The sequence below is a fragment of the Allobranchiibius huperziae genome (assembly GCF_013410455.1).
Classification (GTDB): domain Bacteria; phylum Actinomycetota; class Actinomycetes; order Actinomycetales; family Dermatophilaceae; genus Allobranchiibius; species Allobranchiibius huperziae.
Map to the genome: position 1 here is coordinate 2,051,982 of NZ_JACCFW010000001.1, position 57,671 is coordinate 2,109,652.

Genomic DNA, 57,671 nt, shown 5'->3' on the forward strand with positions numbered 1-57,671 from the left:
TGCGCAAGTCGGGCACCGAGCGCGCGTTCACCGGCGAGTACACCGACACCGAGACGACCGGCATCTACAACTGTCGGGCGTGCGGCATCGAGCTCTTCCGCAGCACGGGCAAGTTCCACAGTCACTGCGGGTGGCCGTCCTTCTACGAGCCGTCCGAGGGCGACAACGTCGAGCTCATCACCGACCGCTCGATGGGCATGAAGCGCACCGAGGTGCGCTGCGCCAACTGCGGTTCGCACCTGGGCCACGTCTTCGAGGGCGAGGGGTACGACACCCCGACCGACCAGCGCTACTGCATCAACTCGGTCAGCATCACCCTGCAGCCGACGTCCTGACGTCTTCCGCACGACGACGAGGGTCGCGGCGCGCTCCATGGAGCGCGCCGCGACCCTTTTCGCCGTGTTGGAGGCCCGGCTCAGCGTAGGGCGGTCGCGAAGTCGGCGACGCTCGTCTGCGGGCCGGTGAAGAACGGCAGCTCCTCGCGCACGTGCCGGCGCGCCTCGGTCTCGCGAAGGGCACGCATGAGGTCCACGATCCGGTGCAGCTCGTCCGCCTCGAACGCCAGCAACCACTCGTAGTCGCCGAGCGCGAACGACGCGACGGTGTTCGCGCGCACGTCGGCGAAGTCGCGGGCGGCCAGACCGTGATCGCGCAGCATCGTGCGGCGCTCGTCCTCCGGCAGCAGGTACCAGTCGTAGGAACGCACGAACGGGTAGACGCACAGGTACCGCTTGGGCGGCTCGCCCGCCAGGAACGCCGGCACGTGCCCCCGGTTGAACTCCGCGGGCCGGTGCAGCCCGACATTGGACCAGAACCCGTCCAGGTGCCGCCCGAGCGGCGTCGCGAGGAAGCCCTTGTACGCCGCCTGCAGCGCCTCGATGGTCTCGGCGTGCCACCACACCAGCAGGTCGGCGTCGGCGCGCAGCCCGGACACGTCGTACATGCCGCGGACGACCACTCCCTCGGCGTCCAGCCCCTTGATGAACTGCTCGGTCTCGCCGACCAGCTCGTCCCGGTCCGCGGGCAGCTCGCGGGCGACCGTGAAGACCGAGTACATCGTGTAGCGGATCGAGGCGTTGATCTGCTCGGCGTGCTCGGTCGTCGGCTGCGGGTTGTCGTGGTGCGTCATGGCTCCATCGTCCCAACGTCGCCTGACCGCCTCACAGCCGGGTGACCAGCTCCTCGGCCGCCCTGCGCCCGGACGCGATGCAGGCCGGGATCCCGACCCCGTCGTACGCCGCACCCGCCAGTGCGAGCGTCGGGTGCGCCGCCGTGGCCGCGCGGATCGAGGCGACCGTGTCGAGGTGACCGACCGCGTACTGGGGCAGGCCGCCGCCCCAGCGGCGCACCTGCGCATCGACGGGCTCCGGCATCGCGCCGACCGCCTTCCGAAGGTCCGCCAGGCCGATCCGGATGAGGTCGGCGTCGTCTTTCTGCAGCACGCGTTCCTCGCCGTGCCGCCCCAGGGACACCCGCACGAACCGCAGATCCGGCACCGCGTCCGTGAGCCACGGCCACTTGCTGCTGCTGAAGGTGGACGCCTTGATCTGCGCTCCGTCGACCGGGGGCACCAGGAAGCCCGTCGTTCCCTCGAACGCTGCGCTATCGGACGCGCGGAAGGCGAACGTCACCAACGCCATCGACGCGTACTCGATGGTCCGCAGCGCCGCCGCCGCGTCGGGTGCCGGGTCGCTCAACAAGCGCGCGGTCGGCGCCGCCGGGGTGGCGAGCAGCACCGCGTCGGCATGCATCGTGGTGGCGGGCGCGGCGTCCCCGGTGCCGGCGCCGGACTCCGAGCCGGTCAACCGCAGCCGCCATGCCGGACCTTCCGCGGTCAGGCCGGAGACGACCGCACCGGTCCGGATCGTCACCCCCGCACCGCGTGCCGCCTCGGCCAGACGGGCCGGCAGGGTGCCCAGACCCCCGTCGACGGCGGCGAACACCGGCTCGTCCCGGCGGGCGGCGCCGACCTCGGCCGCGCGCGCCGCGGTCTGCAGCAGGGAGCGACCGGCGGCAGCTGCCTCCCACAGGGCCGGCATGCAGGCACGCGCGGACAGCGCGCGGGCGTGCCCGGCGTACACCCCGCCGAGCAACGGTTCGACCAGGCGGTCGACGACCGCACTGCCGCAGGCGCGTTCGACCAGGTCACCGATGCCGATGTCGGCACCGTCGAGGTCCACGGAATGCTCATCGCGCACCCGCGCCACCTCGTCGTCGGTCAGCAGGCCGCGCAGCGACGACGGGTCGGAAGGCACACCCATCAACGTGCCCGCGGGCATCGGAGTCATGGCGCCTCGGCTCCACAGGCTTGCGGGGAATCGCTCCGGATGCACCAGTGGAGCGTCGATCTCGGCCATCAGCTCCAGGGCCTCGGGTCGTCGTGCCAGCACCGACTCGGCACCTCCGTCGACCACGTGGCCGGCCACCCGGATGGAGTCGAGCTTGCCGCCGAGCCGCGACGTGCTTTCCACCAGCACGACCTCGTGACCCGGACGCCGGGTCGCCAGGTGCCAGGCGGCGGCCAGCCCGGTGATGCCCCCGCCGACGATCGCGATCGTGCTCATGGGAGCAAGCCTCGCAGCCCGCCGCCGGCGTTCGAGCGGCAGCCGCCGAAGGCAGCGCGTCCGCGGCTGCCAGTGAGGATCAGTACACGTCGACGGCGTCGAGCTCCGCGTAGAACGTCGACTTCGTGAACGTGATGGTGTTACTGCCGCGGTGCAGTCGCACCGGGTAGTAGACGGTCGACCAGTTGTCCCACGTGGTGTTGGGGAAGATCACGTCCGGCGCTCGGCGCCCGTCGACGGTGATCAGGTCACTGGAGGACACCGGGTATCCGCTGCGGTCCAGCGACCCGTTGCCGAACCGGATGCCCAGGATGGCGCGGCCCGCACGGGCTCGCTGGACGGTGAGGGTCACCGAGCTGTCGGCGTTGTCCAGGCCGCCGACCTTCTCCCCGCCGGATGCACTGGGATCAGCGATGACTCGTGCATCGACGATCACCCCGCCCTCGGCCTCGTACCGCGTCGGCGTGCGACCCCGCGGCGGTGCGGTGGGCGTACGGTCCGGCGCGACAGGGCTGCGGTAGAGGTCGATCGCGTCGAGCTCGGCGTAGTACGTCGCCTTGGTCAGGGTCACGGTGTTCCAACCCCGGTGCAGGCGCACGTCGTACGCGGTCGTCGACCAGTTGCCCCACGCCGTGTTGCGCAGTGTGACCGTGCCGGCCGCGCGCCCGTTGACCGCGACCTTGTCCGTGGCTGCGACACCGTTGCCCGACGCATCACGCGAGCCGTTGTCGTAGCGGATGCCGAGCGTCGCCGGACCGCTGTGGTCCGCGGCGATCCGCACGGTGACAGAGCTGTCCGGGTTGTCCAGGTAGCCCACCTTGGCCTCTCCGGAGGCGGTCACGTCCTGCACGACGCGGGCGTCCGTGACGACCCCGTCCTCCGCCTGGTACCGGACGTCGGCGCTGTCGACGCTCGGCACCCCGCTGCGCGACCAGCTGAGCCCGCTGACGTACATCGCGCGGTAGCTGTACGTCGGGTCCCATCCGTGGAAGACGATCTTCGTGCTGCCGTCGGCCGCGGTGATCACGTCCTGTCCACCCGGCCCGATCACGGTGCCGTGGAAGAGGTCGGTGGTCATCAACTCGGTGTGCGACTGCGTGAACGGTCCGGTGAGCGATGTCGCGGTCGCGTACCCGGTGCGGTAGTTGCCGCCGCCGAAGTCGTTGGCGGAGAAGAAGAGGTAGTAGGTGCCGGCGTGCTTGACCAGGGTCGGCGCCTCTACGACGTGCCCCTCGAACGGCAGGTCGTTCGAGATGAGTTTCGTCGGCGGCCCGGTGAGGGTGCGGCCGTCCGCGGACAACGGCTGCAGATAGATGGTCGCCGGCAGCGCGCAGCAGTTGCCGTCCGCCTTCCAGAGCAGGTAGCGGTGGCCGTTCTCCACGTACGTCGACGGGTCGATGGCGCCGCCGAGATCGGTGGTGCCGCGCTGTCCGTCGGGACAGACCAGTGGCTCGGTGCCGACAGGGGTGAACGGGCCGTCCGGCGAGGTGGAGAACGCCATACCGATGCACTGACGGGGCGCCAGTGCGTCACGGGCCGTGTAGTACATCGCGTAACCGCCGGGCACGGCCGATACGTCGGGCGCCCAGACGCAGTGGTCGGTGGCGCCGCCAGGGGTGAAGCTGCACGGTCCGGTCCAGGCGCCCAGGGTCGGGAGCGCATCCGGGCGAGCGGTCCAGTGGACGAGATCGGTCGAGGTCTCGTGCTGGATGTTCTTGCCACCGGAATTGGTCGCGTAGGCGTGGTAGACGCGCCCGACCCGCAGGATGTCCGGGTCGGCGAAGTTGGCGTCGATCACCGGCCTGGGTGCGGACCGCGCATGACCGGAGCCGGACGGACCGTGCTGCGGACTCGGCGGCGACGCGGTCGCCGGGCTCGCCGCGACCACGGGCGTCCCGAGGGCCAGGGCGACCACGGCCATGATCGCGGCCGGGATCCATCCGAGGTGATGACGCTGACTCGATGACCTCATGCTGTGCCTCTTCACGGTGACGACGCTGTCCCGTGGATCGCCGACGTGGGCGATCCAGCTGGTGTTGCCGAGCTGCACCCAAGCTACTCACGGTGTCGGGCCGATGCGCGGATCAGCGCGACCTTCCTCCTCCGCGTGACCCCGCGTCCTCCTGGGCGATCTGCTCCCACGACCGCACCAGCGCCGGGACGGCCGCGCGTGCGGCGTCCGCGAGCGCGAACGGCGTACGCACGTAATGCTCCAGCCCGCTTCCCTGCACCGCCTGCGTCGATCCCGGATCGAGGAGTACGCCGTGCTGCCGTGCGATCGCCGCCAGACGGGTCGCTCGCGGCTTCGGCATCCGCCACCACAAGGACAAGCCGCCGGACGGCACACGTACCTCCCACTGCGGCAACGCATTTCGCAGTTGGAGCAGTGCGGCTCGGCTCTCGATGAGCCCGGCTCGAGCGTCCGGGTGCAACGTCGCACTCGTGCGCATCAATTCGGCGGTGATGAGCTGCTCGAGCACCGGCGCCCCCAGGTCGAGGGTCGCGCGTGCGGCGGCGATCGCGCCCACGAGCTCGCGAGGCGCGCGGATCCAGCCGATCCGCAGACCGCCCCAGAACGTCTTGCTCGCGCTCCCGACACTCACGCAGCCGCGACTGTGCGCCGCCATCGGCAGGACGTCGGGCGCCTCGTCGAGCCACACCTCGGTCAGCGTCTCGTCGACGATCCCCACCACGCCGTGGCGCTGCCACACGCACGCCAGCCGGGCGCGGTCGTCGTCGTCCAGCGACAGCCCGGTCGGGTTGTGGAAGTCCGGGAGGGCGAGCATGGCGCCGGCTCCTGCGGCGAGGGCCTGGTCGCGCGCCTCGCGATCGATCTCCACGGGACCGATCGGCACCGGCACCAGACGCGCGCCCGTATGGCGCAGGGCGCCGACGGAGTGCGCGTAGGTCGGCGACTCGATGACCACCCGGTCGCCACGACCGATCACCGCACGGAACACCGTCACCAGCGCGGACAGGGCCCCCGAGGTCACGAAGATCTGCGAGGCATCGGTGGGCACGCCCCGTTCGGCGTACCGGGCGGCGATCGACTCACGCAGCTCCGGCACCCCGAGCGGGAAGTAGCCGGCACCACCGACGTACGCCGGCAACCGCGCCGTCGCGGCCTCCAGCGCCTCCCGCAGTCCCGGGGGCGCCGCCTGCGCGGCGCGCCGCAGATCGATCACGTCGCCCCCGCCCTCGTCCTGCTCCCACCCGGGCAAGGGTTCGCCGCCGCCGGCGACCGGCCCGCCCGGCAACTGCACGACGGTGCCGGACCCGCGCCGCGCGACCGCGTACCCCCGCTCCCCCAGCACGGCGTACGCGCGGGTCACCGTCGTGCGGCTGGCGCCGACCGCGTCGACCAGTTCACGCTCACTCGGCAGCCTGGTGCCGTGCAGCAGACGACCGTCGGCCACCAGCCCGTGGATCCCGTCCGCCAGCCAGAGGTAGGCCGGCCGGCCCGGATCGGGCGCGCCCAGCAGCGTCGTGAGCCGTCGGCCGGTGATGTGCTGCATAGGGATCCACCTCGTGCAGATTGGCCCTTCTTCCTAAGGCCACTTGCTGCGAAACTAGCACCATGACCGCACCACCACGATCCCCACGAGCAGCCCTCGCCGCCCTGACCCCAATGGGCCAGCTGCGCGCCGGACGACTGCCGCGCCGCGTGGTGCAGCTCTTCGTCGGCCTCACGATGTACGGCGTCGCGATGGCGATGTTCGTGCGCGCCGGCCTCGGCCTGGACCCGTGGGACGTCTTCCACTACGGCGTCGCGCGGCTGACCGGGATGGACCTCGGCACCGCGGTCATCGCGGTCAGCATCCCGGTGCTGCTGCTGTGGATCCCGCTGCGTCAGTGGCCCGGTCTCGGCACCATCGCGAACGCGATCTGGATCGGCGTCGCCACCAACATCGCGCTCGCGGTGATCCCCACGATGCACGGACTGCCCACTCAGATCGCAGTCTTCGCGCTCGGCCTCGTGATCAACGGCGCAGGCGGCGCGCTCTACATCGGCGCCCAACTCGGGCCGGGTCCGCGCGACGGACTCATGACGGGGCTGCACCGGCGTACCGGCCTCAGCCTGCGGCTGGTGCGCACCGCGCTCGAGCTGACCGTCCTCGGCACCGGGTGGCTGATGGGCGGCGTGGTCGGTTTCGGGACGTTGGCCTACGCCGTCGCGATCGGTCCTCTGGTGCAGGCGTTCCTGCCGTGGTGCATCGTGCGGCTGGACGTCCCGCTCAACGCGCCGAGCGAGAGTGCACCCGCTGCACAACCCGTGTGATCACGTCAGGGTCGGTGTCGGGGAGCACACCGTGCCCCAGGTTGAAGATGTGCCCGGGCGCGGCCCGGCCGGCGTCAAGGATCGCGTCGATGGACCGTTCGAGCGGCTCCCACGGAGCGAAGAGCAGCGCCGGATCGAGATTGCCCTGTAGCGGATAGCGGCCACTCAGGCGGGCGTTCGCCTCGTCCAACGGGACCCGGAAGTCCACGCCGACCACGTCGGCCCCCGCCTCCCCCATCACCGTCAGCAGCTCCCCCGTGCCGACGCCGAAGTGGATGCGGGGCACGCCGAGGTCCGCGACTCCGGCGAGCACGGCCGCGGAGTGCGGCTGCACGTAGCGCACGTAGTCCTCGCGCGACAGTGCGCCGACCCAGGAGTCGAAGAGCTGCACAGCACGTGCGCCCGCCTCGATCTGCACCCGCAGGTAGGTCGTGGCGATGGCGGCGAGCTTGCTGCACAACAGATCCCACGTCTGCGGGTCGCCGTGCATCAGCGCCTTGGTGTGCTCGTGGTTGCGCGACGGGCCGCCCTCGACCAGGTAGCTGGCCAGCGTGAACGGCGCTCCGGCGAAACCGATCAGCGGCACACCGTCCAGCTCCGCGACCGTCTGCCGCACCGCCTGCGCGATGTCGGGCACCTGGTCGGCGGTCAGTGACGGCAGCGCTTCGACGGCCGCGCGGTCGCGGATCGGCGACGCGACGACCGGCCCGACGCCGGGCACGATGTCGAGGTCGACCCCGGCCGCGGCGAGCGGCACCACGATGTCGCTGAAAAAGATCGCTGCGTCCACACCGTGGCGGCGTACCGGCTGCACGGTGATCTCGGTGACCAGGTCAGGGGTGCGGCAGGCCTGCAACATCGGGATGCCCTCGCGCAGCGCGCGGTACTCCGGCAGGGACCTCCCGGCCTGGCGCATGAACCAGACGGGGGTGCGCTCGACCTCCAGCCCGCGCGCGGCGCGAATGAGGAGTGGCAGCTCGGTGTCGGGGCCCTGGGAGGTCACGACGCGATCCTTCCACGCGCGGCGACCTGCCCAGAACCACCGGTCCGCGTCCGCCATCCGCGGGTCGCGTGGGTTGTCGGCGCGGCGGTCTCTTTCCTACCCACGCACCGCTCGACACCGACCGCGCCGCGGTCGCTTCCTGTGTCGGCTGCCGGTCTTCAGGCGGCCTGGATCAGGAACGCTGCCGTCGCCTTGCGCTGCCCCGTGGCTTGTCAGCGCTGACACGTCGTTTCAGCCCGCTCGGTCCCGAACGCACGCGCGCCGCCCGTCCGCGTCCTCGTCTCGGCCCGCTCGGCCCCAAACGCACGCGCGCCGCCCGTCCGTGCCGTCGTCTGGGCCCGCTCGGCTCGCAACGTGCGCCGCGTCGTTCAGGACACGGTGAGTGCCACCCCGACGACGGCGCACATCACGCCTACAAGCTGCACCCGGCGCAGCCGTTCATGCAGGAACCCCCGCGCGAGCAGCAAGGTCATCACCGGATAAAGCGACCCCAACACGCTCACCACGCCGACCGCTCCACTGGTCGAGGCGATCCCGAAGAGCGCGTTGGCGCTCAGATCGGCGCTACCGGCGAGCATCGCCAAGGGGATCAGGCGTCTGCTCAGGTGCGGGCCGGGGATGCCGCTCGGCCGGGTGCGCCACACCGTGAGCAGCAGCCCGAGCGCCACGATGCTCGTCACCCGCATCGCCCACAGACCACCGAGCACGCTGGTGGCGCTCGCCTGGTGCAGCAGGTAGAGCGCCAGTCCGAACCCCACGGCCGCGACCACGGCGAGCCCCAGCGGTCGACGGGAGACCTCGCCCGACAGCTCGGGCCCCGAGGCCAGGGCCGCGCCGGCGAGCGCCAGCGCCATCCCGGCACCGGTCAGCAGACCGATGTGCTCGCCGCCGAGCACCCCCAGGACCACCGGCACGATCGCGCCGAGCGCCGCGATCGGCGAGACGACTCCCATCGTCCCGGAGGACAGCGCGGCGTAGAACGCGCACAGGCCGACGCAGCCGCACAGCCCGGCGAAGGCGCCGTACACCGGCCAGAGACCGCTCTGCGGAGCGTGGCCCGAGCTCACCGCGACCGCCATCGCGACGCACGTGATGATCAGCCCGCCCACCTGCGACGCGAAGACCACCTGCACCGCGTGCGCACGGCGGGTGAACAGACCGCCGGCGAAGTCGGAGCTGCCCCACACCAGGCTGGACAGCAGAGCCAGCAGGTAGGTCACCGGCGACCGAACGCGTCCCGGTGTTCGCGCGAGACGGCGCGGTCGGCGTACGACATCGTCCCCTGCTCTGCGAATTCTCCTGCGGCCCGGACCATCTCGCCGTACGCCGCCCACGCGAGGGCGCCGCCCAGCGACACCCGGCGCACGCCCCACTCCCGCAACGACGACACGTGCGGTCCACCAGGCAGCTGCAGGACGTTGACCGGTGCCCCGATGCCGACCACGGCGCGCACCTGCTCCTCCGAGGTGATCCCGGGCGCATAGAGGACGTCGCCACCGGCATCCCGGTACGCCGTCAGCCGGGTGACGGTGTCGTGCACATCGCCCGCGTCGTAGAGGAAGTTCTCGCACCTGACCGTCAGCAGCATCCCGTGCTCGTGCGCGACGGCCGCCGCAGCGCGCACCCTGGTCGTCGCGTCGTCCAAGGGCAGCACGCGGCCGGCGGACTGGTCGTAGTCCTCCAGGGACACACCGGCGGCACCCGCCTGCGCGAGCAGCTCGACGCTGCGCTCCACTCCGCCCGGATCCCGGGGGAAGAGATCCTCGGCATCGACCTGCACCGGCACGTCGACGGCAGCACAGACCGCGGCGACGTGCTCGACGAGCACCTCACGCGTCACCTGCTGGTCGTCCAGACCGAGGGTTGCCGCGAGCCCCGAGCTGGTCGTCGCCAGCGCCGGGAAGCCGAGCGGGCCGGCGAGCAGCACGGCCGACCCGACGTCGTACGGATTGGGGATGAGGAACGTCCCGCTCCGGTGCAGATCGGCGTAGCGACGGCGCAGGTCCTCGGTGATGACGGTGCTCATCGCAGCATCGTGCCAGCCCAGAGCCGCGCGGTGCCTGCAGGTTTGCGTCGGCGCTGACGGTTTGCGTTGGCGGCCAGCGCTGCGGTCCTGGCCGCGGACGCAAACCGTGCACATCCCCGATGCCGACCCACGCACACGTGGCCGACTGCCACTGGGCGGCATGACGCGGCGGAACGGCGCGTCGCACGGGATTCGAGCGAATGTACGACCTACGCTGCACGAGTGGGTACCCGAAACCTTGGCGGTGACGCCGCGGCGGATTTCCAGCGCGCGACACGCGAGGTGGAGGCCGTCGGCCTGCGCCCCGAGGTGCGTCTGACCGAGGTCCCCGCGCCGACCCGCATCGCGCCGTACGCCGTGGCGCTGACGGCAGAGGTCGTGTCCAGCACGGAGGACGACGACGAACTGGCCAGTGGCCGGTTCGTGCTGCTGCACGACCCGTCCGAACCCGAGGCGTGGGGCGGCGCGTGGCGCGTGGTGAGCTTCGCGCGCGCCGAGCTGGAACCGGAGATGGCGACCGACCCAATGCTGGGTGACGTGGGATGGAGCTGGCTGACCGACAGCCTGCAGTCCTGCGACGCGCACGCCGTGGCGGAGGCCGGGACGGTCACCCGCGTTGTGTCGCAGGGCTACGGCGGGCTGGTCGACAACGGCACGAGCGTGGAGATGGAGGTCCGCGCATCGTGGACCCCGGTCGCGCCCGGCGGTGTCGGCCTGGGCGCGCACTTCGAGGCCTGGGGCACGCTGCTGTGCACGATCGCCGGCCTGCCGCCGCTGCCGGAGGGCGTGGTCGCGCTGCCGGGCCAGCGTCGATGACCCCCACCGGAGACGAGGCGCCCGTCGAAACCGAGAGCGCAGCGGAGCAGGACGCTCCGTCGTACCCGATGCTGGACAGTCCTGCCGACGGCGTTCCCGACGTCATCGTCGACGAGCGGACCCTGACCGCCGCGGCGGACGCCATCGCCGCAGGTCACGGACCCGTCGCCCTGGACGCCGAACGCGCCTCGGGATTCCGCTACGGCAACCGTGCCTACCTGGTGCAGTTGCGCCGGGAGGGCGCCGGGCTCTTCCTCATCGACCCGATCGCGTGCCCCGACCTGTCGCCCATCAACGACGCCATCGGGGACGCCGAGTGGGTGCTGCACGCGGCCACCCAGGACCTGGCCTGCCTGGCCGAGGTCGGCCTGCGCCCCCAGGCCCTCTTCGACACCGAGCTGGGCGGTCGCATCGCCGGCCTCAAACGCGTCGGGCTCGCAGCCGTCATCGAGCACTACCTGGGAGTGACTCTCGCCAAGGAGCATTCGGCAGCCGACTGGTCCACCCGCCCGCTGCCCGAGCCCTGGCTGCGCTACGCCGCGCTCGACGTCGAGGTGCTGACCCAGGTGCGTGACCTGATGTACGCCGACCTCGAAGCCAGCGGCAAGCTCGACTGGGCTCTGCAGGACTTCCAGGCGCTGCTGTCCTTCACCGGGCCGCCGGTGCGCACCGACCCGTGGCGCCGCACCTCCGGCATGCACAAGATCCGCGAACGCCGCGCCCTCGCTCGCGTGCGCGAGTTGTGGCAGACGCGCGATGCCCTCGCTCGCGACAAGGACATCGCACCGGGCCGGCTGCTGCCGGACGCCCTCATCGTCGCGATGGCCACCACCCCGCCGACCTCGGCCGAGGATCTGAGCGCCCTGGGCGCCGCGCCGCCCGCCCCCGGCGCTCCTCCACGCAGGTCCCGCAAGCCGCATCACGGATTGCTGCGCTACCAGCGCGAGTGGCTGGCGGCGCTGGAGCGCGTGCGCGTCATGCCCGAGCGCGCGCTGCCTCCCGCCTCGGTGCGCGGCGACGGTCCGCCGCCCGTGCGGGCGTGGGCCGACCGCAACCCCGTGGCCGCCGCCCGCCTGTCCCAGGTGCGCGACCGGCTCGGCACCTTCGGCGAGGAACACAGCGTCCCTCTGGAGAACCTCGTCACACCCGAGAGCCTGCGCCGCCTGATCTGGAACGCCCCGAAAGTGTGGGACGAGAGCATGATTCGCGAGCAGCTCGCGTCGTACGGCGCCCGCCCCTGGCAGGTCGACGCCGTGACGCCGCTGGTCGTGCAGGCCGTCGAGGATCACCCGGCTACTGACGAGTAACAATCCGGTCTAGAGTGGCGGAGTTCGACCAACCCACCACTGCAATCCTCTGGAGGCGCCGTGCCCCGCACGCTGTCAGAGGTCGTTTTCGTCGACGGCGTGCGTACGCCGTTCGGCAAGGCCGGCGAGAAGGGCATCTACGCCCAGACCCGCGCCGACGACCTGGTCATCAAATGCATCCGTGAGCTGCTGCGCCGTCAGCCGCAGCTGCCGCCGGAGAAGGTCGAGGAGGTCGCCATCGCGGCGACCACCCAGATCGGCGACCAGGGTCTGACCCTGGGCCGCATCGCCTCGCTGCTCGCCGGTCTGCCGAAGACCACGCCCGGCTACTCCGTGGACCGGATGTGCGCCGGCGCGATGACCGCCGTCACCAACGTCGCCTCGAGCATCGCGTTCGGCGCGTACGACATCGCCGTCGCCGGTGGCGTGGAGCACATGGGACGCCACCCGATGGGTGAGGGCGTCGACCCCAACCCTCGCATCGTCGCCGAGAAGCTCGTCGACCCCAGCGCGCTGGTGATGGGCTCGACCGCGGAGAACCTGCACGACCGCTACCCCGAGGTCACCAAGGAGCGCTGCGACGCGTTCGCCGTCGGAAGCCAGACCAAGCTCGCCGCGGCGTACGACGACGGCAAGATCCAGCCCGACCTGGTCGACGTCGCCACCCGGCACGCAGAGCTGGGCTGGGGTCTCGCGACCGCCGACGAGCCGCCGCGCCCCGGCACCACGTTGGAGAGCCTCGCGAGCCTGAAGACGCCGTTCCGCCCGCACGGTCACGTCACCGCCGGCAACGCTGCGGGCCTGAACGACGGCGCCACCGCGTGTCTGCTCGCCTCCGAGCAGGCGGCCGCGGACCTCGGTCTGCCGGCTGCGATGCGGATGGTCAACTACTCCTTCGTCGGCGTGGAGCCGGAGGTGATGGGCATCGGTCCCGTCCCGGCTACCGAGAAGGCCCTGAAGAACGCCGGTCTCTCCATCGAGGACATCGGCCTCTTCGAGCTGAACGAGGCCTTCGCCGTGCAGGTGCTGACCTTCCTGGACCACTTCGGCATCGCGGACGACGACCCGCGGGTCAACCCGTGGGGCGGCGCCATCGCCGTCGGCCACCCGCTGGCCTCCTCCGGCGTGCGCCTGATGACCCAGCTCGCGCGTCAGTTCGCCGAGCACCCCGAGGTGCGCTACGGCCTCACCGCCATGTGCATCGGCATCGGCATGGGTGGCGCGGTGATCTGGGAGAACCCGCACCACGCCGACTACGTCCCGAGCATCCAGACCACCACGGACGGAGCCGCCTGATGACGACGACCACTCAGGACCAGACGCAGCAGCAGCTCATCCAGCCCGACGAGGTCGTCACCCACGCGCACGTGCGGGACCTCCAACTGCCGGGCGGTGCAGGCACGTTCGCGCTGATCACCCTCGACAACGGCTTCGATCACACCAAGCCCAGCAGCTTCGGCACGCAGGGCCTGCGCGAGCTGAGCGAGGCCCTCGACACGCTGCACGCGCGCGCCGAGGCCGGCGAGATCGTCGGCGCCGGCGTCACCGGCAAGCCGTTCATCTTCGCCGTCGGCGCCGACCTGACCGCGGTCCCGTCGATCACCACCCGGGAGCAGGCGTACGAGATCGCCCGCCTCGGGCATGCAACGTTCCAGAAGCTGTCGGACCTGCCCGTGCCGACCTTCGGCTTCATCAACGGCGCCTCGATGGGTGGCGGTGTCGAGTTGCCGCTCTACGCCGACTACCGCACGATCTCCGCGGACGTTCCGGCGTACGCCACGCCGGAGTGCTTCCTCGGGCTCGTGCCCGGTTGGGGCGGCACGTACCTGCTGCCGCGGCTCATCGGGGTCCAGGACGCGCTCACGCTGATCGTGGCCAACCCCCTGGCCAACAACAAGATGATCGGCGGCAAGCAGGCGTTCAAGCTCGGTGTGGCCGACAGGCTGCTCGAGTCGGTGACCTTCCTGGAGGACTCGCTGGCCTTCGCCGCCGGTGTCATCGCCGGCACAGAACAGGTCGATCGCCGCGAGGTCGACCTGGACGAGACCGCATGGGACGCCGCGATCGAGGCCGCCCGCGGCCAGGTCGAGGGTCGCACCGGCGGGGCCGCCCCGGCCCCGCTGCGGGCGCTGGAACTGATCAAGGCCGCGCGTACGGCGGATCGGGCCACGGCGTTCGAGGCCGAGAACGACGCCCTCGCCGACCTGATCATGAGCGACGAACTGCGCGCCGGGCTCTACGCGTTCGACCTGGTGCAGAAGCGGGCCAAGCGGCCGGCCGGCGCCCCGGACAAGTCGCTGGCCCGCAAGATCACCAAGGTCGGCGTCGTCGGCGCCGGTCTGATGGCCAGCCAGATGGCGCTGCTCTTCGCCCGTCGCCTGCAGGTGCCGGTCGTGCTGACCGACCTGGACCAGGCGCGCGTGGACAAGGGCGTCGCCTACTGCACCGATGAGATCGACAAGCTGCTCGCCAAGAGCCGGGTCTCCTCCGACAAGGCCAACCACCTGAAGTCGCTGATCTCCGGGTCGGTCACCAAGGAGGCCTTCGCCGACGCCGACTTCGTCATCGAAGCCGTCTTCGAGGAGATGTCGGTCAAGAAGCAGGTGTTCGCCGAGGTCGAGGCCGTGGTCGGCGAGGAGTGCGTGCTCGCCACGAACACCTCGTCGCTGTCGATCACCGAGATGGCCGCGGAACTGAAGCACCCCGAGCGCGTCGTGGGCTTCCACTTCTTCAACCCCGTCGCGATCATGCCGCTGCTGGAGATCATCCGCGGCGACGCGACCGACGACGCTACTCTCGCAACGGCGTTCGCCACGAGCAAGGGTCTGAAGAAGACCTCGATCCTGGTCAAGAACTCACCGTCGTTCGTGGTCAACCGGCTGCTCGGCCGCTTCATGGGCGAGTCGGGCGCGATCGTCGACGAGGGCACCCCGATCGAGGTGGTCGAGCGCGCGTTCGGCGGCCTCACGCCGATGCCGCCGTTCATGCTCATCAGCCTGGTCGGACCGGCCATCGCCCTGCACAACAGCGAGACCCTGGCCGGTGCGTTCCCCGACCGGTTCAAGGCATCGCCCAACCTGGCCAAGGTCGTCGAGGCGAAGATCGCCAGCTTCTACGGCGCGGACGGCACGATCGACCCGGCGGTGCTCGACCTGTTCGAGGCCCCCGCCGATCCGACCGTTCTGACCGAGCAGGAGGTCCGCGACCGTGCGCTGTCAGCGCTGGGCGACGAGGTGCGCCGGATGCTCGACGAGGGCGTCGTCGCAGCCGCGCAGGACATCGACCTCGCGATGATCACCGGCGCCGGCTTCCCGTTCTGGAACGGCGGGGTCACGCCCCTGCTCGACCGGACCGGGATCTCGCAGGAGGTCACCGGCGAGCGGTTCCTCGCCCCCGGCGTGGCCAGCGTCCCGGCGTAGCCCGCTGCCGTTACCGTCGGGAGTACGGGTGTGCGCTTCACGTGGCGCACCCGTACTCTCGATGAGGCACTTGCTCCACCCCCGATCTTGCCGAACGCCGCCGACCCGCGACACGCCGGTCGGCGGCGTTCGTCGTTATCTCATATATGAGATACGCTCGCCGTATGACGGATGACTATCTGGACCGCGTCGGCACCCTCATTCGCGACGCCCGCCGCCAGCGCAAGCTGACCCAGTCCGAGCTCGCCGAATCCCTGCAGACCTCCCAGAGCGCGGTCGCCCGCATCGAACAGGGCAAGCAGAACCTCAGCCTGGAGATGGTCGCCCGGATCGGCGAGGCCCTCGACACCGAGGTCGTGCAGGTCGCCACCAACACCCCCCTCAACCTGCGCATCAAGGGCGGTCACAAGCTCTCCGGTGAGATCGACGTGCGCACCAGCAAGAACGCCGCCGTCGCCTGCCTGTGCGCCTCGCTGCTGAACAAGGGCAAGACCACGCTGCGCAACCTCGCGCGCATCGAGGAGGTCAACCGGATCACCGAGGTGCTGAACTCGATCGGGGTCAAGACCCGGTGGCTGCCCGACTCCAGCGACCTGGAGATCACCCCGCCGGCCCGCCTCGACCTCGACGCGATGGACGAGGCCGCGGCGCAGCGCACCCGCACGATCCTGATGTTCCTCGGCCCGCTGCTGCACGAGTTCGACGACTTCAAGCTGCCGAACGCCGGTGGCTGCGACCTCGGCGCCCGCACCGTGGAGCCGCACATGCACGCGCTGTCGGCGTTCGGTCTGCAGGTGGAGGCCAGCCACGGCTACTACGTCGCGACCGTCAACCGCGAGGTCGCCGCCGGAGCGACGATCATCCTCACCGAGCGCGGCGACACCGTCACCGAGAACGCGCTCTTCGCCGCGGCGCGCTTCGACGGCACCACCACCATCCGCAACGCCAGCCCCAACTACATGGTGCAGGACCTGTGCTTCTTCCTGGAGAAGCTCGGGGTGCGCATCGACGGCATCGGCACCACGACGTTGATCGTGCACGGCCGCCCGCACATCGACCAGGACGTCGAATACCACCCGTCCGAGGACCCGATCGAGGCCATGTCGCTGCTCGCGGCCGCCGTCGTCACCACCTCGGAGATCACCATCAAGCGGGTGCCGATCGAGTTCATGGAGATCGAGCTGACCCTGCTGGCCAGCATGGGGATGAAGTACGACCTGTCGCCGGAGTACACCTCCGCCAACGGCCGCACCCGCCTCGCCGACCTGCGCACCATTCCCGGCCCGCTGGTCGCGCCGAAGGACAAGATCCACCCGATGCCCTTCCCAGGCCTCAACATCGACAATCTGCCGTTCTTCGCCGCGATCGCCGCGGTCGCCGAGGGGCAGACGATGATCCACGACTGGGTCTACGAGAACCGCGCCATCTACCTCACCGAGCTCACGCCGCTCGGCGCGAAGGTGCACCTGATGGACCCGCACCGGGTGCTCATCGAGGGACCGACCCGCTGGCGCGCCGCCGAGGTCATGTGCCCGCCCGCGCTGCGGCCGAGCATGGTCGTGCTGCTGGCGATGCTGGCCGCGCCGGGTGAGTCGGTGCTGCGCAACGTCTACGTCATCAACCGTGGCTACGAGGACATCTACACCCGGCTGAACGCGCTCGGCGCTGACATCCAGTCCTTCCGCGACATCTGATCCGTGCCGCGCGGTTGTCAGCGGGTTCACGGCGCCGATGCCACGAATCCGCTGACAACCGAGTGCATCACCGGGCGGATGAGACCAACGTGAGGGGACGCGCCGACGTGACGCCGCGTACGCCGTACCTGGCCTGGCCGGGCCCGATCGCCATGGCCCACCGGGGGTTCTCCCGCGACGGCTTGGAGAACTCGATGGCGGCGTTCCGCGCCGCCGTCGACCTCGGGTACGGGTATGTCGAGACCGACGTGCACGCGACCGCCGACGGGGTGCTCGTGGCCTTCCATGACAGCTCGCTCGACCGGGTCGCCGGTCGAAGCGGCGCGATCGTGGACCTGCCGTGGCGCGAGGTCGAGACGGCTCGGATCGGTGGGGTGGAGCCCATTCCCCGGTTCGACGAGCTGCTCGAGACGTGGCCGCAGTTACGTCTGAACATCGACTGCAAGTCCGACGCCGCAGTCGCACCGCTCGCGGACGCGATCGAGCGGCACCGCGCGTGGGACCGGGTAGGCGTCGCGTCGTTCTCCGACCGGCGACGGCGATCGGTCCTCGCGCGGCTGACCCGTCCGGTGGCCACCACCGCCAGCCCCGTGCTCGTCGGGGTTGCCCTGGCATTCGGACGAACACCCCTGGCGCGTATGCCGATCGGAGCCGTCGACTGCCTGCAGATCCCCGAGCACACCCGCAAGCTGCCGGTGCTGACCCGCACGCTCATCCGCCAGGCGCACAAGGCCGGCGCGCAGGTGCACGTGTGGACCGTCGACGAGCCGGCGGCGATGCACCGCCTGCTCGACCTCGGCGTCGACGGGCTGATGACCGACCGCGCCGACCTGCTGCGCGAGGTGCTCATCACACGCGGGCAGTGGCACGAGGTCTGAGCGCCGTCCCTCGAGTGTCCGCGGTGTCGTGTGGACGTATGCGCGATGGTGCGGACACTCGCCTACGCCGTTAGCGGATCTGCTGTCAGCAGCGTGACCTGACAGCGAATGCGCAACGGTGGCAGCGTCGTTCGCATGAGTGACGACGAGACACCCACGGTCAATCCTCTGGACGCCGACCTCGAGCGCCGACTGCTGCAACGGCGCACGCTGCTGCTCGGTGCAGCGCTGGAGGAGGCGAACGGCAATCGGCTCTGCAACGCGCTGCTGCTGCTGGCCGCCGAGGACGCGCACGCCGACATCCGGCTGCTCATCAACTCCCCCGGCGGGTCGGTCTCGGCCATGCTCGCGATCCGCGACTGCATGCGGGTCATCCCGAACGACGTGAGCACGGTGGCGCTCGGCGCCGCGTACAGCGCGGGACAGTTCCTGCTGAGCTCGGGCACCAAGGGCAAGCGGTACGCGCTGCCGCACGCGCAGGTGCTGCTGCACCAGGGTTCGGCCGGCTTCGGTGGCACCGCGATGGACATCGCGATCCAGGCCGGGCAGCTGCGGCACACCCGGGACACGGTGCTGTCGCTGGTCGCGCAGGACACCGGGCAGGACATCGCGACCGTCGAGCGCGACTCGCAGCGCGACCGCTTCTTCACGGCGCAGGAGGCCCTCGACTACGGATTCATCGACGCGATCGTGGATTCGATGGACCAGGTCGGACCCATCGCGTCCCGCACCGCCGGACTGGGGGCGACGCGATGAGCTCCTACACGGTGCCCTACGTCACGACCCGCAGCGAACGCGGCGGTGACCGCACGGTCGACGTGTTCAGCCGGCTGCTCGCCGACCGGGTGGTCTATCTGGGCACGGCGATCGACGACGGCGTCTCCAACGTGCTGATCGCGCAGTTGCTGCACCTGGAATCGGACAACCCGGACCAGCCGATCAACTTCTACATCAACTCCCCCGGCGGATCGATCTCGGCGATGCTCGCGATCTACGACGCCATGCAGTACGTCCGCGCGCGGGTCGAGACGACCTGCGTGGGTCAGGCCGTCTCCACGGCGGCCGTGCTGCTCGCCGGTGGCGCACCCGGATACCGGCAGATGCTGCCGCACGGCCGGGTGGTGCTGCATGCGCCGGCAGCCGAGGGACGTGGGGCGATCCCGGACCTGATCCTGGAGGCCGAGGAGGTCGACCGGGTGCGGACGCTCCTGGAGGAGTTGCTGGCGCAGCACACCGAGCACACGCCCGAGCAGGTCCGGCGCGACACCGAGCGGGATCTGGTGCTGACCGCCGACGCCGCCCGCGCGTACGGCGTGGTCGACACCGTCATCGCATCGCGGAAGGCATGAGTGCCGCAGGCGCGCTCAGGCGGCCAGGCGAAGCTCCGCCTGCTGAGACGTCGAGGTCGGTGCACCCGAGCCGGCGGCCAGCTGGTCGCGCACGCGCGAGGTCAGGTCGAGCAGCGTCAGGTCGAGTGCTCCGCCGATGGCCGCCAACATCTCCGACGACGGCTCCTTGCGACCCCGCTCGACCTCCGAGAGGTACTGCGGGGAGACCCCTGCGCGGCGGGCCACGTCCGCCAGCCGCTCGGCGCGGGCGGTCCGCTCCCGTCGCAGCTGCTCTCCCAGCAGCTGGCGCCACAGCGGCTCACCCCGGCGCGCCGCACGTCGCACGCGCGCGTCGTCGGGTGACGGGAAGGGCACCACACTTCGCATATGGCGAGACTAGGCCGCGGCGCCGGTGCGGTGGACGGATTCTGCTGCGAGCAGACAGCCCGTCTCGGTTCCAGGCCGACGTCGCAGCCTCGGTAGGCTCGCAACCATGCTGTCCGCACTGACGATTCGAGAGTCCGGTCCGAACGACTGGCGTGCGGCGGGCGAGCTGCGATGGGTGTGGGACATCGAGGACGGCGACGCCCCGGCGTACGAGCACGACGAGTTCGTCCGCACCTTCGCCGACTGGATCGGCGCGCAGCAGGGCACCCACACCTGCTGGGTGGCGCAGGAGGGTGATGACATCGTCGGCATGGCGTTCTTAGTGCGCACACCCCGGCCGCCGCGACCATCGACCGGTGACCGCTGGGTGGCCGAGATCCAGTCGGTGTACGTCCCGGCGAGCCACCGGGGGCGCGGGATCGGCTCGCAGCTGGTCGACACCCTGATCGAGCGGGCGCGCACCGCTGGCGCGGACCGGGTCATCGTGCACTCCCGGCCGAAGTCGGTGCAGGTCTACCACCGCGCCGGTTTCGCGACCACCCCGCTGCTGATGGAGCGCACGCCGTGAGGAAGCGGCCGCACCCTGACGGCGTTCGCGTTGGTTGACGGCGTTCGAACGCCGTCAACCCTGCGAAACACCGTCAGGGTGGCCGTGTGCCGGTCGGTCAGGCGACCATCCCGTGCGGGTCGATCACGTACTTCTTCGCCGCGCCCTTGTCGAAGTCGGCGTAGCCAGTCGGCGCCTCGTCCAGGCTAATCTTCGTCGCGTTGACCGCCTTCGCGATCTGCGCCTTGTCACGCAGGATCAGGTTCATCAGCTTGCGGTTGTACTGCTTCACCGGGCACTGACCGGTCATGAACGAGTGCGACTTCGCCCAGCCCAGGCCCAGCCGGACACCGAGGGTGCCTTCCTTGGCGTTGTCGTCGGCAGCACCGGGATCGCCCGTCACATAGAGCCCCGGGATGCCGATGCCGGCGCCCGCGCGGGCGATCGTCATGCAGTCGTTGAGCACAGTGGCCGGCGCCTCGTCGGCGTCCGCGCCGTGCCCGCGCGCCTCGAAGCCCACCGCGTCGACGGCGGCATCGACCTCCCGCTCGCCCACGACCTGCTCGATCAGGTCGGCCAGGTCGTCGCCACTCGACAGATCCACGCTCTCACAGCCGAAACTGCGCGCCTGCGCGAGGCGTTCGGCGTTCATGTCGCCGACGACGACCACGGCCGCACCGAGCAGCTGCGCGGCGTGTGCGGCGGCGAGCCCGACCGGACCGGCGCCCGCGACGTACACCGTCGAACCGGTGGTGACGCCCGCTGTGTACGCGCCGTGGTAACCCGTCGGGAAGATGTCGGACAGCATCGTCAGGTCCAGGATCTTCTCCATCGCCTCCTCGCGGTCCGGGAACGGCAGCAGGTTGAAGTCGGCGTACGGCACCATCACGTACTCCGCCTGCCCGCCGATCCAGCCGCCCATGTCGACATATCCGTACGCCGCGCCCGCCCGGGCCGGATTGACGTTGAGGCAGATGCCGGTCTTGCCCTCGTTGCACATCCGGCACCTGCCACAGGCGATGTTGAACGGCACCGTGCAGATGTCGCCCTTCTTGACGAAGAGCACGTCGTCTCCGAGCTCGACCACCTCACCGGTGATCTCGTGGCCGAGGGTCTGGCCCACGGGCGCCGTGGTCCGGCCGCGCACCATGTGTTGATCGCTGCCGCAGATGTTGGTCGTCACCAGCCGCAGGATGGCGGCGTGCGGCGCGTCCTTCTTCAGTTTCATCCCCGAGACCACGTCGTCCGGGAGCGTGAGCGAGGGATAGTCGATCTCCTCGACGGCGACCTCGCCCGGACCCTTGTAGACGACGACTCTGTTGCTTGCCATGACTGCGACCTTCCTGGCTCGGATGTCACGCGAGATGTGACCTAGGTCATATCAACGTAGCCACCCGGCCTGAGCGGCGCTTGTGGTTGACGTAGGTCCTCGGCGAGGGAGCACGGTCTCCCCACACCGCGCGGGACTGCGTGTGACGACCGCTTCGGACCGGGCAGGCTCAGTGCGCGATGCGCCCGATCAGGTCCGTCGCGATGACGTCGGAGGTCAGGCCGATCTGCTCCAGCACCTGTCCGCGCGAGGCATGGTCGAGGAAGCGCTTCGGGATGCCGAACGGGTGCACCGGCACCTCGCAGCCCGCCGCGCGCAGCCGCGCGGTGACCGCCATACCGACGCCGTTGGTCGCCAGGTTGTCCTCGATGACGGCCACGTGGCGGGCCGACCTCGCCAGCTCGACCAGCTCGTCGGCCACCGGAAGCACCCAGCGCGGATCGACGACCAGTGTCGAGATCCCTTGTGCCGCAAGCTTCTCGGCCACGCCCAGTGCCGTGGCACACATCGCTCCGACGCCGACGAGCAGGACATCAGGTGCCGCAGGTCCGTCGTGCAGGACGTCGAGCGACCCGACCGAGCGCACCGCCGTCAGCGGTTCTGCGACATCGCCCTTGGGGAAGCGGATGACGGTCGGCGCATCGGACACGTCGAGGGCCTCGCGCAACTGCAGCTTGACCTGCTCGCCGTCGCGCGGCGCGGCGAGCCGCAGCCCGGGCACGATCGAGGAGATCGCCATGTCCCACATGCCGTTGTGCGACGGTCCGTCCGAGCCGGTGACGCCCGCCCGGTCGAGCACGAAGGTGACGCCCTGGCGGTGCAGCGCGCAGTCCATCAGCAACTGGTCGAAGGCACGGTTGAGGAAGGTGGCGTAGACCGCGACGACCGGGTGCAGCCCGGCGTACGCGAGGCCGGAGGCCATCGTCACGGCGTGCTGCTCGGCGATGCCCACATCGAAGACCCGGTCGGGGTACGCCGCGGCGAACTTGTCCAGCCCGACGGGGATGAGCATCGCCGCGGTAATCGCGACGACGTCGGCACGCTCGGCACCGATGCGCACCATCTCGTCGCTGAACTCGTCGGTCCAGATCCGGCCGGACACCTCGAAGGGCAGCCCGGTCTCGGGGTTGAACTTGCCGATGCCGTGCCACTGGTCGGCCTCGTCGTCCATCGCCGGCTGGTAGCCGCGGCCCTTCTGGGTGATCACGTGCACGATGCACGGTCCGCCGAAGTCCTTGGCGCGGCGCAGACCCATCTCGACGGCCTGCTCGTCGTGGCCGTCGATCGGACCGACGTACTTGATGCCCAGGTCCTCGAACATGCCCTGCTGCGGGGCGACGATGTCCTTGATGCCCTTCTTGACCCCGTGCAGGGTCTCGTACATCGCATGGCCGACGACCGGGGTCTGCTGCAGCGTCGACTTGCCCCAGTCCAGGACCCGCTCGTAACCGCGCGTGGTCCGCAGGGTCGCCAGGTGCGCGGCAAGCCCGCCGATGGTCGGCGCGTACGACCGCTCGTTGTCGTTGACCACGATGACCAGCGGCAGGTCCTTGCTGACGGCGATGTTGTTGAGCGCCTCCCAGGCCATCCCGCCGGTGAGCGCGCCGTCGCCGATGACCGCCACGGTGTGCCGATCGCCCTGGCCCTGCAGCACCCGGGCGTGGGCGATGCCCTCGGCCCAGGACAACGACGTGGACGCGTGCGAGTTCTCGACCACGTCGTGCTCGGACTCGGCGCGGCTCGGGTAGCCCGACAGGCCACCCTGCTTCTTCAGCGCGGAGAAGTCGTGCCGACCGGTGAGCAGCTTGTGGACGTAGGACTGGTGCCCGGTGTCGAAGACCAGCGTGTCCCGGGGTGAGTCGAAGACCCGGTGCAGTGCGATCGTCAGCTCGACGACGCCCAGGTTGGGGCCGAGGTGTCCGCCGGTCTTGGACACCGACTCCACCAGGAAGGTGCGGATCTCGGCAGCCAGTGCGTCGAGCTGCTCAGCAGGGATCGCGCGCACGTCACCCGGCTCGTTGATGCCATCGAGCAAACCCACGTAGAAAAATCCCTTCCGGCCACGGTCCAACGCCCGAGTCTATGCGCTGGGGTACGACGCCACGGACCCCGAGTCGCTGGGCGCGTCAGGGGCCCGGCCGGCTGAGACGGATCGCTCAGTGCAGAACGGTGATCAGCGGCGCGTAGAGCTCCATGGCCGCCAGCGCGTTCTCGTGCGCTTCCTGGGTCGACCCGGCGCACGCGTCCGCTCGGATCGTCACCTCGAGGCCGGCATCGGCCATCGGCAGGGCCGTCGACAGCACACAGCAGTCCGTGGACACGCCGCACAGCTGCACCGACCGCGCGTCGCCGAGCGCGACGCGCAGCGGATCGCCCCACTTGCCGAACGTCGTGGCGTCGACGGTCGGCCTGCCGGCGAACTGCGGGATCAGCTGGTACTGCGGGTGATCCGGCCCGGTGAGGGCGAACGGCCACTGCTCGAAGTACGCCGTCCACGCACCCGCTGGCTCGCGCGGAGCGACGTAGCGGGTGAAGACGACGCGGTCGGCATACTCCTGCACAGCCGCCTCGATGGCGGGCAGTGTCTGAGCGAACATGGGCGACGCCCATGGGCCGCCCGGGTCGGCGAAGACGTGTTGGGCGTCGATCACGACGAGCACGTCAGACGGCACTCGCGGCCTTCGCGGTGGAGGTGGGATCGACGCGCTCCTGGCGCCGGACGGTGCTGGAAGTGAGGGCGACGGCACCCACGAAACCGACGACGATGGCGACGAGCACGCCGAGTCCGGCGTACGCCCAGGTGCCCTCCTTGCCGCCGAGGTGCAGCGGGTCCAGCAGATAGCCCTGCCATGTCAGCCACGACACCTTGGCCGAGGTGACGACCAGCCCCCACCCCAGCACCGACCCGATCACCATCAGCACCAACGGGATCGGGGCGAACGAACCGTAGCGGCCACGGGCGTCGTAGAGCTCGGCATCGGCGTACGCGCGCCTCCGCAGCACCAGGTCGCCGAGGAAGACACCGCACCACGCGGCGATCGGCACGCCCACTGTGACCAGGAAGCCCTGGAAGTTGGCCACGAAGCTGCTGGAGGTGAAGAAGACGACGTAGATCCCGCCGAGCGTCATGATCGTGCCGTCGATCAGCGCGGCGACGAAGCGCGGCGCGCGCAGCCCGAGACTGAGCAGCGACAGTCCCGAGGAGTAGATGTCGAGCACGGCACCGGACATCAGGCCCAGGATCGCCACGATCGCGAACGGCACCAGGTACCACGTGGGCAGTGCGGACGTGAGCGCGCCGATCGGGTCGCTACCGATGGCGGTGGAGAGCTTGGGATCGGACGCGGCCAGCAGGATGCCGAAGACCACGAGCATCACCGGGCCGAGCGCGCCGCCGAACGTGGTCCAGAAGATGACGCCGCGGCTGGGCGTCGAACGCGGCAGGTAGCGGCTGTAGTCGGCCGCGCAGTTGACCCACCCCAAGCCGAGCGCGGTCAGCACCAGGATCGTCGCGCCGAGCACCTGTGGCACTCCCCCGGCTTTCATGGTGCTCACCGTGTGCCAGTGCACGCGGTGCACGGTAAGGGCGATGTAGCCGATGGTGAGGACGGCGGTCGCCAGGGTGATGACGGTCTGCAGCCGCATGATGAGCGCGAAGCCGAAGACTCCCGCGACGACCGTGATCGCCGCCACCACCAGCAGGACGACCAGCTTGGTGGCGGCGCCGTGGCTCCACCCGAGTTGCGCGAAGACCGTCGAGGTGCCGAGGGTGGCGAGCACCACCAGCACCGTCTCCCACCCGACGGTGAGGATCCAGGAGATCGCCGACGGCACGCGATTCCCGTTGAGCCCGAACGCCGCTCGCGACAGCACCAGGGTCGGCGCCGACCCGCGCTTGCCCGCGACGGAGACGAACCCGCACAGCAGGAACGAGCCGATGCTGCCGACCACCGCGGCGCCGAGCGCCTGCCAGATGTTGAGTCCGAAGCCGATCACGAACGCGCCGTACGCGATCGCGAGCACCGAGATGTTGGAGGCGAACCAGGGCCAGAAGAGCGACGCGGGCTGCCCGTGCCGTTCGGACTCCTCGATCACGTTCAGACCGTTGGCCTCCACCCCGCTCGGGGCGCGCACCTCTGGTGCCTGCGTCGTCGCCATGACGATCACGCTAGGCCAGCCGCCGCCGCGCGGCGGGACATCCGGCATTCGATCTTGAATCCACTCTTGACAACGTACAACCATTTGGTTGTACGTTGTGCTCATGACCGATCCCGAGGACGCCGCGGACGCGATGTTCCGCGCACTCGCCGACCGGACGCGTCGCGACATCCTGCGCCGCATTCTCGCCGGCGAGCACTCGGTGTCGGCGCTGGCGGAGCACTACCCGATGAGTTTCGCGGCCGTGCAGAAGCACGTCGCCGTCCTCGAACGGGCAGGGCTGCTCGTCAAGCGCCGCCACGGACGCGAACAGCTCGCGAGCGGAGACGTCGAAGCGATCCGTTCGGTCGCGTCGATGCTCGGTGAGCTCGAGCAGATCTGGCGCGGCCGGATCTCCCGGATCGACGAACTGCTCACCACCGAGAAGACCGGAACGACCGACATCACGAACAACCCGACACCAGAGGAGAAGTGACATGCCCGTCACCGATGTCAACACCCAGGCCGAGGCCCGCACGCTGACCATCACCGCCGAGTTCGCGGCACCCGTCGAGCGTGTCTGGGAGGTGTACGCCGACCCGCGCCAGCTCGAGCGCGTGTGGGGGCCGCCGACCTACCCGGCCACCGTCGTGGACCACTCGCTCACCAAGGGCGGCCGGGTGCACTACTACATGACGAGCCCCGAGGGCGAGAAGTACCCCGGATGGTGGCACGTGACCTCTGTGGACGCCCCGCACGGCTTCGAGTTCGAGGACGGTTTCGCCAAGAACGCCGACGACTTCGCCCCCGACGAGGCGATGCCGGTGTCGCAGAACGTCTACCGGTTCGAGGACATCGGCGGCAAGACGCGGGCGACCTACGTCAGCACGTACACGACCGCCGAGGGTCTGCAGAAGGTGCTCGACATGGGAGTGATCGAGGGCTCCTCCCAGGCGATCAACCAGATCGACGACCTGATCGCCTCCTGACCCGGACGCCGAACGACCCCTGCCGCGTGACGGCAGGGGTCGTTCGGCGTGAAGCCGGTGTCTACGTCAGGCGCCGGCCTTCACCAGCGAGCGCAGCACGTACTGCAGGATGCCGTCGTTACGGAAGTACTCCGCCTCCCCGGGGGTGTCGATGCGCACGACCGCGTCGAACTCCACGACCGCCCCGTCGCCCTTGGTCGCGGTCACGTGCACCGTCTTGGGCGTACGGCCCTCGTTCAGCGCCTCGACGCCGCTGATGTCGAAGATCTCGGTGCCGTCCAGGCCGAGCGACTCGATGTTCTGCCCCTGCGGGAACTGCAGCGGGAGCACGCCCATCCCGATCAGGTTGGAGCGGTGGATGCGCTCGAACGACTCGGTGATGACGGCCTTGACGCCGAGCAGCCGGGTGCCCTTGGCCGCCCAGTCACGCGACGAGCCGGAGCCGTACTCCTTGCCGCCGAGCACGACCAGCGGCACGCCGGCCTCCTGGTAGGCCGCCGACGCGTCGAAGATCGTGGTCTGCTCGCCGCCGGCGAGGAAGTTGCGGGTGAAGCCGCCCTCCACGCCGTCCAGCAGCTGGTTGCGCAGCCGGATGTTGGCGAACGTGCCGCGCACCATGACCTCGTGGTTGCCGCGGCGCGAGCCGTAGGAGTTGAAGTCCTTGCGCTCGATGCCATGCTCGGACAGGTACTTGCCCGCGGGGCTGTCGGCCTTGATCGAACCGGCCGGGCTGATGTGGTCGGTGGTCACCGAGTCGCCCAGCTTCGCCAGGACGCGTGCGCCCTTGATGTCCGAGACGGGCTCGGGCTCGGCCGGCATGCCGTCGAAGTACGGCGGTTTGCGCACGTACGTCGAGTCGGCGTCCCAGGCGAACGTGTCGCCCTCGGGGGTCTGCAGGCTCTGCCAGCGCTCATCGCCGGCGAAGACGTCGGCGTAGTCCTTGACGAACAGCGCTCGGTCCATGGACGACGCGATGGTCCTCTCCACGTCGTCGGGGGCCGGCCAGATGTCCTTGAGGAAGACGTCGTTGCCGGCGGTGTCCTGCCCCAGAGGGTCGACCTCGAAGTCGAAGTTCATCGTGCCGGCGAGCGCGTACGCGATGACCAGCGGCGGCGAGGCCAGGTAGTTCATCTTCACGTCCGGGTTGATCCGGCCCTCGAAGTTGCGGTTGCCGGACAACACGGAGACCACGGTCAGGTCGTGCTCCTGCACGGCCTGGGAGATCTCCTCGTTGAGCGGGCCGGAGTTGCCGATGCACGTGGTGCACCCGTATCCGACGAGGTAGAAGCCGAGCTTCTCCAGGTAGGGCCACAGGCCGGCGTTCTCGTAGTAACCGGTGACGACCTGCGAGCCGGGCGCCATCGAGGTCTTCACCCACGGCGGCACCGTGAGGCCCTTGTCGACGGCGTTCTTCGCGAGCAGCGCCGCGGCCATCATCACCGACGGGTTGGAGGTGTTGGTGCAGCTCGTGATCGAGGCGATGACGACCGAGCCGTCCTTCAGCCCGTACGCCGGCCCCTCGGCCGGGGTCACCTGCTCCTCGCGCAGACCGCCCTCGACGCCGTAGTTCTTGACGTCGAGCGCGAACTGGGTCTTGGCGTCGGACACGACGATGCGGTCCTGCGGACGCTTCGGACCGGCGATGGAGGGGACGACCGTGGACAGGTCGAGCTCGAGGTACTCCGAGAAGCGCGGCTCGTTGGACGGGTCGTGCCACAGGCCCTGGGTCTTGGCGTAGGACTCGACCAGCGCGACGTGGTCCTCGTCGCGGCCGGTGAGGCGCAGGTACTCCAGCGTCACGTCGTCGATCGGGAAGATCGCGCAGGTGGAGCCGAACTCCGGGCTCATGTTGCCGATGGTCGCGCGGTTGGCCAGCGGCACGGAGGCGACGCCGTCGCCGTAGAACTCCACGAACTTGCCGACCACGCCATGCTCGCGCAGCATCTGGGTGATCGTGAGGACGACGTCGGTCGCGGTCGCGCCGGCCGGGATCGCGCCGGTGAGGCGGAAGCCGACGACGCGCGGGATGAGCATCGAGACGGGCTGGCCGAGCATCGCGGCCTCTGCCTCGATGCCGCCGACGCCCCAGCCGAGCACGCCCAGGCCGTTGACCATCGTGGTGTGGCTGTCGGTGCCGACGCAGCTGTCCGGGTAGGCCACGCCGCCCCGGGTCATGATCGAGCGGGCCAGGTGCTCGATGTTGACCTGGTGCACGATGCCGGTGCCCGGGGGCACGACTTTGAAGTCGTCGAACGCGGTCTGGCCCCAGCGCAGGAACTGGTAACGCTCCTTGTTGCGGCCGTACTCGATCTCCACGTTGCGCTCGAACGCGTCGGCGCGGCCGAAGACGTCGATGATCACCGAGTGGTCGATGACCATCTCGGCCGGAGCAAGGGGGTTGATCTTCTTGGCGTCGCCACCGAGGTCGGCCACGGCCTCGCGCATGGTGGCCAGGTCGACCACGCACGGCACACCGGTGAAGTCCTGCATGATCACGCGGGCCGGGGTGAACTGGATCTCGGTGTCCGGCTCGGCGTCGGCCTTCCATCCGCCCAGCGCCCGCACGTGGTCGGCGGTGATGTTCGCGCCGTCCTCGGTGCGCAGCAGACACTCCAGCAGCACCTTGAGGCTGAACGGCAGGTCCGAGGACCCCTCGACCTTGTCCAGGCGATAGAACTCGTAGGAGTTCTCCCCCACCTTCAGGGTGTCCTTCGCATCGAAGCTGTTGGTGCTCACGCCGACTCCTTCGTCCTGTCCGTCGCGCCGTTCCGGCCGCATCTCATTTATCTTGACGTCAAGATAAGTCAAGCATATCCGCTGCGCTCCCGGCAGCAAAGGTCGACCTAACGCGCACCCCGCCTCCGTTGTCAGCGGATCAGGGGCGGCGGCGTCACAGAAACGCTGACAACCGGCGTCGTGCCGGTCAGCCCCGCTCAGCTGGAACGAGGATCGCGATGCACTCGACGTGGTGGGTCATCGGGAACGCGTCGAACGCGCGCAGCGACGTCAGCGCGTAGCCCTCGTCCGCCGCGTACGCCAGGTCACGGGCCAGCGCCGAGGGGTCGCACGCAACGTAGGCGACGGCCCGCGGGCGCAGTCGGGCGATCTGCTGCACGACCTCGCGACCGGCGCCGGTGCGCGGCGGGTCCAGCACCACCAGATCGGCGGCGCCGCCCAGGTGCCGCTCGACGAGCGGCTCGGCACGACGTACGTCGGAGCGCTCGATCCGCGCCTGCGGCACCTCGCGCAGGGCGGCCTGCGCGTCGGACACCGCACGCTCGTCACCCTCGATGCCGAGGACAGCACCGCTGTGCCCCACCCGCTCGGCGAGGAACCTGGTGAAGAGCCCGACGCCGCAGTAGAGGTCGAGCACCCGCTCGCCCGGTCGCGGCGCGAGCTGCCGCAGCACCTCGTCCACGAAGGTCGGCGCCGCCCCGGGGTGCACCTGCCAGAAACCGCGCGCGGACACCTCGAAGTCCAGTGACGTCCCACCCGCGGTCACGCTCTCGAGCACACCCGGCACCTCGCCGCGGTGCGGCAGCAGCACTGCGGTCGCCGAGCCGTCGGACGACACGGCGACGTCCACGCCGGTGATCCCGGCCTCGAAGCGCTCGGTGAAGATCCCGGTCGCCCGCACCTGCGGCACGCTGATCACGCAGTCCTCGACGGGTACGACGTCGTGTGAGCGGTGTGCGCGGAACCCCGCCCGGCCGTCCGGACCGGTCGCGAGCTCGACGCGGGTGCGCCAGCGCAGCCCGTCCTCGTCGCCGGGCACGGCCTCGACGTCGCCCGTCCAGTCGATGCCCGCCAACCGGCGCAGCTGCTCGGCGACCACCGCGGTCTTCAACTCTCGTCCGTACGCCGCGCTCGTGTGCTGCCAGTCGCACCCTCCGCAGCGGCCCGGGCCGGACCAGGGACACGCCGGCGTGCGCCGTTCGGGTGAGGCATCGAGCACCTCGACCGCGTCGGCCCGCAGGAAGCGCGAGGTGCGGGTGCCGTCGGTGACGCGCGCGCGCACCCGCTCCCCCGGCAGCGTGTGCCGCACGAAGACGACGCGGCCCTCCGTACGCGCGACGCACGATCCACCGTGCGCGACCGCCCCGATGTCCAGGACCAGCTCGGTCCCCACCATCGAGCCGGGCGCGGCGGGATCGCTGCCGGTGCGGCGTGCGGGGCGACGCGATCCGCCGCGCCGTTCGGGTCGTCCGCGGCGGGGTTCGCCGGAGCGGGGGCGCTGGGGCATCGCGGGTCAGCGACCGAGCCGGACGGACCCCGGAGCAGACCCGTCGAAGCGGTCCTCGGACCCCTCGGAGGAGTGCAGCTGCCACGGCACGCTGGTGACCATCACACCGGGCGTGAAGAGCAGCCGGGCCTTCAGGCGCAGCGCGGACTGGTTGTGCAGCAGCTGTTCCCACCACTTCCCGAGCACGTACTCGGGGATGTAGACCATCACCACGTCGCGCGGGCTGTCGCGCCGGATGGCGCGCACGTAGTTGATGACCGGCCGGGTGATCTCGCGGTAGGGCGACGCCACCGTGCTGAGCGTGACGGGGATGTCGCGCCGCTTCCACTCGTCCTTGAGCGCCTGCGTCTCCTCGTGGTTCACGTCCACGGTCAGCGCCTCGAGCACCGCGGGACGGGTCGCCCGCGCGTACGCCAGCGCCCGCATCGTCGGCTTGTGGATCTTGGAGACCAGCACGATGACGTGCAGTCGTGCGGGCAGCACCTGCTCGTCGCCGTCGATGTCGGACAGCGCCAGCTCGTCGCGCACGTGCGCGTAGTGGCGGCGGATGCCGAGCATAAGGATGTAGAGCACGACCATCGCGCCGACGGCGTACCCGGCGCCGTGGGTGAACTTCGTCAACAGGACGACGACCAGCACCAGCCCGGCCATCACCGCGCCGACGGCGTTGATGACGCGCGAGCGCCGCATCCGGTATCTGACCTTGGGGTCCTGCTCCTCCTTCAGGTGCCTGTTCCAGTGCCGGATCATGCCGGTCTGGCTGGTCGTGAAGGAGACGAAGACGCCGACGATGTAGAGCTGGATCAGTCGGGTGGTCTCGGCGTGGTAGATCACGATCAGGGCGACCGCCGCGCCCGCGAGGATCAGGATGCCGTTGGAGTAGGCCAGCCGGTCGCCGCGGGTGTGCAGCTGCCGAGGCAGGAAGCCGTCCTTCGCGAGGATCGACGCCAGCACCGGGAACCCGTTGAACGCGGTGTTCGCGGCCAGCACGAGGATGATGCCGGTCACGATCGAGACGAAGATGATGCCCGGCGCGAAGCCGTGGAAGACCGCATGGGACAACTGCCCGAGGACGGTGTTCTCGTTGTAGTTCTCGACCGGCTTGCCGTGCAGCAGGAGCCTGCCCGGGTGGTCGGGGTCCTGCATGTGGATGCCGGTCCAGCGCGACAGGGCGATGATCGAGACGAGCATGATGACCGCGATGGAGCCCATCATCAGCAGCGTCGTGGCGGCGTTCTTGCTCTTGGGCTTCTTGAACGCCGGCACACCGTTGGAGATCGCCTCGACACCGGTGAGCGCGGCACATCCGCTGGAGAAGGCGCGCAACAGCAGGAAGAGCATCGCGAACTGCGACAACGACGACATGCCCGCCTGCGGGGCGAGGGAGAACTTCGCGCTCTCAGCGAGCGGAAGGTCGCCCATCAGCTTGCGGAACACCCCGACGATCGCCAGCCCGACGATGCCGAGGATGAACAGATAGACGGGGATGGCGAAGTACGAGCCGGACTCGCGCACGCCGCGCAGATTGAGCGCCGTCAACGCGACCACGAGCAGCACGGCCACGATGACCTCGCGGCCCTGCACGAACGGCAGTGCCGCGGACGCGTTCTGGACGCCGGAGGACACCGACACCGCCACCGTGAGCGTGTAGTCCACGAGCAGGGCCGAGGCCACGGTCAGGCCCGCCTTGGGGCCCAGGTTGGTGGTCGCGACCTCGTAATCGCCACCGCCGGAGGGGTAGGCGTGCACGTTCTGGCGGTAGGACGCCACGACGATCGCCATCACGAAGACGACGGCGCCGGTGATGTACCAGGAGTTGGTGGTCACGAACGCGCCACCGGCCGCGCCGAGGGTGATCAGGATCTCGTCGGGCGCGTACGCCACCGAGGAGAGCGCGTCACTCGCGAAGATCGGCAGGGCCAACCGCTTGGGCAGCAGCGTGTCGCCCAGCTTGTCACTGCGCATCGCGCGACCGACGAGCACACGCTTGATGGTTCGTCCAGTCACTGACACAACCGCAGAGTCTAGGGGCGAGATGCCGGAGCTTCGCGCACACTCCGGTAGCGTCCTCGGCGTGCACTTCGTGATCATGGGATGCGGCCGGGTCGGCTCCACGCTGGCCATCGGCCTACAGGAGCACGGGCATGAGGTCGCGATCATCGACCAGGACGAGGGAGCCTTCCGTCGTCTCGGGTCCAATTTCGCCGGATCGCGCATCACCGGAGTCGGTTTCGACCGCGAGACGCTGGAGCGTGCGGACATCCGCAACGCGTACGCGTTCGCCGCGGTCAGCAGCGGCGACAACTCCAACATCCTGGCCGCGCGTGTCGCTCGCGAGACCTTCGACGTGGAGCACGTCGTCGCGCGCATCTACGACCCGGGCCGCGCCGAGATCTACCAGCGCCTCGGCATCCCGACCGTCGCCACCGTCCGCTGGACGGCCGACCAGGTGCTGCGCCGGCTCGTGCCGCAGGGCGCCATCCCGCTGCACACCGACCCGAGCGGCCGCATCAGCCTGCTCGATCTGAGCCCGCACATCAGCTGGGTCGGCACACCGCTGCGGGTCATCGAGCGCGAGACCGGCGCCCGCGTCGGGTACTTCACCCGCCTCGGCGAGGGCCGCCTGCCCGACCCGGACACGGTGCTGCAGGAAGGCGACCTCTTGCAGGTCCTCGCCGAGCGCGACCGTCGTCCGGAGATCGAGGAAACCCTCACCTCACCCCGACCCGCAGATCTGTAGGAGTTCCCCACCATGCGCGTCGTCGTCGTCGGAGCGGGCAGTGTCGGCCGCTCGATCGCCCGCGAACTCATCCACAACGGGCACGCGGTGCTGCTCATCGACAAGTACGCGGAGGACGACCGCACCGCGTCGGTGCCGGACGCGTCCTGGCTGCTCGCCGACGCGTGCGAGATGAGCACCCTGCAGGAGGCGCAGGTGCAGGACTGCGACGTCGTGGTCTGCGCGACCGGTGACGACAAGGTCAACCTCGTCGTCTCGCTGCTCGCGAAGACCGAGTTCGGCATCGCGCGCACGGTCGGACGCGTCAACAACCCCAAGAACGAGTGGATGTTCGACGAGGCGTGGGGTGTGGACGTCGCGGTGTCGACCCCGCGCATCATGACCGCACTCGTCGAGGAAGCCGTCAGCGTGGGCGACCTCGTGCGCCTCTTCCAGTTCCAGCAGGGCAAGGCGACGATGGTCGAGATCACCATCCCGTCGGACAGCCCGGCCGTCGGTCAGACCGTGGGCGGGCTGGACCTGCCGCCGGACTGCGTGCTGGTCGGCATCATCCGGGACGAGCGGCCGATCGTGCCCACCCGGACCGAGCCCATCGAGGGTCTTGACGAGCTGCTCTTCCTCGCCACCGCCGACGCCGAGGCGGCGCTCGGTGCCGCGATGACCGGACGCGACATCGCCGACGTGCGCACTGTCTCCCACGAGAGCACCTGAGCCTGCGGCAATTCGGCGACATAGCGAAGGGCGCGCTCCGCGGAGCGCGCCCTTCGCTATGTCGCCCGGCCGGATGCCCGGTGCGTCGGATCAGCCGGGTCAGTCCACCTCGACGGCGGGCTTGATCTCGTACTCGGGGTTGAAGATCGTGGGCATGCCGCGACGGTGCAGCACCCGACCCTTGACGGTCAGGTAGACGCCCGGCTCGATGCCGGCGATGCTCCGGCGGCCCAGCCAGACCAGCTGCATCATCCGGGTGCCGTCGTCCAGACCGACGACGAACGCCGGCACGGAATCGGTGCGCGGACGCAGGCTGGTGTAGCGAACGGTGCCGCAACAGCCCGCGATCTGACGGTCGCAGCACGCCTCGATCGGGGTGCCGCCCCGCTTGGTGGCGGCCTCACGCAGCTCGTCGCGCTCGATGGCAGCCGACGACCTGCTGAATCGGCGCGCCGCCTCGCGAATCGTCGCCGTTGCGCCCATCAGCGCACCTCCGTGATCTCAGGCCCTCGCTCGAACGGATCGAGCGTACGAGGAGCATTCTCCTCCTCGGCGGCCTCGGCCACCGCATCGGGCACCTTCAGTTCCAGCAGCTCCCGCGGCGCCCGCGCTTCGCTGCCGCGCAGGACCACCGTGTCGCGCACGAAGTCCACCAACGTGGCGGCTGCCGCCGCGTCGGTCGCTGCGGCACCGGAGAAGACCGCGCGCAGGAACCAGCGTGGGCCGTCGACGCCGGCGAAGCGCGCGGCGGAGTACGTCGTACGGCCGTCGTTGCCGCGCGCCGGGATGCGCACGGCCAGCTCGATGCCGAGCGGACCGAGCTCTTCAGTGGCCGACCCACCGCCCGTGATCAGCCCGTCGGCGATCTCGTCGCGAATGTCATCCCAGATGCCCCGGCTCTTGGGTGCTGCGAACACCTGCACCTGGCAGGCCGATTCGCCCAACACGGCAGTGATGCCGGTGATGTTTCCGGCCTCCTGGTCCACGTCGAGGCGCAACTCCATGCCGGCCAGCGGACGCAGCGCGAGTGCGCCGAAGTCGAGCCGGTCGTCGAGGTTCTTGACCTCCGAGCGGTCGAACGGGCCCTTACTGCGATCCAGGTCGTGCGGCCGCGGCAGGCGACCGGGAAGCTCGTGGTGCGAGTCGTCGGCCTCGTCGTCGCCGGCGTCACTCAGGTCCGCGTCGGCGGCGTCGCCGACATCGGAGCCGACGGAGTCGGTCTCGGACGCGAGATCCGTCGCCTCGATGTCCTCTGCTCCGGTGTCGTCCGACTCGACCTCGGCCGACGCCGCGTCGTCGTCGTGCCCGGACGCGGTCGGCCCGTCCTCACGCGCCTTGCGGCGGAAGATCCCCACGGGTCCAACTTCCCTTCCTCGAACTGATGTCAGCGCACCGTATCCCGCGTCGGCGGACTGGTGAAACCGCCGGACGCACCGTGACCGCCCTGGCCGCGCTCACTGGAGCCCAGGACGTCCACCTCGCTCCACTGCACCTCTTCGACGCGCTGGACGATCAGCTGCGCGATGCGGTCGCCCCGGTCGAACGAGAACGACTCGCGGGGATCGAGGTTGATCAGGTTGACCTGGATCTCGCCGCGGAAGCCGGAGTCGATGGTGCCCGGGGCATTGACCATCGTGATGCCGTGTCGGGCCGCGAGGCCGGAGCGCGGGTGCACGAATCCGGCGTACCCGTCGGGCAGCTCGATGGCGATCCCCGTCGGGATCAGTGCACGGTGCCCCGGCGGGATGGTCAGGCCGATCCGCGCGTGCAGATCCACCCCCGCGTCGCCCGGGCGGGCGTACGACGGGAGCGGGAGTCCCGGATCCAGCCTGCGGATCGGGACCGGGACGGCGCTCACGAAGCGCTCAGGCCGCGCACTCGCTGCAGACGAGGACTCCGTCGGCGTCGCTGACCAGCTGGCTGCGGTGGTGCACGAGGAAGCAGCGCGAGCAGGTGAACTCATCCGCCTGGCGCGGGATCACCTGGACGGACAGCTCCTCGCCGGACAGGTCCGCGCCGGGCAGCTCGAAGCCCTCGGCCTGCTCGGTCTCATCGACATCGACGCTCGCGGCGTTCTTGTCGACGCGGCGCGACTTCAGCTCTTCGATCGAGTCTTCGCTCAGGTCGTCGTCGGTCTTACGTGGGGCGTCGTAGTCAGTCGCCATGCCATGCCCTCTCTGATGCTCATGCGCTCGCCCGTGAACTTCGCCGACGGGCGGAGGAATTGTTACCTACCCGCTGAACGCATGGCCAACCGGGGTCATTCCCGGTGGCGACTACACCTTCAGAACGCTCTTCAGGGCGGCCACCAGAGGGGCTGGACCAGCGACGACGAGGTCCTTGTCCGGGGGTCCGTCACCCCTGCCCACGACCACTCCTCCGGCCTCGGTGACGACGAGCTGGCCGGCGGCCTGGTCCCAAGGATTCAGGCCCGACTCGTAATAGACGTCGAGACGGCCCGCCCCCACCGAGCACAGGTCGAGGGCGGCGCTGCCGATCCGGCGGATGTCGCGCACCTGGCCGATCAGGCTCGCGACGACCGCGCCCTGCCGCTCGCGTTTGGCGATCTCGTACCCGAAGCCGGTGCCCACCAGCGACTTCGCGAGATGCTTCTCCCCGCTCACCGAGAGCGACTGCACGTCGCCGCGTCGCCGAAGGAACGCGCCACCGCCGGCGTGGGCGTGGAAGAGCTCGTCGGTGACCGGGTTGTAAACCGCGCCGGCCACCGTGCTCCACTCCCCGCCCTGCCGTACGTCGCCGACGCACGCCGCGACGGACACCGCGTACGCCGGGATCTCGTAGAGGTAGTTGACGGTGCCGTCGATGGGGTCGACCACCCAGGTGATGCCCGAGCTGCCCTCGTGCTGGGCGCCCTCCTCGCCCAGCAGGCCGTCGTCGGGACGCAACTGGTCGAGGCGTTCACGCAGGAACGCCTCGCTGCGCTGGTCCATCACCGTGACCACGTCGGTGTCGCTGGACTTGGTGGCCGCCACGCCGAGCCCGCGGGGCCGCTCGTCGACGATCAGGCGCCCCGCGGACATCGCGAGGTCGCACGCCATCTGCTCCAGGGTGGCGAGCTCGGGGTGGCCGAGCTGCGGACGGTCGGTCGCCATCAGTCGCTCCCGCACGCGGCCGGCTTGGGCGTGCGCAGGTTGGGACAGCAGCCCGCGGCGCACACCGACGGCATCGCGGCACCCGGCCACGCGGGCAGCAGCACCTGTTCGCCGCGCGCCTGGGCGGCCCGCTCCTCGGCGAGGTCGACCAGCCCGCTCACGAACTCCGGGTCCACCCCGACGGTCGGCACCCGGGTCATCCGCAGGCCGAGCTCGTCGGCGGTCGCGCGCGCCTCGGTGTCGAGGTCGTACTTGACCTCCATGTGGTCGGAGACGAAGCCGATCGGCGCCACCACGACGTCCGTGACGCCCTTGGCGGCCAGCTCACGAAGGTGGTCGTTGACGTCCGGCTCGAGCCACGGCTGCCCGGGGGCACCCGAGCGGGAGCAGTAGACGAGCGCCCCGTGCAGGTCGCGGTCCAGGGTGATCCCCGCCTCGTCGAGGATGACGTGCGCGATCTCGTCGTGCTGGTGCTCGTAGAGGCTGCCCTCACCGTCGCCGGGACCGGAGGTGTCGTCCATCGCCTCCGGGATCGAGTGGGTCACGAAGACGACCCGCAGCTTCTCGTCGTCCGGCTGACCGCATGCGCGGACGGCGTCGGTCACGAGGCGGGTGTTGACCCGGGAGAAGCTCGGGTGGGTCGCGTAGGGGCGGATCTTGTCGACGGCCAGCTCGAGGCCCTCGTCCTGCAGTTCGATCTGGGCGGCGGCGATGTCCTCTCGGTACTGCCGGCAGGAGCTGTAGGAGGAGTACGCGCTCGTGGTGACCACCAGCACCCGGCGGGCTCCCCCGTCGTACGCCTCGCGCAGGGTGTCGACCAGGAACGGCTCGCCGTTGCGGTTGCCCCACAGCACCGGCGTCGCGATGCCGCGGCGGCGCAGCTCGCCGTGCAGGGCGTCGCGCAACGCGCGGCACTGGTCGTTGATCGGACTGACTCCGCCGAAGTCGTAGTAGTGCTTCGCCACCGACTCCAGCCGCTCGTCGGGGATGCCGCGACCTGCGGTCACGCGGCGCAGGAACGGCATGACCTCCTCCGGTGCCTCCGGGCCGCCGAACGACAGCAGCACGACCGCGTCGTACGGCACCATCGCGGCGAGTTCCTCCTGCGGCCCCGGGTCGGGCACCGGCTCGGTCGCGGCGGCGAGGACCTCTTCGCTCACGCCGCCCGGCTCGGGCTGCTGGACCGGTGCGGGGACCGCTTCCGGAAGGGGCCGCGCCGCAGGAGCGACCGGTTCCTCCGGGTGGGACGACTCGGGGCCGTCGCTGGGAACGTTCATCGGGCCAGTCTGCCGCGCACGTCGCGTGTGCGGCCCGGGAGGTCGGCGTGGCCTTGCCGACGGCCGTCGCCGATCGTGACATCCTGCGGACCAGAAGACATCGAGAGGCGGGACGAAGCGATGCGGGACCTGAAGGTGACCGGGGTCGACGGCGCCGACCTGCAGCTGGTCGACGACGAGGGCGGACGCTACCGGCTGTCGGTCGACGACCGGGTGCGTGAGTCGGTCACGGCGGCAGCGGTGGCTGCACCGACGACAGAGGCAGAGTCGTCTCGCGGCAGTGCGCCTCGCGCCGAGGGCACGCAGCCGGGCACGGGCAGAAGTGCGGCCCCGGCCCCAGCCACGGCGGCCCGTGCGGTGAGCCTCGTGCCGGAGCAACCCACTGCGCCGATCGGCGACCTGCCCCATCTGCCTCCTGGCGAACTGGTCACCCCGCGCGCCGTGCAGGAGCTGCTGCGCGCGGGCCACTCGGTGGGACATGTCGCCGCGGCCGCCGGGTGGGACCAGGCCAAGGTGGAGCGCTACGCGGCCCCCATCGAGGCCGAGCGCTCCTACATCGCCGGTCTCGCGCAGGATCTCCCCGTCGGCGCCAGCACGACCGACACGGCAGCCACCGTGGGACAGCGCGTGGCCGCACGGCTGCACGACCGAGGCGTCGCCGGCGACACCGTCGCCTGGGACGCACACCGCACGGCGGGTCGCGGCTGGGTCGTGGTGTGCCGGTTCAGCGCCGGCGGCCGTACCCGCGAGGCGACCTGGTTGTTCCGTGCCGCCACCCGCTCGCTCAACGCCGTCGACGACGAGGCCCGCTGGCTCGGGGAGGACGAGCGAGCCGCAGGTGGCCCGATCCCCGCACCCGTCGCACCGGTGAAGGTGTTCGACGTCGAGGCCGAGGGTGGGGTGTCCGAGCCCGGGGCTCCCTCCGGCTCACCCGCGTCCGCGAGCGCGTCCACATCCGCCGGATCCGCGGCCTCCGCGACCTCTGCGGGAGCAGTCGATCTGGTGTCCGCCATGCAGGCCCGCTCGCGCGGCCGGCGCACGAGAGGCTCGCGCAACCGCTCCGGTCGCACGCCGGTCGACGTGCCACCGATCGAGTCCCTGTCCGACGGATCGCAGGCCACCCGGTCGACGCACCCGGAGCCCCAGTCGGTGCCCGTGCAGCAGCCCGGGCAGACCGGTCATGAGGCCGACCGAGCGGACCGAGCCGCGCCGGACGAGACGCCCGCGGCACCGACGGTCGACGACCTGGGGCACGACCCGGTCACCGGCACGGTGGACCTCTTCGGGGCGGTCGCTCTGCACCCGGACGAGTCCGGGTCCGCCTCGGACCACGATGACGAGGACTCTGCCGTCGGGGATGCCGAGCGCCCGCAGACCGCCGCCCCGGTGCCCGGCCCCGATCACCCCGAGGCGACCGCGCCGACCACCGATCCCGAGCACTCTCAACACGCCGAGCACACCCACGAAACCGCCGAGTCCGAGCGCGGCGAGGATGCCGGGGCGCTTGAGGACGCCGAGGATGTCCGGCACCTGCCCGACGCGAGCATCGGGCACGGGGCCACGGCGGTCGGCGCGTTGCATGACAGCGACCGCGTCGCACCGGGTGCCCCCGACCCGGCGTCAGAAACGCCGGGGGCGACCCCCGACCGCGACGACCAGGAGCCGGGCGATCAGGCCGAGGAGCCGACGGTCGACGTGCCGTCGGACGAGACGCCCTCAGCCGCCCCGCCCCGTCGTCCGAGCGGCGCACGGTCCGGACGGCCCAGCGTGCCGAGCTGGGACGACATCATGTTCGGCGGCCGGCGCGGCCGAGACTGACCCGCGGCAGGTCGCGACCGCTGCGCCAGATCAGCACCGCGGTCACCCACAGCAACAGCACCGTCGCGGCGAGCACCATGCCCACCGTGGCGTTGTTCGGGATGACCACCGCGACGATGCCGCCGACGACCCACGACAGCTGCAGCAGGGTCTCGGAGCGGCCGAAGACGCTGGTGCGCATGTGTTCCGGCACGGTGTCCTGGATCAGTGAGTCCAGAGCCAGCTTGCCGAGCTGCTGACCGATGCCTGCGATCAGCCCGACCAGGATGGCGGTCCGCAGCCCGAAGAACACGGCCGCGGCGACGATCGCCACGGCATCCGCGAGCAGCGTCACGAGCACGATGACCCGCGGCGCGGCGAACTTCAGCAGCGAGCCCATCACCGTGCCCAGTGCGTTGCCGACGCCCGCGGCGCCGACGACGAGGGCGAGCAGCAGGTTGGTGCGGTGCTCCCACCCGGGGAACGGGTGGGCCCGCATGAGGAACGCTAGGAATATCGTCAGGAATCCGGACAGCCAGCGCAGGCCGACGTTCGCGCGCAGCGCGAGCACAACGTCGTGGGACACGCCCCGTCGTACGACGTTCTCTCCCGTCGCGAGGTCGACCATCGACGCCGGCTTCTCGCCCTCGCTGGAGTCGACCCGCGGCGAGAGCAGGACCGCCAGCACCGTGCCGATGATGAAGAGCACGAAAGCGACCCGCAGCGACCAGGCAGGGCCGCCGAGCTTGGTGGCGAGGCCGGCGATGCCTCCGCCGATCGCCGCGCCGACGACACCGGCCAGCGACAGACGCCCGTTGGCCTTGACCAAAGTGAGCTGCGAGGGCAGGAGCCTGGGCGCGGCCGCGGAACGGGTCACCAGATAGGCCTTCGAGGCCACCAGCACGCTCATCGCCACCGGGAAGAGCCAGAGTGAATCGGCGTCGACCGCCTGCGCGAGCACCCAGCAGAGGAACGCACGCCCGGCCAGGGTCGCCCCGATCGCCCACCGTCGACCGTGCCGGAAACGGTCGAGCAGCGGTCCCATGAGGGGCGCGATGACGGCGAACGGCAGCATCGTCAGCAGCAGGAAGAGCAGGGTGTGACCGCGCGCCTGGCTGCTGCTGCCGGCGAAGAAGACCGTGCCCGCGAGGCCAACCGTCACGGCGGCGTCGCCGGCCGAACTGAAGGCGTGCACCTCGATCAGCCGTGACAGGCCCGTCTCGCCCGCGCCCTGCGCCTGGCTGGCCCGGCGCGCCAGCCGATAGGACCCGCGGCCGAATCCGGCACTGCCGCGGCCGAGCAGTGCCGCCCCTCGTACGGCGCCCCGGCCGACCGCCTTGGCCGCCCGCCCGCGTGGCGGGTGTCCGTGTTCCGTATCTGCACCGTCGGCGTACGTCTTGTCCGCGTGGGCGTCCTCTACGCGCCCGTGCGCGCCCTCACGGTGCGGCGACCCGTCGCGCAGGGGGCCGGACCTCGACGTCGCCCGCCCGTCGGAGCGGTCGACGGGTCGGGTCCGGTCAGGTCGAGGGGCCCGGGGCAGCGGCAGGGTCCGCGCGTCGTCGGGTCCCGGCTCGTTCATGCCCACATCATCCCCCGCACCGGTGTCACTCCCCGGCGGCTCGCGGCGTCGATTCTGTGGCGCCGTGTGCGGCGAGGGTGGGCAACGGACAGAGGGCGGAGACCTCCGCCTCGAACGGCAGCGGGTGCTGGGAGGTGACGCGCGCGGCGTACGACGTCATCCGTCGCATGTAGTGCCGCCGGCAGAGCACCTCGTACTCGACGAGGCTCTCCGGTGCGCCCGGTGTCACCTCACCGACGTCGCCGACGACGACCTGGTCGCCCTCGACCACCATCTGACCGTCGACGACGCGCGCGTTGTGGGTGGCTGTGCGCCCGCACCAGCACAGCGCCTCGACCTGCAGGGTCGACACCCGGTCGGCGAGCTCGATCAGCCGCCTCGACCCGGGGAAGAGTTGCGCGCGGAAGTCGGCGGTGATTCCGAACGCGTAGACGTCGATGTCCATCTCGTCGACCACCCGGGCGAGCTGCTCGACCTGCTCGGAGGTGTAGAACTGCGCCTCGTCGCAGATGAGGAAGCGCAGGTCGCGACCGCGCGTGGCGTGCTCGACGACGACGTCCCAGAAGTCGAGTCCGTCGCTCACCTCCAGCGCCTCACGGGCCAGCCCGAGTCGACTGGAGAGCACCGCCTCGCCCGCCCGGTCGTGCCGCGTGAAGACCAGCCCGTCGTGACCGCGGGCGCGATGGTTGTGTTCCATCTGCAGCGCCAGGGTCGACTTGCCGCAGTCCATCGTCCCGGAGAAGAAGACCAGCTCAGCCACGGTCCACCACCCTAAACGGCGACAGCCCTCCGACCCACCAGCTGACCGCCTCCCCCGCGTTTCGGCCCGCTCGGCCCCAGACGACCGCCAGAGACCCCACTACGTCGCACAAGGGACCGCGCGGTGCCCTCCCATCCGGCACGCACCCGTCCCGGCCCCCACAAGGGACCGCGCGGCACCCTCCCAGCCAGCACACCCCTGGTCCAGGCCGCCCGAAATCCGGCGCCGTCACCACAAGGGACCACGCGGTGCCTGCGTGCCATAGGCGCGGACGTCCCGACGTTCACAAGGGACCGCGCGGCACCCTCCCAGCCAGCACGCCCCCGTGCGAGAGCAAATCAGGCGGGCAGATGCACGAACGGCACCAGCTGTTCGGCCGCGGTGAGCGACCCGTGCTGACCGACGAGACCCGACACCCGAGGCGTCATCACCCGGCTGTCGAACACGCCGGCCGGCGCGTGCATCGCCACGATGACCTCGCCGAAGCGCGGCAGCACCCGGTCCAGCACCGGCCCGAAGAGCCCTGCGGCCACGGCCTCCTCACGGCTGAGCACCCACGCGGACGCCGCGAGCCGTTCACGCCACGCGGCCAGCACGGTGTCGGCGGCCCCGGGCAGGCAGTAGACCTGAGGTGCGCGCAACTCGCCGCCGACCAGGTGTACACCGTCGCGCAGATCGGGATCGTGGACGACGTCGATGCGGGCGTCGGCGGGGATGTCGACCATCCCGTGGTCGGCGGTGATGGTCAGCGAGGTCCCGGACGGCAGCGCGGCGTGCAGCCTCGCGAGCTCCCGGTCGAGCAGCTCCAGCTCGTCACCCCACTGCCAGGAGTCGCACCCGTGCACGTGACCGGCCTTGTCCACCTCGCCCCAGTAGAGATAGAGCAGCGCGGGATCGTCCGCGGGTGCGGCGCGCAGTGCGGCGAGCGCGGCGTCGACCCGCCCGGACAACTCCTCCTTCCCCACGAACCGGGCACCGCGCAGCGCCGCGGTCGTCAGGCCGGAGCCGTCGAAGTGGTCCGGCCCCACCATCGTGACGTGCGCCCCCGCTGCCGTCGCCTGCTCGAAAACCGTCGGGCGTGGCTGCCATTCGAGGGGATCAGGACCGCCCTGCCAGGTCAGTTCGTTGAAGACGTAGCGGGCTCCCGGCGCCCGCACCTGGTAGGCCACGAGCCCGTGCACCCCCGGTCCGCATCCGGTCCCGAAGCCGCCCATGCTCGTCGCCGTGGTCGAGGGGAAACCGGCCGTCAGCGGTTCGGCGATCTCCGCTGCCCCGGCCAGGGCACGACGCAGGAACGGCGCGTGCCCACCCCGGGCACGCAACTGCTCCCAACCCAGCCCGTCGACGAGCACCACGACGGCGCGGCGTGCCGGCGGAAGCGGCGCTACGGGTGGCTCGCCCGGCAGCCGCACGCCCAGCGACGCCACGAGCCGGGGCAGCACTCCGACCAGGCCGCGCTCGTCGTACGACGGGAGCACGGCTCCGGGGAAGGTCACCTCGTGGGCTGTCCGAGCGCGCGGGACAGGACGGCGGCGAACTGCTTGGCCTGCTCCAGGGTGTCGTCACCGTCGACCTCTCCGGTGATGCGCAAGGTGATGTCGTCGTCGCCGATGGTGCCCTCGTACCCGTGGTCGGCCTCGCACTGCGGGTCGGCGCACTGCGCGGGCATGATGTCGATCGCCGCGACGGTGCCCCACCCCAGCTTGAGGGTGATCTCGCGGCCGAGGCTGCCGGGCCGGTAGTCCTCGGGCGCGGAGACCACGTGCGCGAGCATCACCCCGCGGACCCTCCCGAGCGGGATGGTCTCGGAGGTGGCGGTCGCGACCGCGCCGAGGTGCTCGGCAGGCGTGTCGGCGGAGGGCGCGTGGTCGTCGGCGTGCACCACTACGAGACGGTGCGGCGCGAGGACGAGCACGGTGACGTGACGGCGTACGGTCTCGCTGTCGAAGGTGGTCTCCGCGTGCACCAGGTGGGACACCACGGTGTCGTCGCCGAGCGCGGTGGCGACCACATCGCTCACCAGCGCCGGGTAGTAGCCCGAGGTGTCGATGTCGGAGAGCAGGGCTTCGGGCAGCGCGTCACTGCGGGGACCGGCATAGGACATTGGGGCATCCTCTCACCCCTGCGGGCCTGCCTCCCAAGCATCGGTACTGCACCCCGGCCGCGGGGACGCGTGCCGTAGGACGACCGGTCAGGCCAGTGCGCGCCGTCCGCGATCGGTCCGTGCCGCGCCCGGCGCGACCGTGATGCTCGCGCCCAGGACCTCGATCCCGTCTTCGTGGGTGTTGACCGGGTTGAGCTCCAGGGAGACGACCTCGGGCATCTGCTCCGCGATCATCGAGACCCGCGCGATCACATCCTCCAGCGCGACCCGGTCGACCGGCGGGCGACCTCCGTGTCCGCGCAACAGAGGCGCGGCGCGCACCGATCCGATCAGGTCTCGCACGTCCCCGGTGCGCAGGGGCGGGATGCGGTAGCCGATGTCGCCCATCACCTCCCGCGGCGGGCCAGCGAGCGCGAAACTCACCACGGGGCCGAAGAGCGGGTCCTCCACCGAGGAGATCACGCACGGGATCCCTGGCGTCGCCATCCTCTGCACCACGAGCCGGTTGGCGTGCAGGGGGCGCAGTCGGTCGTCGAGGGTCGTGTAGGCCGCGCGGACCGCGGAGCGGTTGTGCAGGTCCAGCCGCACGCTCGCGATGGGCTGGCTGCTCGCGATGGGCGACGTCGACTTGACCACGACCGGGAAGCCCAGTCGCGCGCCCGCCGCGGCGGCATGGGCCGGCGAGTCGACGGGCACCGTCTCCCAGACCTCGATCCCGTACGCCGCCAGCAGCTCGCGCACCTCGCCGGGCTGCAAGGCGCGGCCCTGCGGTGACCCGGCCAGCACGGCGTCGACGACCGCATCGGCGCGGGTGCGGTGGATGCCCTCGGGGGTGACCAGCTCACCGTGGTCGGCCGCCCGCCACTCGGCGTACCGGGTGGCGGCGGCCAGCGCGCGCACCCCGTCCTCGGGAGTGCTGTACGCCGGCACGATCACCGGGGTGACCTCGCCGTCGGGCGTCGTACGCCGGCCGGACGCCAGGGCCGCGCGCACCTCGTTGATCCCCACGAAGGTGGCGACGCAGGGTTTGCGGTGCCGCGCCGCGACCTGTGCGAGCGCGGTCGCCGAGGCGATGCTCGGCTCGGTCTTCGCGTGCAGGAAGCACGCGACCACGCTGTGCACGTCCGGGTCGGCGAAGACCTCCTCCAGAGCCTGCTCGACCTGCGCGCCCGACGCGTCCGGCGGCACACTGCGCGGACCGTGCACCACGTCCAAGCCCCAGCTGACGACCGCGTCCGCGGCGAGCGCGCCAAGCGACACGGTGTTTCCGACGACCGCGACGCCGGTGCCGCCCGGGAGCGGCTGATCGACGACCAGCTGGGCCACGTCGAGCAACTGGTGCAGGTTCTCGACCCGGATCACGCCGGCCTGCCGCAGCATCTGGGCGAACGCCTCGGGACCGACGGTCGTGTCACGCACCCGGTGACCGGGCGGGACGCCGTAGACCGAGGTGCCGGACTTGATCACGATGACCGGCTTCTCCTGCGCCAGCCGTCGGGCGATGCGGGAGAACTTGCGGGGATTGCCCATCGACTCCAGGTAGAGACCGGCGACGCGCGTGGTCGGATCATCGATCCAGAACTGCATGATGTCGTTGCCGGAGACGTCGATCCGGTTGCCTGCGGACACGAAGTCGCTGAGGCCCAGGCCGCGACGCCCGGCCGAGGCGAGCACCGAGATGGCGAGGACGCCGCTCTGCGCGAAGAGACCGAACCCGCCGGCCTCCGGCATGTCCGGCGCCACCGAGGCGTTCATCCGCACGGATTCGCGCGTGTCGATGATCCCGAAGGAGTTCGGGCCGACCACCCGCATACCGCCCCGCCGCGCCACCTGGAGCAGTTCGCGCTGCAGAGCGGCGCCTTCCTCGCCGACCTCGGCGAAACCCGCCGACACCACGATGAGCGCCTTCACCCGGTGCGCGGCGCAGTCCCGCGCCACCTCGAGCACCCCGCCGACCGGCACCGCGATCACCGCGACGTCGACCGGTCCGGGCAGGTCGCTCACCCGTGCGTAGACCTCACCCTCGACCTCACGGTGCGGGTTGCCGTTGACCGCGTACGCCGTGCCGGTGAACCCCTGCCCGACCAGCCGCTCATAGATCTCCCGGCCCACCGAGGTCGGGCGAGAGCCGACACCGACCACCGCCACGCTGGTGGGGTGCAGCAGCGCGGCCACGCTGAGGGCCTCCGCCCGGTGCTCGCGGGCCTCCAGCACCTCCCGGCTGCGGTTGGTGGTCTCGATGCGGAAGGACAGCGCCACGACCCCGTCGTCGAAGTGACGACGCACCTCGAAGCCGGCCTCGGAGAAGACGCCGAGCATCTTGCGGTTCTGCGGGAGTACGTCGGCGGTGAACTCCTCGATGTCGCCCTCCTGGCCGATGGCCACCAGGTGCTCGAGCAGCACCGATCCCACACCGCGGCCCTGGAAGTCGTCGGCCACGTTGAAGGCGACCTCGGCACGCGGCGGTGCGTCACCCACGCGGTCGTAGCGGGCGATGCCCACCAGCTGCTCGCCCGCCTCCATCACCAGGGCGACCCGGGCGTGGTGGTCCACGTTCGCGAAACGATGCGCGTCGCGGTCCGACAGGTGCGGCAGCGGTGCGAAGAAGCGAAGGTAGATCGATTCCTTGGACTGCCGCTCGTGGAACTCCTGGATCAGGGCGGCATCGGTCGGCCGGATGGGGCGCACGTGCCCGATCGAGCCGTCGCGCAGGACGACATCGGCCTCCCAGTGGGAGGGATAGCCCGGCGGCCGCGGGTCCCCGTCGCTCACTCGGTCAGCTTCCCACGTCAGCCGACCGGATCGACGAGCCTCCAGGTGGCCCCCGCGTCGTTGGACCACCAATACCCCGCGCCGTTCAGGGTGATCGCGTAGTACTGGCTCCCGCCGGGGCTGGCGATCCAGTCGATCCCGCTCGTGCCCAGGTTGAGCGGCCCGTCCTTGGCCGTGAACGTGGCGCCGCCGTCGGTGGACACGACCAGGGACCCCGCTCCCACGGTCGCGGCCCCACCCGATGTGTCGGTCGGACCGGCCGAGGCGGCCACGTGATCGGCGTCGATGGATGCCAGGTCCGGCCGAGCGCCGGTGGGCAGCTGCAACGCCCCGGTCGAGACCTTCGTCCAGGTCGACCCGTCGTCGGTGCTGTGCACCAGCGTGTAATTCGTCAGCGATCCGTTGGGCGTCGGGGCGCACAGTGCGAAGAGCTGGTGGTCGAGGGTGGAGGACGGGGTGATGGCCTGCAGCGGCGTACCGGCGCATGCGTCCGTCGCGGACATCGGCTCCAGCGTGTCGCCGGTCAACCGTAGCGGGGGCAGCGGCGACCCGGAGGCGCTGGTGAGCGAGAGGTAGGCCATGCCGTTGCGGACCACGATCTGCCCGGACACGATCGGCGCCGTGAGGTCGGCGGTGGAGGACGCGGCCTGCGGCACGGTGTCGGCGGAGGTGTCCATCCGCGTCACGCTCACCGACCCGTCGCACGTCGAGGAGGCGCAGTTGTCGGCGGTGAGGACCAGCAGGTCGCCGTGCCACGCCTCGACGTCGAGGACGGTACGGCCCGGGTGGGCCACCCGGGAGAAGCTCGCTCCCGAGTCGTGGGTCACCCACAGGTCGCCGCCGAAGACGTACCCCGTGGTCGGCGTCACGAAGCGGACGTCGCGCAACTGGTCATCGGCCTGGATGCGACTGGCTCCGGGCCCGACCGGGGTGGAGTAGCGGGATGCGTCGAAGGTGTGCACGGAGGACCAGTGCGTGCCGTTGTCGCCGGAGCGCAGCAGCACCGGACAGGTGAAGCCCCCGCAGGTGCTGGACCCGAGGTCGTAGACCACGTTGTCGCCGGCGTTGCTGAGCGACCAGGTGACGAAGGTGTCCGGCGGCGCCAGACGAGGCTGCGCCTGTGCCTGCGACTGCGACTGACCACCGGGCGACGTCGACGTCCCGCTCTGTTGCTGCTGCGGCTGCAGGGTGCCGGACCGCCCTCCCGATGAGCCGGACGAGCCGGGTGAATCGGATGCGCCGGCGGGGCCGCTCGCCTGGGGCGCGCCCGACGAGTTCGTCGTCGATCCACCGGCGAGGGCCGGGGCGTTCGACTGCGGGGTCTGCGCGGTCCAGACCCCGAACGCGGCGATGGCCGCCACCGCGGCGGCTGCGACGCCACCGGCCAGGAGACGGTGCGGGCGGCGGCGCCGGGCGGCCCGGGTGATCCGGGCCCAGTCCAGGTCACCGGCGGCCTCGGGTCGCACCGACGAGCGGTGCGCGCCGAAGAAGCGCGCGACCGGGTCGTCGTCGTACGCCGGTTCGCGGTGGTCGTCGCCGGTGTCGTACCGGTCGTGGTTGCTCATCGCACCTGCTTCAAATGCTCGGCCAGCATTTTGCGGCCGTCGTAGAGGTCTCGTTTGACTGCGCCCTCGGACTTGCCCAGCTCGCGGGCGACCTGGGCCACCGACAGATCGGCGTAGTAGTGCAGCAGCACCGTCATCCGCAGTCGCCCGGGCAGCGATTCCACGGCGTCGCGCACGGTCAACCGCGTCGCGACATCGGGTTCGGGCGCCGCCACGTCGATGTCGACGGGTCGCCCGGCAGTGAACTTGTCGTACGCCGCCGCCTCACGGCCCCGCTTGCGCCAGTGGTCGCGGACCTGGTTGGCGACCGTCGTGTAGAGCCACGGCCGCGGCTCGGCGACCTGGCCCCAGTGGTTGATCAACCGGATGAACGCCTCCGTGACGAAGTCGTGCGCCAGATCGCGGTCCCCCACCAACGACGTCGCCCATCCGACGAGTCGACCGAAGTGCGCGTCGTACACCTCGCGCACCGCCGCGTCGGTCGCTGATGCCCCCCGAACCACCGTCGCCCTCCCCTCTTCACGCGTGTGTCGCCGCGACCGGACGCCGGCGGGCGCCAGGAGGGAGATGGTGGTCATGTCCCTTGAGACGCCGAAGGCACCCGATCGGTTGGTGCACCTTCGCTGCGCCCGGCGCGTGACGTTGGTTACATTCACATATGCCGTCGACGAGCCAGCACCCTATCGCTACGCCGGCAGACGATTTCCGCGCTGCGCGGGATCACCTGCTGTCCCACCGCACCGACTACGACGCCGCGATCGCAGGCTACTCGCCGCCACGCCTCGAACGCTTCAACTGGGCCACCGACTGGTTCGACGTGTTGGCCACGGAGGCGGACTCGCGCGATCGGGCGGCGCTGACCATCGTCGATCAGGGCGACGGCGAGGACCGCCGTACGAGCCACACCTACGCGCAGCTGGCCCGACGCTCTCAGCAGGTGGCCGGCTGGCTGGCGTCGCTCGGCGTCGGCCCCGGTGACCGGGTGCTGCTGATGCTGGGCAACCAGGTCGAGCTGTGGGAGAGCCTGCTGGCGTGCATCCGGCTGGGCGCGGTCACCATCCCCGCAGCGACGCTGCTCACCCCGGCGGATCTTCGGGACCGGATCGACCGCGGCGTCGTCGCCCACGCCATCGTCAGGGCCGACGCGGCGGACGCGTTCGAGACGGTGCCCGGCGACTTCACCCGCATCGCGGTCGGCGACGGCCACCCGGAGGGCTGGCGCTCCTACTCCGAGAGCGAGTCGTACGCAGGGTCCGCGCCCGCGGCCGTCACCGGCGCGCACGATCCGATGCTCGTCTACTTCACCTCGGGCACGACGGCGGCTCCCAAGCTCGTCACCCATACGCATGCGTCCTACCCGGTCGGGCACCTGTCGACGATGTACTGGATCGGTCTGCAGCCCGGAGACGTGCACCTCAACGTCAGCTCGCCCGGCTGGGCCAAGCACGCGTGGAGCTGCATCTTCGCACCCTGGAACGCCGGCGCCACGGTGCTGATGGTCAACCAGGCGCGGTTCGACGCGCAGGGCCTGCTGCGGTCCCTCGCGCAGGAGCGCGCCACGACCTTCTGCGCGCCGCCCACCGTCTACCGGATGCTCGTGCAGAGCGACCTGGCGCCCTGGCGCGAGCGGTTGTCGCTGCGCGAGATGGTCGGCGCGGGCGAGCCGCTCAATCCCGAGGTGATCGAGCAGGTGCGCGCCGCGCTCGGGATCACCGTGCGCGACGGGTTCGGGCAGACCGAGACGACCGCGCAGATCGGCAACACCCCCGGCCAGCGGGTCGTGCCCGGGTCGATGGGCCGGGCGCTGCCGGGTTACGACGTGGTCCTGGTCGACCCGGCCTCCGGCGCCGACACCGGCGATGACGAAGGCGAGATCTGCCTGCGTCTGGACGGACCGCTCGGCCGGCCTGTCGGACTGATGGTCGGCTACGACGCGGACCGCGAGCGCACTGCCGAGGCGATGCGCGGCGGGGTCTACCACACCGGCGACGTCGCCGTGAGGGACGCGCAGGGCTACGTGACGTACGTCGGGCGCTCCGACGACGTGTTCAAGGCGTCGGACTACCGCATCTCCCCCTTCGAGCTGGAGTCGGTCCTCATCGAGCACCCGGCGGTGGCCGAGGCGGCCGTGGTGCCGTCGCCGGATCCGACCCGTCTGGCCGTGCCAAAGGCGTACGTCGTCCTCGCCGCGGGCCACGCACCGGACGAGCGCACCGCGCTCGACATCCTCACGTACGCGCGCGAGCACCTCGCGGCGTACAAACGGATCCGGCGGATCGAGTTCGCCGAGCTGCCCAAGACGATCTCCGGCAAGATCCGCCGGGTCGAGTTGCGCGCCCGGGAGCAGGATCAGCACGGCACCGGCGCGCCCGATGCGCGGCGGTCGGGACCGACGGAGTTCTGGGAGTCCGACTTCCCCGACCTGAAGTCGGCGCCCGACTCATCGTCCTCGTCGACGTCGTCGTCCACCTCGCCCGGCCGCACGGACTGACGGCGGTGCAACTGCGCGAAGCCATCCTGCGACGCCGGATGGTGCGGCGTTTCGACGCCACCCGACCGGTCCCGCCCGAGGTGCTGCGACGAGTGGTACAGCTCGCGCTGCGGGCGCCGAGTGCCGGGTTCAGCCAGGGGTTCGACTTCGTGGTGCTGCGTGACGACGCCGACCGGGCGGCGTACTGGGCGGCCACATCCGACCCTGACGCGCCCACCGACGGCTGGCTGCACGGAGTGTCCGACGCGCCCGTGCTGATCCTGTGCTGCTCGGACAGGTCGCGCTACCTGCGCCGCTACGCCGAGCCGGACAAGGCGCGCTCGGGCGTGGCAGGTTCGCCCTGGCCGGTCCCCTACTGGGACGTCGACACCGGCATGGCCGCGTTGCTGATGTTGCTCGGCGCGGTCGACGAGGGGCTGGGCGCGCTCTTCTTCGGGGTGCCGGCCGACCGGACCGACACCGTCCTGGCACGTTTCGGCATTCCCGAGGGCCACCACCTGGTCGGCGTCGTCGCACTCGGCTACGCCGCCGAGGACCGGCCGAGCGGCAGCACCCGCACCCGTGCCCGCCGGCCGCTGGACGAGGTCTTCCACGACGGCACCTTCGGCGCCCCGCTGCACTGAACCTGCGTGCGCCGGGCACCGACTGCAGAGCCGGGCCGACCGCTTCTCCGCCCAGGTGAACAGTTTGCGTTGGTGGCCAGTGCTGCAGCACTGGCCACCAACGCAAACCGACCACCTCGCCGCTAGCGCAGGTCGCCTACCGAGGATCGAATCTCAGCGGCACTCGGGTGACCAGCGACGGGTCGAGCTGCTCCAACCCCGTCGCACCGGCCAGGCCCATCAGATGGCCGAGTTCCTCGCGCAGCCCGGTCAGCAACTGGGCCACACCCTCCGCGCCACCGGCGGCCAGGGCCCAGACGGCGGGGCGGCCGACGAACACCGCCGACGCTCCGAGCGCCTGCGCGACCAAGGCGTCACGACCACACCGCACGCCACCGTCGGCCAGCACGGTGGTGCGGTCGCCGACCGCGTCGACGACCTCCGCGAGCGCGTACGCCGTCGGGACGGCGCCGTCCAACTGCCGGCCGCCGTGGCTGCTGACCCACACGCCCGCGGCGCCGGCCTGCACACAGGCCAGCGCGTCGTCACCGCGCAGCACTCCCTTGACGATCACCGGCAACCCGGTCAGGTCGGCCAGCCGCTCGATGTCGGCGAGCGTCTGACGCGGGGTCTGATCGATCAGCGACCAGGGATCCTGCACGTCGGTCGGCAGATGCTGACGGACCCCGATCAGGGCCAGCTCGTCGTCCAACGGCACCGGTCGCGCCCGGCCGGCGGTCGGCCGGTAGCCGAGATACGGCGTGTCACCCGTGAGCACCAATGCGGTGGCGCCGGCCGCGGCAGCCCGCAGCGCGAGCGCATCGCTGACGCCGCGCTCGCGCATCAGGTAGACCTGGAACCACCACGGCCTGGCGCCCAGTTGCTCCGCCACCTGCTCGAGCGGCACGGTCGAGCGACTGGACAGCACGAAGGGTGCGCCGCTGGCGGCGGCACCGCGCGCGGTGGCCGCCTCACCCTCGGGATGCACCAACCGGTGGTACGCCGTGGGCGCGACACCGATCGGGCTCTCCCAGTCACCGAAGACCGCGCACGACGTGTGCACCGACGACACATCCCGCAGCACACGCGGGCGCAATCGCCATAGGTTCCAAGCCGGTTCAGCCTCTCGGGCGCTCTGGTCATCGCCCGCACCGCGGGCGATGTAGTGCCAGACGTCCGGATCGAGCCGTTCCCGCGCAGTGCCCTCCAACTCATGGAGCGTCTCGCGCATCGACATCCGGTGTTACGGCAGGTAGTACGTCGGGTTCGGCAGCTTGATCGGCACCAGCGCGGAGCCTCCGATCAGGTCACTGAACTGGTCGCCGAAGTTGGCCAGGATCGTGTATCCGCCGCCGGCCGTCGTCTGTTTGTACGCGCGGGTCTGGCTCTTGTACTCGATCGTCGTGCAGTTCGCCGTGGCGCAGTGGATGTAGGACGGCTGCTGGCTGGAGCCGACGCCGGTCCACTTGGTGTAGAGGTTGGCCGAGGTGAAGCCGGTGTAGCCGACCTTGCGCAGGTTGGCGAGGGTCGCGGCCTTCTGGTCGTCGTTGCGGCCGGTCAGGCCGATGATCGTGCAGCCCGCATCGCTCGCGGCATTGGCCAGCGCGACCATGCCGGGAGTGGCCGGGAACCGCTCCTGCTGCACGTAGACGTCCTGCAGCGCCGGGTCGAAGTTGAAGTGCATCGCGGCGTCCTCCATGTCGTACGTCGACAAGGTGGTGTCGTCCACGTCCAGCACGACGGCGGGCCGGATCCCGAAGTACCGGGTGACCCCGCACGCGGCGTCCAGCAGGGGCGAGATCCGCCGGGTCAGACCGGTGATCTCGGTGATGTACGGCGAGCTGGTCTTGTTGGCGATGCCGGTGGAGTCCGCGTTGTAGTAGGTGCGGATCGTCGCCTTGGTCGAATCGATGTTGGGGATCCCCTCACCCCCGGCGGTCTTGCCGCTGCTGCCGTCCGGCTTCATCGTGAAGTGGGTGCGCGGGGCGAGCCTGGGCTCGGACAGCCCGGGCAGGTCCGGCGACGGCAGGTAGTAGGTGGGGTTGGGCAGCTTCAGGTAGTGCTGCGCGTGCCGACCCTGCAGGTCCGACCACTGGTCGCCCAGGTTGAGCGCGATGTCGTAGCCCTGGGACTCGATGTGGGCGCGGGTGCCCGCCTTGTACTCCACGGTGGTGCACTTCGCGGTCGCGCAGGTGATGTACGACGGCTGTTGGCTCGTGCCCTTGCCGGTCCACTTCGTGTAGAAGTGGTCCGCGGTGAAGCCGGTGAAGCCGACCTTCGCGAGGTTCTTGAGGGTCGCCGTCCTCTGGTCGTCGTTGCGCCCGGTGAGACCGAAGATCGTGAACCCCATGGCCGCGGCCTTCTTCTCGAACGCCACCGTCGCCGGGACGGCCGGGAACCTTTCGTCCAGCACGTAGACGTCCTGCAGCGCGGGGTCGAAGTTGAAGTGCATCCCCGCGTCCTCCATGTCGTAGGTCCACAGGGTCGTGTCGTCGACGTCGAAGACCAGGGCGGGCTTCTTGCCCGTCTTCTTCGCGCCGGCGAGCAACGCGGGCAGCTTCTTCGTCTCGCGGGTCATCAGCGCGTTCATCTGGTCGATGTACGGCGAGCTGGTCTTGCTGGCGATGCCGTTGGTGGCGTTGTAGTAGGTGCGCACCGTCGACTTCACCGAGTCGATGTTGGGGATGCCGGCGCCGCCCTGCGTAGCCCCGCTGGAGCCGTCGGGAGCCATCGTGAAGTGGGTGCGCGGCGCGAGACGCTCGCCGACGCCGAGCGGAGAGCGCTGCAGCTCGCGCACGGCGGCGGAGTGGCCGGGTCCGCGCGGTGTGGCGGCCGTGGCCGTGGTCGCAGTGGCCAGGGCGAGGGCGGGCACGGCGGACGTGGTGACGACGACGGCGGTGATCCGGCGCGCGGTCAGCGAACGGTAGGACATGAAACCTCCGGTGGCGGTGACGGTCGTGACGAACCTACCTGCGGGCCCGGACAACGGGAAGGTGTGAGCTCGCCTCGGCCCGGCCGTGGGTGCCGACGGATACATTCGGGCGCGTGGCCACCGGGGGATGCAGCAGAGGTCGTCGCGTCGTCGCCCTGATGGGTGCCGGCGCAGTGCTCGTCGCGCTCCTCGGCGCGTGCGGACCGGCGGGGAACGCGAAGACGGCCGCCACCGGGCCCGGACCGGCCTCCGCCTCGTCGACGACGCCCGGCAGCCGTGCGACCGGGGCGGGACGGGGCTCCGGCGCGACTCCGACCTCGCCCTCGTCCGCAGCGACGCCGCCGCCCTCTCTCGGAGCGCTCGTTCCGGTGCTGAGCGTGATCGACGGCGACACCATCGCCGTCCGCGAGGGCGGCGTACGCCGCAAGATCCGACTGATCGGCGTCGACACCCCCGAGACCCGCAAACCGAACACGCCGGTGCAGTGCTTCGGCAAGGAGGCGAGCAGCAAGATGCAGAGCCTCGTGCAGAGCCGCAGCGTGCGGCTGCAGGCCGACCCGTCGCAGGGCGACACCGACAAGTACGGCCGGTCGCTGCGCTACGTCTTCACCGCGGACGGCCGCAACGTCGCTCAGCTGCTCATCGCGGGCGGCTTCGGCCGTGAGTACACCTACGACACGGCGTACCGGTTCCAACCTCAGTTCCGGGCCGCCGAGAGCGCCGCGCGCGGCGCCCGCGCCGGGCTGTGGGGCGCCTGCCCGTCGTTCGGTTCGCCCGTCGCCGGTTCACAGCCGAGCACCGCGCCCGCTCCGGCGGGCCCGAACGACCCCGCCGCGGCACCGGCCGGCTGCCGGATCGAGGGCAACATCAACTCCAGGGGCGAGAAGATCTACCACCTGCCGGGCAGCGCGACGTACGACAAGACCGTCATCACGCCGAGCACGGGCGAGCGCTACTTCTGCTCAGAGGCGGCTGCGGTCGCCGCGGGGTGGCGCGCCGCCCGTGACTGATCACCGCCGGAGCCGCCCGGCGCTCCCCGGCGTGCGGGTATGCCGGCACGCATCGCACGGCGCCGGCTCAGGTCTCGATGCGCTCTCCGGACGCCCGGTCGAACAGGTGGATGCGTTCGGCCTTGATGGTGAAGTGCAGTTTCGTGCCCTTGTCGGGTACGTCGCGTCCTCCCAACCTGGCCACCATCTGCCCCTCCTGAGCGCCCGTCGTGCGTCCGTAGATATAGGCGTCGGCGCCCAGTTCCTCGACGACCTCGACCTGCACCTCCAGGCCCTCCCGCTCGGTGTTGAGGACGAGGTCCTCGGGTCGCACCCCGACCGTGACCGATCCGCCGGCCCGTGCCAGGGCCTCACGTGGGACAGGCACGACCGCGTTGCCGAGCTTGACCCCGCCGTCGGTGACGGGCAGGTCCAGCAGGTTCATGGCAGGCGAGCCGATGAAGCCGGCGACGAAGACGTTGTCGGGGTGGTCGTAGAGCGTGCGGGGTGTGTCGCACTGCTGCAGGACACCGTCCTTAAGGACCGCGACCCGGTCCCCCATCGTCATCGCCTCCACCTGATCGTGCGTGACGTAGACCGTCGTGACCCCCAGCCGCCGCTGCAGGGACGCGATCTGGGTCCTGGTCTGGACGCGCAGCTTCGCATCGAGGTTGGACAACGGCTCGTCCATGAGGAAGACCTGCGGCTGACGCACGATGGCCCGGCCCATCGCCACCCGCTGACGCTGGCCGCCGGACAACGACTTGGGCTTGCGGTCCAGATAGGGCACCAGATCCAGCAGTCCGGCCGCTTCCTGGACGCGGGAGCGGATGTCCGGCTTCGAGACCCCGGACATCTTGAGCGAGAAGCCCATGTTCTCCGCCACGGTCATGTGCGGATACAGCGCGTAGTTCTGGAAGACCATCGCGATGTCCCGCTCCTTCGGCGTCAGATCGGTGACGTCCCGGTCCCCGATCAGGATGCGCCCGTCGTCGACGTCCTCCAGACCGGCCAGCATGCGCAGCGAGGTTGACTTCCCGCATCCCGACGGCCCCACCAGCACCAGGAACTCACCGTCCTCGATCGCGATGTCGAGGGCGTCCACGGCCGGGGCGTCGGCACCCGGGAAGAGCCGCACGGCCCGGTCGAACGTGACTGTCGCCATGGCGAGTCCTTTCCTTCACCGGCAGTGAACTGCCGGGCGATCGATGGTGGATGGAAGACGGGAGGAGTTGCGCCGCGTACGAGACCGGATCAGCGCCCGGCCAGCGAACCGCCGATGCCCCCGACGC

51 protein-coding genes (2 of these 51 cut by a window edge) are annotated in these 57,671 nt (G+C 70.7%); 19 read left to right on the plus strand and 32 right to left on the minus strand.

The features are described 5' to 3' along the window. Positions 1-335, plus strand: the 3' portion of a protein-coding gene (gene msrB / locus HNR15_RS09695; RefSeq protein WP_179481255.1) for a peptide-methionine (R)-S-oxide reductase MsrB. It extends 112 nt beyond the left edge of the window; only the last 335 of its 447 coding nucleotides appear in the window; its start codon lies beyond the left edge, outside the window; the stop codon is at positions 333-335. 80 nt (positions 336-415) lie between these two features. Here the strand turns inward: msrB and hemQ are convergent, their stop codons facing one another. The 4 genes from hemQ to yczR all read right to left on the minus strand — a co-directional run bounded on the left by hemQ (position 416) and on the right by yczR (position 6,079). After that, positions 416-1,129 carry a hydrogen peroxide-dependent heme synthase gene (gene hemQ / locus HNR15_RS09700; protein WP_179481257.1) on the minus strand — a complete coding sequence of 238 codons (714 nt, stop codon included), beginning with the start codon at positions 1,127-1,129 and terminating at the stop codon, positions 416-418. 31 nt (positions 1,130-1,160) lie between these two features. Continuing rightward, a complete protein-coding gene (hemG, locus tag HNR15_RS09705) occupies positions 1,161-2,564 on the minus strand; it encodes a protoporphyrinogen oxidase (RefSeq protein WP_179481258.1) in 1,404 nt (467 codons plus the stop codon). Between the two features lie 79 nt (positions 2,565-2,643). Continuing rightward, positions 2,644-4,536 (minus strand): family 43 glycosylhydrolase, encoded by a 1,893-nt coding sequence (locus HNR15_RS09710; protein WP_218883646.1) that lies wholly within the window; start codon positions 4,534-4,536, stop codon positions 2,644-2,646. A gap of 112 nt (positions 4,537-4,648) precedes the next feature. After that, a complete protein-coding gene (gene yczR, locus HNR15_RS09715) occupies positions 4,649-6,079 on the minus strand; it encodes a MocR-like transcription factor YczR (protein WP_179481260.1) in 1,431 nt (476 codons plus the stop codon). A gap of 62 nt (positions 6,080-6,141) precedes the next feature. On the opposite strand from yczR, the gene yczE reads away from it, so the two are divergent. Next, on the plus strand, positions 6,142-6,843 hold the full coding sequence (yczE, locus tag HNR15_RS09720) for a membrane protein YczE (RefSeq protein ID WP_179481263.1): 702 nt from the start codon (positions 6,142-6,144) through the stop codon (positions 6,841-6,843). Here yczE and hemE read toward each other — a convergent pair. The 3 genes from hemE to HNR15_RS09735 all read right to left on the minus strand — a co-directional run bounded on the left by hemE (position 6,800) and on the right by HNR15_RS09735 (position 9,872). Next, positions 6,800-7,846 carry a uroporphyrinogen decarboxylase gene (gene hemE, locus HNR15_RS09725; RefSeq protein ID WP_343048488.1) on the minus strand — a complete coding sequence of 349 codons (1,047 nt, stop codon included), beginning with the start codon at positions 7,844-7,846 and terminating at the stop codon, positions 6,800-6,802. The two genes, yczE and hemE, sit on opposite strands and share 44 nt — an antisense overlap. A 368-nt stretch (positions 7,847-8,214) precedes the next feature. Further along, positions 8,215-9,066: an EamA family transporter gene (locus HNR15_RS09730; protein WP_179481267.1), complete on the minus strand. Its 852-nt coding sequence runs from the start codon at positions 9,064-9,066 to the stop codon at positions 8,215-8,217. Then, positions 9,063-9,872, minus strand: coding sequence for an isocitrate lyase/PEP mutase family protein (locus HNR15_RS09735; RefSeq protein ID WP_179481269.1), 810 nt, complete (start codon positions 9,870-9,872; stop codon positions 9,063-9,065). Before HNR15_RS09735 ends, HNR15_RS09730 begins: the two co-directional genes overlap by 4 nt. 222 nt (positions 9,873-10,094) lie before the next feature. Between HNR15_RS09735 and HNR15_RS09740 the strand changes: the two genes are divergently transcribed. The 8 genes from HNR15_RS09740 (at position 10,095) to HNR15_RS09775 (ending at position 19,335) form a co-directional block, all read left to right on the plus strand. Next, positions 10,095-10,688 (plus strand): DUF3000 domain-containing protein, encoded by a 594-nt coding sequence (locus tag HNR15_RS09740; RefSeq protein ID WP_179481271.1) that lies wholly within the window; start codon positions 10,095-10,097, stop codon positions 10,686-10,688. After that, positions 10,685-11,995 carry an HRDC domain-containing protein gene (locus HNR15_RS09745; protein WP_179481274.1) on the plus strand — a complete coding sequence of 437 codons (1,311 nt, stop codon included), beginning with the start codon at positions 10,685-10,687 and terminating at the stop codon, positions 11,993-11,995. The genes HNR15_RS09740 and HNR15_RS09745 overlap by 4 nt, the downstream gene beginning before the upstream one ends. A gap of 60 nt (positions 11,996-12,055) precedes the next feature. Further along, the gene (locus HNR15_RS09750; RefSeq protein ID WP_179481276.1) at positions 12,056-13,291 is read left to right on the plus strand and encodes a thiolase family protein; all 1,236 of its coding nucleotides are present in this window, start codon (positions 12,056-12,058) and stop codon (positions 13,289-13,291) included. Next, positions 13,291-15,414 carry a 3-hydroxyacyl-CoA dehydrogenase NAD-binding domain-containing protein gene (locus HNR15_RS09755; protein ID WP_179481279.1) on the plus strand — a complete coding sequence of 708 codons (2,124 nt, stop codon included), beginning with the start codon at positions 13,291-13,293 and terminating at the stop codon, positions 15,412-15,414. Before HNR15_RS09750 ends, HNR15_RS09755 begins: the two co-directional genes overlap by 1 nt. A 164-nt stretch (positions 15,415-15,578) precedes the next feature. Beyond that, complete coding sequence (locus HNR15_RS09760) at positions 15,579-17,108, plus strand: UDP-N-acetylglucosamine 1-carboxyvinyltransferase (protein ID WP_179481281.1); 1,530 nt, start codon at positions 15,579-15,581, stop codon at positions 17,106-17,108. 152 nt (positions 17,109-17,260) lie between these two features. After that, a complete protein-coding gene (locus tag HNR15_RS09765) occupies positions 17,261-17,986 on the plus strand; it encodes a glycerophosphodiester phosphodiesterase family protein (RefSeq protein WP_179483696.1) in 726 nt (241 codons plus the stop codon). Positions 17,987-18,121: 135 nt separating this feature from the next. Then, entirely contained in the window at positions 18,122-18,742 is a 621-nt protein-coding gene (locus HNR15_RS09770) for a ClpP family protease (protein WP_179481284.1), read from the plus strand. Further along, complete coding sequence (locus tag HNR15_RS09775; protein WP_179481286.1) at positions 18,739-19,335, plus strand: ClpP family protease; 597 nt, start codon at positions 18,739-18,741, stop codon at positions 19,333-19,335. Before HNR15_RS09770 ends, HNR15_RS09775 begins: the two co-directional genes overlap by 4 nt. 15 nt (positions 19,336-19,350) lie before the next feature. On the opposite strand, the gene HNR15_RS09780 is transcribed toward HNR15_RS09775, so the two are convergent. Continuing rightward, on the minus strand, positions 19,351-19,701 hold the full coding sequence (locus HNR15_RS09780; protein WP_179481288.1) for a helix-turn-helix domain-containing protein: 351 nt from the start codon (positions 19,699-19,701) through the stop codon (positions 19,351-19,353). 106 nt (positions 19,702-19,807) lie between these two features. Between HNR15_RS09780 and HNR15_RS09785 the strand changes: the two genes are divergently transcribed. Further along, the gene (locus tag HNR15_RS09785; RefSeq protein ID WP_179481291.1) at positions 19,808-20,269 is read left to right on the plus strand and encodes a GNAT family N-acetyltransferase; all 462 of its coding nucleotides are present in this window, start codon (positions 19,808-19,810) and stop codon (positions 20,267-20,269) included. A gap of 97 nt (positions 20,270-20,366) precedes the next feature. On the opposite strand, the gene fdhA is transcribed toward HNR15_RS09785, so the two are convergent. The 4 genes from fdhA to HNR15_RS09805 all read right to left on the minus strand — a co-directional run bounded on the left by fdhA (position 20,367) and on the right by HNR15_RS09805 (position 25,736). Further along, on the minus strand, positions 20,367-21,578 hold the full coding sequence (gene fdhA, locus HNR15_RS09790; protein ID WP_179481293.1) for a formaldehyde dehydrogenase, glutathione-independent: 1,212 nt from the start codon (positions 21,576-21,578) through the stop codon (positions 20,367-20,369). 169 nt (positions 21,579-21,747) lie between these two features. Next, complete coding sequence (dxs, locus tag HNR15_RS09795; RefSeq protein ID WP_179481295.1) at positions 21,748-23,619, minus strand: 1-deoxy-D-xylulose-5-phosphate synthase; 1,872 nt, start codon at positions 23,617-23,619, stop codon at positions 21,748-21,750. 115 nt (positions 23,620-23,734) lie between these two features. Beyond that, positions 23,735-24,229: a cysteine hydrolase family protein gene (locus tag HNR15_RS09800; RefSeq protein WP_343048489.1), complete on the minus strand. Its 495-nt coding sequence runs from the start codon at positions 24,227-24,229 to the stop codon at positions 23,735-23,737. Positions 24,230-24,239: 10 nt separating this feature from the next. Further along, positions 24,240-25,736, minus strand: coding sequence for a purine-cytosine permease family protein (locus HNR15_RS09805; protein ID WP_179481299.1), 1,497 nt, complete (start codon positions 25,734-25,736; stop codon positions 24,240-24,242). 103 nt (positions 25,737-25,839) lie between these two features. Here HNR15_RS09805 and HNR15_RS09810 point away from each other — a divergent pair, with 103 nt between their 5' ends. Both HNR15_RS09810 and HNR15_RS09815 read left to right on the plus strand, forming a co-directional pair. Beyond that, positions 25,840-26,211, plus strand: coding sequence for an ArsR/SmtB family transcription factor (locus tag HNR15_RS09810; RefSeq protein WP_179481301.1), 372 nt, complete (start codon positions 25,840-25,842; stop codon positions 26,209-26,211). A gap of 1 nt (position 26,212) precedes the next feature. Further along, on the plus strand, positions 26,213-26,704 hold the full coding sequence (locus HNR15_RS09815) for an SRPBCC family protein (protein ID WP_179481303.1): 492 nt from the start codon (positions 26,213-26,215) through the stop codon (positions 26,702-26,704). 66 nt (positions 26,705-26,770) lie between these two features. Here the strand turns inward: HNR15_RS09815 and acnA are convergent, their stop codons facing one another. The 3 genes from acnA to HNR15_RS09830 form a co-directional block, all read right to left on the minus strand. Next, entirely contained in the window at positions 26,771-29,440 is a 2,670-nt protein-coding gene (gene acnA, locus HNR15_RS09820) for an aconitate hydratase AcnA (protein ID WP_425484529.1), read from the minus strand. A gap of 187 nt (positions 29,441-29,627) precedes the next feature. Continuing rightward, entirely contained in the window at positions 29,628-30,947 is a 1,320-nt protein-coding gene (locus HNR15_RS09825) for a class I SAM-dependent RNA methyltransferase (RefSeq protein WP_218883654.1), read from the minus strand. 6 nt (positions 30,948-30,953) lie between these two features. Continuing rightward, a complete protein-coding gene (locus tag HNR15_RS09830; RefSeq protein WP_425484530.1) occupies positions 30,954-32,960 on the minus strand; it encodes an APC family permease in 2,007 nt (668 codons plus the stop codon). A 61-nt stretch (positions 32,961-33,021) separates the two neighbouring features. Between HNR15_RS09830 and HNR15_RS09835 the strand changes: the two genes are divergently transcribed. Next, positions 33,022-33,687 (plus strand): potassium channel family protein, encoded by a 666-nt coding sequence (locus HNR15_RS09835; RefSeq protein ID WP_179481309.1) that lies wholly within the window; start codon positions 33,022-33,024, stop codon positions 33,685-33,687. Between the two features lie 12 nt (positions 33,688-33,699). Continuing rightward, positions 33,700-34,398: a potassium channel family protein gene (locus HNR15_RS09840; protein ID WP_179481311.1), complete on the plus strand. Its 699-nt coding sequence runs from the start codon at positions 33,700-33,702 to the stop codon at positions 34,396-34,398. 99 nt (positions 34,399-34,497) lie between these two features. On the opposite strand, the gene HNR15_RS09845 is transcribed toward HNR15_RS09840, so the two are convergent. From HNR15_RS09845 to HNR15_RS09870, 6 genes are all read right to left on the minus strand, one after another. Further along, a complete protein-coding gene (locus HNR15_RS09845) occupies positions 34,498-34,881 on the minus strand; it encodes an OB-fold nucleic acid binding domain-containing protein (RefSeq protein WP_179481313.1) in 384 nt (127 codons plus the stop codon). Further along, complete coding sequence (locus tag HNR15_RS09850) at positions 34,881-35,753, minus strand: DUF3710 domain-containing protein (RefSeq protein ID WP_343048490.1); 873 nt, start codon at positions 35,751-35,753, stop codon at positions 34,881-34,883. Before HNR15_RS09850 ends, HNR15_RS09845 begins: the two co-directional genes overlap by 1 nt. A gap of 29 nt (positions 35,754-35,782) precedes the next feature. Beyond that, entirely contained in the window at positions 35,783-36,256 is a 474-nt protein-coding gene (dut, locus tag HNR15_RS09855) for a dUTP diphosphatase (protein ID WP_343048491.1), read from the minus strand. A 7-nt stretch (positions 36,257-36,263) separates the two neighbouring features. Then, positions 36,264-36,563: a DUF4193 domain-containing protein gene (locus HNR15_RS09860; RefSeq protein ID WP_179481317.1), complete on the minus strand. Its 300-nt coding sequence runs from the start codon at positions 36,561-36,563 to the stop codon at positions 36,264-36,266. A 111-nt stretch (positions 36,564-36,674) separates the two neighbouring features. Further along, on the minus strand, positions 36,675-37,511 hold the full coding sequence (locus HNR15_RS09865; protein WP_179481319.1) for an inositol monophosphatase family protein: 837 nt from the start codon (positions 37,509-37,511) through the stop codon (positions 36,675-36,677). Next, positions 37,511-38,599, minus strand: coding sequence for a ferrochelatase (locus tag HNR15_RS09870; RefSeq protein WP_179483699.1), 1,089 nt, complete (start codon positions 38,597-38,599; stop codon positions 37,511-37,513). Before HNR15_RS09870 ends, HNR15_RS09865 begins: the two co-directional genes overlap by 1 nt. Positions 38,600-38,908: 309 nt before the next feature. Between HNR15_RS09870 and sepH the strand changes: the two genes are divergently transcribed. Next, positions 38,909-40,606 (plus strand): septation protein SepH, encoded by a 1,698-nt coding sequence (gene sepH, locus HNR15_RS09875; RefSeq protein WP_179481320.1) that lies wholly within the window; start codon positions 38,909-38,911, stop codon positions 40,604-40,606. Here sepH and HNR15_RS09880 read toward each other — a convergent pair. From HNR15_RS09880 to HNR15_RS09905, 7 genes are all read right to left on the minus strand, one after another. Beyond that, a complete protein-coding gene (locus HNR15_RS09880) occupies positions 40,575-42,164 on the minus strand; it encodes an MFS transporter (RefSeq protein ID WP_246305909.1) in 1,590 nt (529 codons plus the stop codon). The two genes, sepH and HNR15_RS09880, sit on opposite strands and share 32 nt — an antisense overlap. Positions 42,165-42,189: 25 nt before the next feature. Next, positions 42,190-42,924 (minus strand): thymidine kinase, encoded by a 735-nt coding sequence (locus tag HNR15_RS09885; RefSeq protein ID WP_179481322.1) that lies wholly within the window; start codon positions 42,922-42,924, stop codon positions 42,190-42,192. Positions 42,925-43,262: 338 nt separating this feature from the next. Then, positions 43,263-44,420 carry an alkaline phosphatase family protein gene (locus HNR15_RS09890; protein ID WP_343048492.1) on the minus strand — a complete coding sequence of 386 codons (1,158 nt, stop codon included), beginning with the start codon at positions 44,418-44,420 and terminating at the stop codon, positions 43,263-43,265. Beyond that, positions 44,417-45,028 carry a DUF5998 family protein gene (locus HNR15_RS09895; protein ID WP_179481324.1) on the minus strand — a complete coding sequence of 204 codons (612 nt, stop codon included), beginning with the start codon at positions 45,026-45,028 and terminating at the stop codon, positions 44,417-44,419. The genes HNR15_RS09890 and HNR15_RS09895 overlap by 4 nt, the downstream gene beginning before the upstream one ends. Before the next feature lie 87 nt (positions 45,029-45,115). Then, entirely contained in the window at positions 45,116-47,800 is a 2,685-nt protein-coding gene (locus tag HNR15_RS09900) for a bifunctional acetate--CoA ligase family protein/GNAT family N-acetyltransferase (RefSeq protein WP_343048493.1), read from the minus strand. A gap of 17 nt (positions 47,801-47,817) precedes the next feature. Then, complete coding sequence (locus HNR15_RS18240; RefSeq protein ID WP_246305910.1) at positions 47,818-49,365, minus strand: sialidase family protein; 1,548 nt, start codon at positions 49,363-49,365, stop codon at positions 47,818-47,820. Continuing rightward, on the minus strand, positions 49,362-49,868 hold the full coding sequence (locus HNR15_RS09905) for a sigma-70 family RNA polymerase sigma factor (RefSeq protein ID WP_179481328.1): 507 nt from the start codon (positions 49,866-49,868) through the stop codon (positions 49,362-49,364). Before HNR15_RS09905 ends, HNR15_RS18240 begins: the two co-directional genes overlap by 4 nt. Positions 49,869-50,023: 155 nt before the next feature. Between HNR15_RS09905 and HNR15_RS09910 the strand changes: the two genes are divergently transcribed. Further along, entirely contained in the window at positions 50,024-51,856 is a 1,833-nt protein-coding gene (locus tag HNR15_RS09910; RefSeq protein WP_179481330.1) for an AMP-binding protein, read from the plus strand. Between the two features lie 5 nt (positions 51,857-51,861). Next, positions 51,862-52,479 (plus strand): nitroreductase family protein, encoded by a 618-nt coding sequence (locus HNR15_RS09915; RefSeq protein ID WP_179481332.1) that lies wholly within the window; start codon positions 51,862-51,864, stop codon positions 52,477-52,479. Between the two features lie 136 nt (positions 52,480-52,615). Here HNR15_RS09915 and HNR15_RS09920 read toward each other — a convergent pair whose 3' ends face one another. After that, positions 52,616-53,689, minus strand: a complete 1,074-nt coding sequence (locus tag HNR15_RS09920) for an alpha-hydroxy acid oxidase (protein ID WP_179481335.1) — start codon at positions 53,687-53,689, stop codon at positions 52,616-52,618. Positions 53,690-53,701: 12 nt separating this feature from the next. Continuing rightward, entirely contained in the window at positions 53,702-55,390 is a 1,689-nt protein-coding gene (locus HNR15_RS09925) for an HAD family acid phosphatase (protein ID WP_179481337.1), read from the minus strand. 113 nt (positions 55,391-55,503) lie between these two features. Between HNR15_RS09925 and HNR15_RS09930 the strand changes: the two genes are divergently transcribed. Beyond that, positions 55,504-56,400 (plus strand): thermonuclease family protein, encoded by an 897-nt coding sequence (locus HNR15_RS09930; RefSeq protein ID WP_343048494.1) that lies wholly within the window; start codon positions 55,504-55,506, stop codon positions 56,398-56,400. 67 nt (positions 56,401-56,467) lie between these two features. Here HNR15_RS09930 and HNR15_RS09935 read toward each other — a convergent pair whose 3' ends face one another. Together HNR15_RS09935 and HNR15_RS09940 are read right to left on the minus strand one after the other, a co-directional pair. Further along, positions 56,468-57,544, minus strand: coding sequence for an ABC transporter ATP-binding protein (locus HNR15_RS09935; RefSeq protein ID WP_179481338.1), 1,077 nt, complete (start codon positions 57,542-57,544; stop codon positions 56,468-56,470). Between the two features lie 89 nt (positions 57,545-57,633). Further along, positions 57,634-57,671: the 3' portion of a carbohydrate ABC transporter permease gene (locus HNR15_RS09940; protein WP_343048495.1), read on the minus strand. 871 nt of this gene lie beyond the right edge of the window; the window shows 38 of its 909 coding nt (coding positions 872-909); its start codon lies beyond the right edge, outside the window; its stop codon occupies positions 57,634-57,636.

Bases quoted from the DNA above. Each gene is read 5' to 3' on its own strand.
- HNR15_RS09860 (WP_179481317.1), bottom strand. From the start codon at position 36,563: ATGGCGACTGACTACGACGCCCCACGTAAGACCGACGACGACCTGAGC.
- HNR15_RS09925 (WP_179481337.1), bottom strand. From the start codon at position 55,390: ATGTCCTACCGTTCGCTGACCGCGCGCCGGATCACCGCCGTCGTCGTC.
- hemQ (WP_179481257.1), bottom strand. From the start codon at position 1,129: ATGACGCACCACGACAACCCGCAGCCGACGACCGAGCACGCCGAGCAG.
- HNR15_RS09920 (WP_179481335.1), bottom strand. From the start codon at position 53,689: ATGCGCGAGACGCTCCATGAGTTGGAGGGCACTGCGCGGGAACGGCTC.
- HNR15_RS09785 (WP_179481291.1), top strand. From the start codon at position 19,808: ATGCTGTCCGCACTGACGATTCGAGAGTCCGGTCCGAACGACTGGCGT.
- yczR (WP_179481260.1), bottom strand. From the start codon at position 6,079: ATGCAGCACATCACCGGCCGACGGCTCACGACGCTGCTGGGCGCGCCC.
- HNR15_RS09770 (WP_179481284.1), top strand. From the start codon at position 18,122: ATGAGTGACGACGAGACACCCACGGTCAATCCTCTGGACGCCGACCTC.
- HNR15_RS09765 (WP_179483696.1), top strand. From the start codon at position 17,261: ATGGCCCACCGGGGGTTCTCCCGCGACGGCTTGGAGAACTCGATGGCG.
- sepH (WP_179481320.1), top strand. From the start codon at position 38,909: ATGCGGGACCTGAAGGTGACCGGGGTCGACGGCGCCGACCTGCAGCTG.
- HNR15_RS09910 (WP_179481330.1), top strand. From the start codon at position 50,024: ATGCCGTCGACGAGCCAGCACCCTATCGCTACGCCGGCAGACGATTTC.
- HNR15_RS09810 (WP_179481301.1), top strand. From the start codon at position 25,840: ATGACCGATCCCGAGGACGCCGCGGACGCGATGTTCCGCGCACTCGCC.
- HNR15_RS09760 (WP_179481281.1), top strand. From the start codon at position 15,579: ATGACGGATGACTATCTGGACCGCGTCGGCACCCTCATTCGCGACGCC.
- HNR15_RS09845 (WP_179481313.1), bottom strand. From the start codon at position 34,881: ATGGGCGCAACGGCGACGATTCGCGAGGCGGCGCGCCGATTCAGCAGG.
- HNR15_RS09775 (WP_179481286.1), top strand. From the start codon at position 18,739: ATGAGCTCCTACACGGTGCCCTACGTCACGACCCGCAGCGAACGCGGC.
- hemG (WP_179481258.1), bottom strand. From the start codon at position 2,564: ATGAGCACGATCGCGATCGTCGGCGGGGGCATCACCGGGCTGGCCGCC.
- HNR15_RS09870 (WP_179483699.1), bottom strand. From the start codon at position 38,599: ATGGTGCCGTACGACGCGGTCGTGCTGCTGTCGTTCGGCGGCCCGGAG.
- HNR15_RS09935 (WP_179481338.1), bottom strand. From the start codon at position 57,544: ATGGCGACAGTCACGTTCGACCGGGCCGTGCGGCTCTTCCCGGGTGCC.
- HNR15_RS09805 (WP_179481299.1), bottom strand. From the start codon at position 25,736: ATGGCGACGACGCAGGCACCAGAGGTGCGCGCCCCGAGCGGGGTGGAG.
- fdhA (WP_179481293.1), bottom strand. From the start codon at position 21,578: ATGGCAAGCAACAGAGTCGTCGTCTACAAGGGTCCGGGCGAGGTCGCC.
- HNR15_RS09735 (WP_179481269.1), bottom strand. From the start codon at position 9,872: ATGAGCACCGTCATCACCGAGGACCTGCGCCGTCGCTACGCCGATCTG.
- HNR15_RS09815 (WP_179481303.1), top strand. From the start codon at position 26,213: ATGCCCGTCACCGATGTCAACACCCAGGCCGAGGCCCGCACGCTGACC.
- HNR15_RS09745 (WP_179481274.1), top strand. From the start codon at position 10,685: ATGACCCCCACCGGAGACGAGGCGCCCGTCGAAACCGAGAGCGCAGCG.
- HNR15_RS09755 (WP_179481279.1), top strand. From the start codon at position 13,291: ATGACGACGACCACTCAGGACCAGACGCAGCAGCAGCTCATCCAGCCC.
- HNR15_RS09825 (WP_218883654.1), bottom strand. From the start codon at position 30,947: ATGCCCCAGCGCCCCCGCTCCGGCGAACCCCGCCGCGGACGACCCGAA.
- HNR15_RS18240 (WP_246305910.1), bottom strand. From the start codon at position 49,365: ATGAGCAACCACGACCGGTACGACACCGGCGACGACCACCGCGAACCG.
- HNR15_RS09840 (WP_179481311.1), top strand. From the start codon at position 33,700: ATGCGCGTCGTCGTCGTCGGAGCGGGCAGTGTCGGCCGCTCGATCGCC.
- HNR15_RS09880 (WP_246305909.1), bottom strand. From the start codon at position 42,164: ATGAACGAGCCGGGACCCGACGACGCGCGGACCCTGCCGCTGCCCCGG.
- HNR15_RS09780 (WP_179481288.1), bottom strand. From the start codon at position 19,701: ATGCGAAGTGTGGTGCCCTTCCCGTCACCCGACGACGCGCGCGTGCGA.
- yczE (WP_179481263.1), top strand. From the start codon at position 6,142: ATGACCGCACCACCACGATCCCCACGAGCAGCCCTCGCCGCCCTGACC.
- HNR15_RS09865 (WP_179481319.1), bottom strand. From the start codon at position 37,511: ATGGCGACCGACCGTCCGCAGCTCGGCCACCCCGAGCTCGCCACCCTG.
- HNR15_RS09895 (WP_179481324.1), bottom strand. From the start codon at position 45,028: ATGTCCTATGCCGGTCCCCGCAGTGACGCGCTGCCCGAAGCCCTGCTC.
- HNR15_RS09710 (WP_218883646.1), bottom strand. From the start codon at position 4,536: ATGAGGTCATCGAGTCAGCGTCATCACCTCGGATGGATCCCGGCCGCG.